The sequence below is a fragment of the Streptomyces daqingensis genome (genome assembly GCF_014645895.1).
Taxonomy (GTDB): domain Bacteria; phylum Actinomycetota; class Actinomycetes; order Streptomycetales; family Streptomycetaceae; genus Streptomyces; species Streptomyces daqingensis.
In genome coordinates this window covers 1-57,671 of the sequence record NZ_BMMP01000012.1, presented here as the reverse complement: position 1 = coordinate 57,671, position 57,671 = coordinate 1, and the positions used below count along the sequence as shown (strand labels likewise).

Genomic DNA, 57,671 nt, shown 5'->3' with positions numbered 1-57,671 from the left:
CTTGGCCGTCGCGCACGGACGCACCGCAGTGGACCCGGCGACGGGCCACGCGCTGCGCGCCCTGCTGCTGACGACCGGTCCCGACGACCACGTCCTCGTGGTGACGACGCACCGCGACGTCTACGACGGCGCTCAGCCGGGGGTCTTCTTCGGGGACCTGTTCGCCTTCTACGGGGCCCGCCGCGGAGGCACGGAGCCCAGCCCGGCGACGCTGCCCGTCTCCTACGACGACTACGCCCAGTGGCAGCGCCGCCTCCGGGAGGACGGCCTGCTGGACGGCCAACTCGCCTACTGGCAGGAGCGGCTGGCCGGACTCGGGGCGTTCGAGCCGCCCACCGACAGGCCGCGGCCCGTCTCGGCGCGGCCGGGCCCCGGCGCCGTCGCGACCCACGGCTTCCGCCTGCCCGCCTCCCTGGCGGGCGAGCTGGGCCGTACCGGGCCGCGGGAGACGCTGCTGGCGGGCATCGTCGCACTGCTGTCGCTGCGTTCGGGCTCGGACGAGGTGCTGGTCGGCCTGCTGGAGGCGGCCCCGGACCCCGACCAGGCCGCCGACGTGCAGTCCCGGCCGCGGCTCGGCGAGATCGTCGGGCCGTTCGCGAACCCGCTGTCGCTGCGGATCGGCACCGCCGACGAGCCCGGCCTCGACTGCCTGACCGGCCGGGTCCGCGAAGTGATCGCCGAGGCCGAGGCCAACGGCGACGTGCCGTTCCAGGACGTGCTGCGGAAGCTCCGCGTGCCCCGGGAGCCCGGCCGCGCACCGTTCTTCGACGTGACGTACGCGCACCACCGGCTGCCGCGCTCGCTGGGCGAGCGGGCGGGACTGGACGTGCGGGCGGTGCGGTGGCCCGGGGCGGGCGGAGCCCGGCTGGCCCTGCCCGCGGCGGCCGGGACGGAGGGGCAGCCGGGGCCGCACGGGCCCGCCGGCCTCGCCTGGACAGTCGTGGAAGGCCCGCAGGAAGGCGAGTTGAGCGTCTGCGTGGACTACCGCACCGACCTGTACGACGCCGCCACGGTGTCCGCCATGGCCGACGGCCTGGTCTCGCTGCTGGGTTCGGGTACGAGGGAGCCCCGTACCCCGCTGAACGACCTGTGGCTGCCGGACACTTCGCCGCACGCCGGCTGACCTCACGATGTATGAGACACGGAGACCGAAAGGGGCCCGCGACCGTGGGCGAACGCAAGGACATCGAGCCGGACGCGCCGGTGGGCGTCGTCGGCGCCGGCACCATGGGAGCCGGCGTGGCCCAGTGCTTCGCACAGGCCGGCCATCCCGTGGTCGTCGTCGACCCGGACGCAGCGGCACGGGAGGACGGGGCCGCCCGGCTGCGCGCCGGACTGCGGCTGAGCAGCCTGCTGCGCGGCAGACGGCCGGACGGTGGCGGAGCGGCGGCCGACCCCCTCGAACTCGTCCGCTTCACCGACGAGTTGACCGCTCTCGGGGACGCCGCGTTCGTCGTCGAGTGCGCACGCGAGCAGGTGCCGGTGAAGGAGAAGGTGCTCCGCGGCCTCGACGAGGCATGCGGTGCCGGGACCGTCTTCGCCTCCTGCACCTCGGCCATCCCCGTCGAGCGGCTCGGCTCCTTCACGGGGCGCCCCGACCGCGTCATCGGCACGCACTTCATGAACCCCGCGCCGCTCAAGGACGCGGTGGAGGTGGTGCGTTCGCCCCTCACCAGCGAGGACACCCTCGCGCTCACCCTCGGCTTCCTGGCGCGCATCGGCAAGAAGCCCATCGTCGTCGGGGACGGCCCCGGCTTCGTGACCAACCGCGTCCTGATGCTCACCGTCAACGAGGCGGCGGCCGTCCTGCAGCAGGGCACCGCCGACGCGGAGACCGTGGACCGCGTCTTCCAGGAGTGCTTCGGCCATCCGATGGGGCCGCTGCGCACGGGGGACCTCATCGGCCTCGACACCATCGTCGACACCCTCGACGTACTCCGTGAGCACACCGGAGACGAACGCTTCCGGCCGTGCGCCCTGCTGGCCGGGCTCGTCGCCGAGGGCAGCGTCGGCCGCAAGGCCGGCAGGGGCTTCCACACCTATCCGCAGAGCCCGCTCGCCACCCGGGGAGAGAACAGTCATGGCTGACCACCACACTGCGCGCATCCCGATGTCCGCCGCCGGCCGCGAGGTCTGGCGCCGGACACGGTCCGGCGCGCGGCCGGCCGGCGAGCCCGGTGCACCGCAGCCGCAGGTGACCGAAGTCGTCGAGATCCACGGCGCGTTGGACACCGCGCACTTCGAGGAAGCCGTCCGCCAGGTCACCGGCGAGAGCGAGGCGCTGCGCCTGCGGCTCGCCGACGGCACCGCCCGCCAGACGGCGGACGGCGTACCGCAGCTGGAGCCCTACGGCACCTTCACCCTCGCGAAGATCGACCTCAGCGGGGAGAGCGACCCGGAGGCCGCCGCGGAGGAGTGGGAGCGGACCGAGCTGGCCAGGCCGCTGACGGCGGAACTGTCCTCCCAGGCCCTGATCCGCCTCTCCGCGGGGCGTTTCCGCTGGTTCCACCGCCACCACCTCGCGGTCGTCGACGGTTTCGGCTGCGCCCTCGTCACCCGGCGCGTCGCCGAGGTCTACACGGCCCGTACGGAGGGCTGGGCGCCGGAGGAGGGCGGACTCGTTCCGCTGTCCCAGCTGGAGGCGGAGGAGACCGAGTACCGCTCGTCCCTGCAGCCCGCGGAGGACCGGGAGTTCTGGCTGCGGCGCACCGCCGGGCGGCCCGAGCCGCTGACGCTCGTCCCCGGCGCGCCCTCCGACGGCGGTGAGACGGCCGGTGCGCATGGCGTGCGTTCCCGGGCGGCCGTGCTGAGCTTCGAGGCGAGTACCCGGGTACGTGCCGCCACGCGCCGGACCGGAACCGACCCGGCCGCAGTCGTACTGGCCGCTGCCGCCGCCTACGTGCACCGCATGACGGGCGGCACCGACGTCGTGCTGGGCATGCCGGTCGACGGCCGCCTCAGCCGCGCCGCCCGGCGCGTGCCCGGCTCGGCGGGGGACGTCGCCGCGCTGCGCGTCGCCGTCCGTCCGGGCACCGGATTCGCCCGTCTCGCGCGGCAGGTCGCGCTGGAGAGCCGCAGGGTGCGGCGCCACCAGCGGTACCGGCACGCCGAGTTGTGCGCGGAGCTGGGCGTCACCGGCGAAGGCGCGCGGCTCTACGGGACCGTCGTGGACGTGCGGACGGCCGTGCACGCGGTCCGCTTCGGAGAGCTGGCCGCCACCGTCCGCCGCATCGGCGGCGACGAGACCGGCGACCTGCGCGTCGCCGTCGACGAGGACCCGGGCGACGGCACGCTGCGCATCGCCTTCTCCGGCCCCGCCGACCGCTGCACGGAAGCGGAACTCGACGCGCACGGCGAACGGTTCAGGCGGCTCCTCGACGCGGCCGTCACCGCTCCCGACAGCCCCGTCGGCTCCCTCGCCCTGCTCGGCGACGACGAGCGGGAGACCGTGCTGTCCTGGGCGCGCGGCTCCGGCGAGCCGCAGCTTCCCGCCCGCACCCTCCCGGAGCTGCTCGACGCCGCAGCCGGGCGGCACCGCGACGCGGTCGCCGTCACCGACGCCTCGCTGAGCCTGACCTACCGTGAACTGGACGACCGCGCCAACCGGTTGGCGCGTCTCCTGATCGAGCAGGGCGCCGGCCCCGAACGCGTCGTCGGCCTGATGCTCGGACGCTCGGCGGAGACGGTCGTGGCGATGCTCGCCGTGCTCAAGGCGGGCGCCGCGTACCTGCCGCTCGATCCGGCGTACCCGGCCGAGCGGCTGGCGTTCATGATCCGCGACGCGCGTCCGTGCTGCGTGGTGACGGATCAGGCGGGGGCGGAGAGCTACGCGGCGGCGGCCGAGCGCCGGTACGCCGCGGCGGCGTCCGCCGTCGTGCTCGACGACCCGGAGACGGCGGAGGAGGTGGGCCGCCGCTCAACCGCGCCCCTCACCGACGCGGACCGCGCCGCGCCGCTCTCCCCCTCCCATCCGGCGTACGTGATCTACACCTCGGGCTCCAGCGGGACCCCGAAGGGCGTGGTCGTACCGCACCGCAACGTCGTGGCCCTGATCGCCTGGGCGCACGGGGAGTTCGGGACGGAGACGCTCTCCCACACCCTCGCGGCGACTTCCTTCAGCTTCGACGTCTCCGTCGCCGAGATCTTCCCCGCGCTCGCGTGCGGCGGCCGCGTCGAGGTCGTACGCGACCTGCTGTCGCTGCTGGACGGCGACCCGCCGCGCTGGTCCGGCGGACTGGTGTGCGCGATCCCGTCGGTGCTCGCGAAGCTCACCGAGTACGGCGGCCTGGAACTGTCGGCCGCGACCCTGTCCATGGCGGGCGAGGCGCTGCCGGCGTCGCTCGCCGAGCGGGTGCGTACGACGATGCCCGGCACGAAGCTGATGAACGTCTACGGGCCCACCGAGGCCACGGTGTACGCGACCGCCTGGACGGACGCAGCTGACAGCTCCGGCGCCGCCTCCGGCTCCGGCTCCGGCTCCGGGGAGGCGGAGGGCGCGGCCGCGCCGCCCATCGGACGTCCGCTGGGGCACGTGCGCACCTACGTCCTCGACGGAGCGCTCCAGCCCGTCGAGCCCGGACGGCCGGGCGAGCTGTACCTCGCCGGTTCGGGGATCGCCCGCGGCTACCTGCGGCGCCCGGGTCTCAGCGCGGAACGCTTCGTGGCCGACCCGTTCGGCGCGCCGGGCGAGCGCATGTACCGCACCGGCGACCTCGTGCGCTGGACGGGGGACGGGCAGCTCGACTTCCTCGGCCGCATCGACGGCCAGGTCAAGTTCCGGGGTTTTCGCATCGAGTTGGGCGAGGTCGAGTCCGTGCTCGCCCGCCACGAGGGGGTCGCCGGGGCCGTCTGCACGGTGCGCGAGGACGCCCGGGGCGAGGCGAGGCTCACCGCCTACGCGGTCCCCGCACGGTCCGGAGGGGCGGCGGGCGCGGAGCCCGAGGCGCTGCGGGAGTGGCTGGCCGAGCGGCTGCCGGCGTATCTCGTCCCGGCCTCCGTGACGCTGCTGGAGGAGCTGCCGCGTACGCCGAGCGGCAAGCTGGACCGCGGAGCCCTGCCGGAACCCGGCCCCTCAGCCCGTACGGCGCCGGCACCCGAACCGGCACCGGACGACCAGGCCCCGCCGCCCGCCGAGCACCGGCCCGCGCCGCCCGCTGAGTCCGGGCCCGCACCGGCCTCCGCGACCGAAGCCGCCCCCGCGGCCGGTGAATCCGCGCCGCCGGAGCAGCCGACCGCGGAGGCACCGGACCCGGCCGGGGCGACCCCGTCCGGGGACGAGGACGAGGGCGCGAAGCCGGAGAAGTCCCGCGAGGAGATCGTCGCCGGGGTGTTCGCCTCGGTGCTCCGGCTGCCCGAAGTCGCCCCGGAGGACAGCTTCTTCGACCTGGGCGGCGACAGCATCGTCTCGATCCAGCTCGTGAGCCAGCTCCGCAAGGCCGGGCTCGTCCTCACGCCGCAGGACGTCTTCGAGCACAAGACCGTCCGGGCGCTGGCCTCCGTGGCGCGGGAGACGGCCCGCACCGCCAAGGGGGACACCGAGTCCGGGGTGGGCGAGGTGCCCCTCACCCCGATCGTCCACTGGCTGCGCGAACTCGGCGGCCCCGTCGACGGGTTCCACCAGGCCGTGCTGCTGCAGGTGCCCGGCGGGCTCCGCCAGGACGTGCTCACGAAGGCCGTGCAGACCCTCTTCGACCACCACGACGCGCTACGGCTGCGCCTCCAGACGTCCCAGCGGGACTGGAGGCTGACGGTGCGTCCGCCGCAGTCGGTGCCGGCGTCCCCGTCCGTCAGGCGCGTCGACGTCACCGAGCTGAACGGCGACTTCGCGGAGGTCATCGGCCATGAAGCCGCCCGGGCGAAGTCCGAACTGGACGTGCAGGCGGGCAGGATGGTCCGCGTCGTGTGGTTCGACGCGGGCCGGGACGAGCCCGGACGGCTGATGTTCATGGGCCACCACCTGTCCGTGGACGGCGTCTCGTGGCGCATCATCGTGCCCGACCTGGCCGCCGCATACGAGGCGCTGGAGGCCGGACGGGCCCCGCAACTCCAGCCGGTCGAAACTCCGTTGCGGCACTGGAGCCGGGCGCTGTCCGCTCAGGCGCGGGAGGAGAAGCGGCTGGCCGAACTGCCCCTGTGGTCGGAGATGCTCGACACCGCCGGACCGCAGCTCGCGAGCCGCCCCCTGGATCCGGCCCGCGACACGACCGGACGGGCGCGGTCGCATCTGCTCACCTACGGCGCGGAGCGCGCCCGCCACCTCTTCACCACCATCCCGGCGGCCTTCCACTGCGAGATCAACGACGTGCTGCTCACCGCGCTGGCTCTCGCCGTGCGCCGCTGCGTGGGGGCCGGGGACGGCGAGGGCGACGTGCTGATCGACGTCGAGGGGCACGGCCGCGAACCGGTCGTCCCCGGCGCCGACCTCTCCCGCACCGTCGGCTGGTTCACCAGCATGTACCCCGTACGGCTCGCACCGGGTGAGGAGGTTCCCCAAGGCGGCGGCGCGGGACCGGAGTTGGGCCGTGCGCTGCGTCGCGTGAAGGAGCAGCTGCGCACGATCCCCGACAAGGGCATCGGCTTCGGGCTGCTCCGCTACCTCAACCCTGAGACGTCGCTGTCCCTGGCGTCCGCGCCGCCGCGGCACATCGGCTTCAACTACTTCGGCCGGTTCCTGCTGCCCGCGGCCGCAGGTGAACGCGACTGGGCCCCGGCACCGGAGACGGCGATGACCGCCGGAGCGGACGCGGACATGCCGCTCACCCACCCGCTGTCCATCAACGCCCTCACCCAGGACGCCGAGGACGGCACCGAGCTGGCGGTCTCCTTCGTGTGGCCGGAGGGCGTCGTCGACGAGCAGACCGTCAAGGACGTGGCGGACGCCTGGTTCGAGATCCTCGACTCCCTCGCCGAGTACGCGACGCAGCCGGGAGCGGGCGGCCGCACACCGTCCGACTTCCCGCTCGTCCAGCTCGACCAGGGCGAGATCGAGTCGCTGGAGGAGGCCCACCCGCACCTGGAGGAGATCCTTCCCCTCTCCCCCCTCCAGCAGGGCATGCTCTACCACGTGCTGCTCGGCGCGCTCGCCGACGACGACGGGGAGGCGGGCGACGAGGCCCGCCACAACCTCTACACGGTGCAGCTCGCGCTCGACCTGGAGGGCTCGCTCGACCCCGAGCGGATGAGGCGGGCCGGGCAGGCGCTCCTCGACCGGCACGGCAACCTGCGAGCGGCGTTCGTGCACGACGGCATGCGCCAGCCCGTCCAGGTCGTGTGCGGCGACGCCCGGCTGCCGTGGCGTGAGGAGAACCTGAGGTGGCTGACCGAGGAGCAGCGCGAGCGGGAGACGGTCCGGCTCATGCGCAGCGAGCGGGGGAGGCCGTTCTCCCCGTCCCGGCCGCCGATGGTGCGGATGATGCTCATGACGACGGGGGAGAACCGCTACCGGCTCGTCATGACGACCCATCACATTCTGCTGGACGGCTGGTCGTTGCCCATCCTCGTACGCGAACTGTTCGCCCTGTACAGGGAGGGCGGCGGCGAGGGCGAGATCACCGGTGAGCAGGTCTCCGGGCTGCCCGCCGTCACCCCCTTCCGCGACTACCTCGCGTGGCTGGAGGGAGTGGACACCGGAGCCGCGGAGACCGCGTGGCGTGAGGCGCTGGCCGGTCTCGGCTCGGCCACGCGCCTCGCGCCCGACGAGGGCGACCGCGAACCGAAGCCGCCGGAGCACGTCGCGGTGGAGCTCAGCGAGGAGACCACCACCGCCCTCGTGGAGATGGCGCGCCGGCACGGCGTCACGCTGAACACGGTCCTGCAGGCCTGCTGGGGCGTGCTGCTGGGCCTCTCCACCGGCCAGGACGACGTGGTCTTCGGGTCGGTCGTCTCGGGCCGTCCCGCCGACCTGCCGGGTGTGGAGTCGATGGTCGGGCTCTTCATCAACACCGTCCCGACGAGGGTGCGCCTCGACCCGGAGGAGTCGCTGGGTTCGCTGCTCGTGCGGCTCCAGCAGGCGCAGACGTCGCTCATGCCGTACCACCACATCGGACTCGGCGAGATACGCCGGATCACGGACATGGGCGACATGTTCGACACCGTGATGGCCTTCGAGAACTATCCGATCGACGGCGTCATGGACGAGCCCGCACCCGGGCTCGCCCTGACGGGCGCCAGCGGCGACGACGCGCCCCACTACCCGCTCGGGCTGATCGTCTCGGCGCGAGGCGAACGCCTCTTCCTCAGGCTCGACTACCGCCCCCACCTGCTGGACCGCGAGTACGTGGAGAAGCTCTCCACCCGGTTCCAGGCGCTGCTGGCGACCACGGCCGAAGACCCGGCGAGGAGCGTCGGCGCGGTCGAGAGCGGCGAGGACAGCGGCAGAAGCTCCGCGGAGGCGGCCGGGTCCGGTACGGCGGGTCCGGCCGGCGACGAGCAGGACGCCGGAGGCATCGGCGTGCTGCTTCCGCTGCGCGAGACGGGCAGCCGGCCGCCGCTGTTCTGCGTCCATCCCGCGGCCGGAATCAGCTGGTCCTACGCCGGGCTGACGGCCCAACTCGGCCCCGAGCAGCCCGTGTACGGCCTCCAGGCGCGCGGCCTGGACGGCAGCGAGGTGCTGCCCGCGACGGTCAAGGAGATGGCGGCGGACTACCTGCGGCAGGTCCGCCAGGTCCAGCCCTCCGGCCCGTACCACCTGCTGGGGTGGTCCTTCGGCGGTCTCGTCGCTCACGAGATGGCCGTCCAGCTCCAGGCGGGCGGCGAGACGGTCGGCCTGCTGTCCGTGCTCGACGCCTTCCCCGCGGGGCCGGGGAACGGCGGCCTGGCGGAGCAGCAGACCGGCGGGCAGGAGGAGCCGGCCGAGATCCCGGCCGACGGCGGCGTCGGAGTCGTCCTCGGCCTGATCCTGGAGTTCTTCGGCTACGACCCGTCCCTCTGGGCGGGCGAGACCCTCACCTATCCGCGCTTCCTGGAGATCGCCAGGGACCGTACGGGGCTGCTGGCCACGTTCGACGAGGCGAGGGTCGCGGCGATCTGCCGGATCTTCCTCAACAACGGCACGCTCTCCCGTGCGCACGAGCCGGGCCGGTTCGCCGGCGACGTGCTGGTGTTCGCCGCCCGGGAGACGGACCCCCAGCTCGCGGCCGAGCTGTGGCTGCCGTACCTGGACGGCGGCAAGCCCGAGGTGCGGTCCGTGGAGCACTCGCACGGGCAGATGGGGCGCCCCGACGCTCTGGGCGGTATCGGCCGCGTGCTGCTGCCGCGCCTCCAGGAGGACCCCACGAGGCCGGAGCCCGGCGCATGAGAACGGGCGGATGAGCGGCGGCGGATGAGGCGCGCCGCCCGCTGCCGGACCCGGCGCCCGACATCGCCGGGGGCGGCGCCGGGCGGGCGGCGGATGAGCGGCGGGCGGCGACTCCCGTACGGGCGGGCGGAGATGTGGAACGGATCGGAGCGAGCATGAGGGAGCCCTCCCAGGAGGGCGGCGCGGCTGAGGGGCGGGACGGGCCGTTCGCCCTGTCCACGGCCCAGTCCGGCATGTGGCTGGGCCAGGCACTCGCGCCGCGTCCGTCCCGCTACCACGTGGGCATCAGCGTCGAGGTGTCGGGGCGGCTCGACCCGGAGACCTTCCGGGCTGCGTTCCGGCAGACCGCCGCCGAAGCGGAGGCGCTGCGCGCCGAGTTCACGGCCGGTGCGGACGGCGAGCCCGTCCAGTACGTCCGCCCGCTGCCCGGCGGCGCACCGGACGTCCCCTTCGTCGACCTCACCCGTGAGCGCCTGCCCCGGCGGGCAGCGACGGCGTGGATGCGCGCCGACCTCGCCCGCCCCTTCGACCTCGGCCGGGGCCCGCTGCTGCGCGGCGGCCTGCTCGAGCTCGCGGAGACGCGCACGTGCTGGTACCTGGGCGCCCACCACCTCGTCCTCGACGGGTACAGCTCCTCGCTGTTCGCACGGCGGCTGGGCGAGGTGTACGCCGCGCTCGAAGCACAACAGCCGGTACCGACCGGGGAGTTCGGGCCGCTGCGCGCGCTGCTCGACGAGGAGGACGCCTACCGCGCATCGCCGCGGTTCGCCGCCGACCGCGAGTTCTGGCTGGGCAGGACGGCCGGCCGGCCCGCAGCCCCGGACCTGTCGTGGAACGGCGGCGGAACGCCGGTTGCGTCAGGCGGGTCCGGGGCGTCGGGCGGCGCTGAGGCGTCCGGGACGGCGGTGCGCCGCAGCGCGGTGCTCCCCGCGGGGGTGAGCCGGGCCGTGCGGCAGGAGGCCGCCCGCCTCGAAGTGCGGTGGCCCGCGCTCGTGCTGGCGGCGGCCGCGCTGCACGCGCAAGCCCGCTCGGGCCCCGAGGCGGACGGGGAGGTGGTGCTGGGCCTGCCCGTCACGGCGCGCGTGGGACCGGCGCTGCGTTCCGTGCCGGGCATGGCCTCCAACGTCTTGCCGCTGAGGGTGCCCGTCGCGCTGGAGCGGCCCGCGTCGGAGCTGGTGCGCGCCGTCGGCGCCGAGTTGGGCGCCGTGCTCGGGCACCAGCGCTACCGGTACGAGGACCTGCGCCGTGATCTCGGTCTCACGGGCGGCGCGGACCGGTTGTACGGCCTGGCGGTGAACGTGCTGCCCTTCGACTACGGGCAGCTCTTCGCGGGACGGCCGGCGGTGATGCGCAACGTCGCGATCGGTCCTGTCGAGGACCTCTCCCTGACCGTCTACCAGGACGCGGAGCGCGGCGGGCTGCGCGTCGACGTGGACGCCGACCCCGCGAAGTTCGCGGGACGGGAGGCAGCCGCCGAGGCGCGCCGGTTCGCGGTGCTGCTGCGCCGGCTCACGGCGGAGCCGCATCGGCCGGCCGGAGAGCTGGACACGCTCACGGCAGGCGAGCGCAGGCTGCTGCTGCCCGGCTCCGGACCGCACCGGCCGGACGCCGCGCCCGAGCCTTCCCCGGCTGGCGCCCCGGCCTCCTCCTCCGCGAGGACTCTCCCCGAGCTGGCCGAACGCTGGGCGCGTCGCAACCCCGGTGCCACAGCCGTCAGTTCGGGAACCGGCGGCGAGCAGGGGCACGGGCGCGGAAGCCTCACGTACGGCGAACTCGACGCCCGCGCCAACCGGCTCGCCAGGGCGCTGGTGGAGCGCGGCGCCGGCCCTGAGCGCACCGTGGCGCTGCTGCTGCCGCGCGACGTGGACCTGGTCACCGCGATCCTCGCCGTGAGCAAGACCGGAGCGGCCTACCTGCCGCTCGACCCGCGCTGGCCGGCCGAGCGCATCGCCATGATCCAGGACGACGCGAGCCCGCTGCTCACGGTGACACCCGGCGAGCTGCGCGCACTTCGGGACGAGGCGGCGCAGGCGTCGTCCTCCGCCGTCACGGACTCCGACCGTCTCTCGCCGCTGCGGCCGGAGCACGCCGCCTACACCATCTACACCTCCGGCTCCACCGGCCGTCCCAAGGGCGTGGTGGTGCAGCACAGCAGCATCGTGGCGCTGCTGACCGAGGCGGCCGCGCCCTTCGGGTTCGGCCCGGACGACGTGTGGACGATGTTCCACTCCTGCGCCTTCGACTTCTCCGTGTGGGAGATGTGGGGCGCTCTCGCGCACGGCGGGCGGCTCGTGGTCGTCGGCCACGAAGTAAGCCGCTCACCAAGGGAGTTCCTCACCCTGCTCCGCCGCGAGGGCGTGACCGTACTGAACCAGACGCCCTCCGCGTTCCGCGCCCTGGACGAGGCCGACGCCGAGGCCCGGGCCGCCGCCGGCACCGGCCGGGAGCGGCCGACCGCCCTGCGCTACGTCGTCTTCGGAGGGGAGGCGCTGCGCCCGCACCGGTTGCGCGCGTGGCGGGACCGGCACGGCCCGGACTCCCCGGTGCTGGTCAACATGTACGGCATCACCGAGACCACGGTGCACGCGAGCCGGGTCGACCTGGCCGGGAGCCATCTCGCCGAGTACGGCAGCCCCATCGGCCGGGCGATACCGGGCACCCGCTTCCACGTGCTCGACAGCCGCCTGCGTCACGTACCGCCGGGCACGACAGGGGAGTTGTACGTCGCCGGCCCGGGCGTCGCGCGGGGCTACCTCGGCCGCGCGGCCCTCACCGCGTCCCGTTTCGTGGCGAACCCGTTCGGTCCGCCGGGCTCCCGCCTCTACCGCTCGGGGGATCTGGCCCGGCTGCGCGCGGACGGGGGACTGGAGTACGCGGGCAGGGCCGACGACCAGCTCAAGGTCCGCGGTTTCCGTATCGAACCCGGCGAGATCGAGGCCGTCCTGGCACAGGCCCCTGGGGTCGGGCAGGCCGTGGTGACCGCCGTCGCGGACGGCGGCGACCCGGGCCGGGCCGGCGAGGGCGACGAAGGTGCGGGCCACGGCGAAGGCGCGGACGAGGCCCGGCTGGTGGCGTACGTGGTCCCGGACGGTTCCGGGCAAGCCCCCCGGAACGGACCCGGGGAAGAGGCCGGGACGGACGCGCACGCCCCGCAGGGCGAAGTCGTCCCGTCCGGAGCGGAATTGCGCGAGCATCTGCTCGCGAAGCTGCCCGAGCACCTGGTGCCCTCGGTCTTCGTGCCCCTGGAGCGGCTGCCGCTGACCGCCAGCGGGAAGCTGGACCGCCGGGCCCTGCCGTCCCCCGCGTCCGCCGTCCGCGAGGCGTCACGGAGCACCGCCGGCGAGGACGACGACCAGCTCTTCCAAGCGCCCGAGGAGCGGCGACTGGCCGCCCTCTACCGGGAGTTGCTCGACGTGCCGCGTGCGGGCGGCGGCGGCTTCTTCGCCCTCGGCGGCGACAGTCTGCGTGCGACCAGGCTGGTCAGCCGCGTACGGAGAGAGCTGCACGCCCCCGTCGACGTGCGGGACGTATTCGAGTACCCGACCGTCGGGGGGCTCGCGTCACGCGTCCGCGCCCTCCGCGACTCCGGCGGCACCCCCGCCCGCCGTCCCCTCCCCGCGCTCACGCCGCGGGAGGTGAGGCCGGAGAGCATCCCGCTCTCCCACGCCCAGCGCCGTCTGTGGTTCCAGCAGTCGCTCACCGGCCCCGACGCCACGTACAACGTGCCGCTCGTGCTGCGGATGACCGGGGACCTCGACCGCGAGGCGCTCCGCGCCGCCCTCGGCGACGTCACCGCACGGCACGAGCCGCTGCGCACGGTCGTGGTCGAACGCGGCGGCCACGCCGAGCAGTCGGTGCTCACGCCGGAGGCGGCTGACCCCTGGCTCTCCGACGTGCGGACGGACCCTGGCGGGCTGGAGGACGCACTCGCCGCGGCTGCCCGCCACGCCTTCCGGCTGGATTCCGAACCTCCCCTGCGGGCCCGGCTGTTCGCCTGCGGACGGCGCGAACACGCCCTGCTGCTCCTGCTGCACCACATCGCGTGCGACGCCGCCTCCCTCGGCCCGCTGCTGCACGACCTGGCCGCCGCGTACACCGCCCGCTGCCGGGGCGCCGGGCCCGACTGGGAGCCGCTGCCCGTCCAGTACGCCGACTACGCCCTCTGGCAGCGCGGACTGCTCGACGATGGGGACGCGCAGGCACCCGGGACGGACGAGGGCCTCGGTCACTGGACCCGCGCTCTCGAAGACCTTCCGCGGCGTATCCCGCTCCCCGCCGACCGGGCACCGAGCCCGGAGGAACCGGAGGAGTCCAGCAGCGCCGGGGACAGCGTCGGCTTCCGCGTGCCCGCCCAAGTCCACGCCCGGCTGGCCGAGTTGGCGGCCTCCGAGCAGGCCAGTCCGTTCATGGCGGTGCACGCCGCGCTGGCCGCGCTGCTGACGCGTCTGGGAGCGGGCACGGATGTACCCGTGGGAACCGCCGTCGAAGGCCGGGCGGACGAACGCCTCGACGGCCTCGTGGGGTTCTTCGTGAACACGGTGGTGCTGCGTACGGACACCTCGGGATCGCCCACGTACCGCGAACTGCTGGCGAGGGTACGGGAGGCGGACCTCGCGGCCTTCGAGCACCAGGACGTGCCGTTCGACCTCGTCGTCGAAGCCCTCAACCCCGACCGGAGCGCCCCGGGCCAGCCGCTGTTCCAGGTGATGATGACCCTCACGCAGGCGCCGCCCCGGCAGCTCGACCTGCCGGGCCTGTCGACGACGGTCAGCGCCGTGCACACCAGCGCCGCCAAGTTCGACCTGTGCCTGAGCGTGTACGAGCACCGCGGGCCGGACGGCGCCTGCCTCGGCCTGGACGGCCGGATCGAATACCGCAGCGCCCTCTTCGAACGCGCGACGGCCGAGGCCTTCGGCGAACGCTTCGAACGGCTGCTGGCAGCCGCCTCGGCCCGCCCGGACGAGCCGCTGCACGCGCTGGACATCCTCGGACGGCCGGAACGGCGCCGCCTGCTCACCGGCTGGGGCACCGGGGCCGCCCTGCCGCCGTCCGCCGCCCGTACCGTTCCGCGGCGCTTCGCCGAGCAGGTACGCGCCACGCCCGGCGCCGTGGCCCTCCGAGCACCCGGAGTCGCCCTCAGCTACGCCGAGTTGGACGCCCGCTCGGCGGAGCTGGCCGGACGGCTCGCCGGCTGCGGCGTGACCGCGGAGACGCCTGTCGCCGTGCTGCTGGAGCGGTCGGCCGATCTCGTCGTGACGCTGCTGGCGGTTCTCAGGGCGGGCGGCGCCTACGTGCCGCTCGACCCGAGGGCCCCGCGTGCGCGGCAGGAACAGGTCGTGGCCGAGTCGCGCGCCCCGCTGATCGTCACGGACACCGGCGGCGAGGACGGGAGCAGCTGGCCGGGTTCGCCCCGCGTCGTCGGCGTCCGGCACCAGACGGGCGGCGCGGACGCCGAGGACCCGGTGGACGCCCCCGCAGGTCCGGCGGCCCCGGCCTCGCTCGCCTACGTCATGTACACCTCCGGGTCGACGGGCGTCCCCAAGGGAGTCGCCGTCACCCACGCCGACATCGTCGCCCTCGCCGTCGACGGCACCGGACGCCGGCAGGCGCCGCGGCGGAGCCTGCTGCACTCCCCGCACTCCTTCGACGCCTCCACGTTCGAGATCTGGGGCCCCCTGCTGACAGGCGGCGAAGTGGTCGTCGCACCGGCGGGCGAGCTGGACGTGGAGACGCTGGAGCGGCTCGTCGCGGAGGAGGACGTCACCAGCCTCTGGCTGACGGCGGGCCTCTTCCAGCTCGTCGCCGAGGAGAGGCCCGCCGCGCTGCGCCCCCTCGAAGAGGTCTGGACGGGCGGCGACGTCGTGTCGCCCCGCGCCGTCCGCGCAGTGCACCGGCACTGCCCGGGCACCCGCGTAGTCAACGGCTACGGGCCCACCGAGACCACGACGTTCGCCACCAGGCACGCCGTCACGGAAGGCGACGTGCGGGAGAGCGGCGGCCAGGCCGGAGAGGGCGGCGGCGTGCCCATCGGGCGCCCCCTGGACGGCATGCGCGCCTACGTGCTCGACGACGCGCTGCAGCCCGTACCGGCAGGCGTGACAGGCGAGTTGTACATCGCCGGGCCCGGCGTGGCACGCGGCTACCTCCACCGTCCCGCCCTCACAGCCGAGCGCTTCGTGGCCGACCCGTTCGGCCCGGCCGGTGCGCGCATGTACCGCACCGGCGACCTCGTCCGCTGGCTGCCCGCCGGGGTGCTGGGATTCGTGGGCCGCGCCGACGGCCAGGTCAAGCTCCGCGGCTTCCGCATCGAGACGGGGGAGGTCGCCGCCGCCCTGGCGGGCAGGGGCGGCGCCGGCCAGGTTGCCGTCGTCGCCCGGGAGGACCAGCCGGGCGAGCGGCGCCTCGTCGCCTACCTGGTGCCCGCGGAACCGGAAGGGAGCGTGGACTGGGAGGCCGCCCGCGGGCATGCCGCCGCCGTGCTGCCCGACTACATGGTGCCCACGGCCCATGTCGTCCTGGAGCAACTGCCGTTGACCCGCAACGGCAAGCTCGACCGTGCGGCGCTGCCGGCGCCCGTCCGGGCCGAGCCCGCCACCGCGGCAGCGGAGCCGCGGACGGAGTGCGAGAGGGTGCTCTGCGGCATCGTCGCCGACCTGCTGCGCCTGCCCGCCGCCGGAGTCACCGACGCCTTCTTCGACCTCGGCGGCGACAGCATCACCGCCATCCAGCTCGTCAGCCGCGCCCGTGCGGCCGGGTACCACCTCAACGTGCGGGACGTCTTCCGCCACCCCACGGTGGCCGAACTCGCCACCGTGACGCAGCGGTCGGCGGAGAAGGACGGCGGCGCCGCCGGGAAACCCGACGCGGACGAGGAGACCGGCCCGCTGCCGCTGACCCCCGTCATGCACTGGTGGCGTGAACACGGCGGTGAGACCGCGGCGTTCAGCCAGTCCATGACGCTGCGCGCCCCGCTCGGAGCGACCGCGGAGCGGCTGACGGAGGCCGTGCGGACGCTGCTCGACCACCACCCGGCCCTGCGCATGCGCTTCGGAACCTCCGCTCCGCAGCCCGGAGACGGTACGGCGGACCCCGCAAACGGCTTGGACGAATGGACGCTGGAGACGCTCGCCCCCGGCGCGGTGCGCGCGGAGGACTGCGTCCGCCTGCACCGCGTCCCCGCCCCGGACGGTCCGGCCGCCCCGGCCGGCTCCGGGACCGGCGGGCGGCCCGACGTTCTCCCCGAGGCGCTGGGCGAAGCGATGCGGGAGGCCCGCCGCAGGCTCGACCCGCGTGCCGGCCGCATGCTGCAGGCCGTACTCGTCGACCGCGGCCCGGACCACCACGGCCGGGTGGTGCTCGTCGTCCACCACTTCGCGGTCGACGGGGTCTCCTGGCGCATCCTGCTGCCCGACCTCGCCGCCGCCTACGCAGCCGTCGCGGCTGGGGAGCGACCCCAACTGCCGCCCGTCCGAACGTCGTTTTCCCAGTGGGCCCGGCTCCTCGCCGAGCAGGGCAGGGAGGGGACCCGCAAGGACGAGCACGCCCTGTGGGCCCGCACGCTCTCCGGCCCGGACCCCGCACTCGTCGCCCCGGAGAGGACCGGCGGCGATCCAGCCGAAGTGCCCCCGGGCATCGGGCATCTGCGGACGACGATGCCGCCGGAGCGCACCCGCGAACTGCTGACGGAGGTGGGAGCCGCCTTCCACTGCGGGGTCGAACCGGTGCTGCTCACCGGGCTCACCCTCGCCGTGGAGGAGTGGCGCCGCCGGCGCGGACTGGCCCCGGGCGACGTCCTCCTGGACCTCGAATCGCACGGCCGCCCCGACCTTCCCGACCGGCCGGAGGCCGAACTCACCCGCACGGTCGGCTGGTTGACCAGCGTCTACCCCGTGCGCATCGAGCCGACCGGCTGCGAGTGGAACGACGTGTGGACGGCGTCACCCGCCCTCGGGCAGGCGCTGAAACGCGTCAAGGAGCGCCTGCGCGCGGTCCCCGACCGAGGCGTCGGATACGGGGTCCTGCGCTACCTGGACCCCCGTACGGGCCCCGAACTCTCCCACGCCGCCACTCCCCGGATGGGCTTCAACTACCTCGGCCGGATGAGCGCCGCCGAAGAAGCCGACTGGGGGATCACCGCCGACACCGCCGCCCTCGCGGGCGACGGACACGCGGAGGCCGCCCTCCCGGGCGGCCACCTGATCGACGTCAACTCGCTCACCGTGGACGGTCCCCACGGTCCCGAGCTGAACGCCGAATGGTCCTGGGCGGCGGGCCTGTTCCGGCCCTCCGAGGTGCGTGAGCTGGCCGACCTGTGGTTCAGCGCGCTCTACGCGCTGGTGGCGCACGCGTCGTCCCCCGGTGCCGGCGGCCGCAGCCCGTCGGACCTGCCGTTGGCCGGACTCCGCCAGGACGACGTCGAACGCCTGGAGGAGAAGCACCCCGGCCTGACCGACGTACTGCCCCTCACCTCCCTCCAGGAGGGCCTGCTCTTCCACTCGCTGTTCGCACCGGACAGCCCGGACGTGTACCAGGCGCAGGTCGTGATGCGCCTGGGGGAGAAGCCGGACACCGGCGCGCTGCGGGCAGCCGCGCGGGCCCTGCTGGAACGCCACCCGAACCTCGCCGCCGCGTTCGAGCACGAGGACCTGGAGCGCCCTGTACAGGTGCTTCCCGGAGCGGTCGAACCGCCCTGGCGGCAGGTCGACCTCACGGGAGTCGCCGCCGCTCGCCGCGAGCAGGTCTTCCGCCGCCTCCTCCACGCCGACCTGCGGGGCCGTTTCACCCTCGACCGGCCGCCCCTGCTGCGCTACAGCCTGTTCGACTGCGGCCCCGGCGACCACAGGCTCGTCCTCACCAACCACCACCTGCTGCTCGACGGCTGGTCCATGCCCCTGCTGGTGCGGGAGTTCTTCGCCCTGTACGACGCGCGTGGCGGCACGGCGAAGCTGCCCGCCGTCACGCCGTACCGTGAACACCTCGCCGCACTCGCGGAGTTGGACGCCGAGGCGTCCCGCACGGCGTGGCGGGAGACCCTCGGCGGCATCAGCGGGCCGACGAGGCTGACGGACGGCGAGATCAGCGTCGGCTCGGTGCAGCCGCAGCCCATGCAGGTCGTCCTTCCCGGCGAGCTGGCCGACGCGCTGCGCCGCACCGCGACCCGGGACGGGCTGACGCTCAACAACGTGCTGCTGGGGGCCTGGTCGCTGCTCCTGGCGCGCTCCTGCGGAACGGACGACGTCGTCTTCGGTACGACGGTCTCCGGCCGCAGGCCCGAAGTGCCGGGCATGGAGACGATGATCGGGCTGTTCATCAACACCGTCCCCGTACGCGTGGCGATCGACGGCTCCGAGACCGTCCGGGAGATGCTGGCACGCTTCCAGGAGGAACAGGCCCGCATGCTGCCCCACCACCACGTCGGTCTGGGCGAGATTCAACGCCTCGCGGGACGGCGGGAGTTGTTCGACACCCACGTCGTCTTCGAGAACTACCCGCTGGACCAGGCGGGGCTCGAACAGCCCGTGCCCGGCCTGCGCATCGAGGGCATCGAGGGCCGCGACGCCGCTCACTACCCCCTGACGCTCGTGGCGTTCGCGGGAGAGGCGGGCGTCGCGCTGCGCTTCGACTACCGCCCCGACGTGCTCGACCGCCGCCGCGCGGAGCGCATCGCCTCCGAACTGCAGGCGATCTTGGCGAAGTTGACGGGTTCACCGGACGCGCGGGTGGCGGACGTCCTGCACACGGACACGGGATCCGCCCCGGAAGCCGGGGAAGGGGGCGCCGCGGAAGCCGCCGGCGCGGGCGGTCAGGCCTGAGCGGCCCCGCCCGCCTGCCCGTCCCGCTTCACGCGATCGACGAACGCCGCCCAGGAGGCCGACGGGAAGACGAGCAGGGGGCCGCCGGGGTCCTTGCTGTCCCGAACGGGCACGAAGTCCCTTACGTTCAGGGCAAGTTCGACGCAGTCACCGCCTGCCGCGTTGCTGTAACCGCTCTTGCGCCACTGCGCCCCGGCTACGACATCTCGTCTGACGCACATGAGTAGTGCTCCTCCATGACGCCGCGGATCAGGCCCGCGGACGCGGTAGGGGACAGGGCGCTGGCCTGCAGCCGATCGTAGAGGACCGAACGCCGCACCACAGCCTCGGAATCCTCGACGAGGCGGCCGAAGACGATGCCCTCCTCGTAGGCCACCTCGCCTCCGTCCGGCAGTGACAGCAGGGTGAAGGAGCCGCCCATGGCGGCCGGGTCGACGTCCTTGAACGGCAGCACCTGCATGTGAATGCGGGGCCTCCCTCCCAGTTCCAGGAGGTGCGCCAGCTGTTCACGCATCGTCGAAGGGCCCTCGACCACCCGGTACAGGACCGCCTCGTCGAGGATGATCCACACCCATGGAGGGTCGGGCCGTTCCAGAACGGACTGCCGGTCGAGCCTGGCCGAGACCTTCGCCTCCACATCCGCGTCGTCGTAGATCTGGCCGGACAGGAGTACGGCCCGGGCGTACGCCTCGGTCTGCGCGAGCCCGGGAATGATCTGCGAGAACTTGCGCATCTTCCTGGCCCTGGCCTCGTACGCGACGAACTTGCGCGCCCAGTCCGGGATGGGCGTCCGCCGGACGTGTTTCCACAGGTCGGTCAAGTCCCCGTCCGCGCCGAGGAGTTGGTCCAATTTCCCGGCGACGTCCTCGGGCGGGGTCTCGTTGCCCAGCTCGAACTGGGCGATGCGGCTGTGGGCGACGGGGACCCTGTCGCCCAGCTCCCGCTGCGTCCATCCCGCCCGGGTGCGCAGCTTCCGGATCTTCGCCCCGTACAGCGCGGCGAGGGACGCGGACGGGTCGAGTTCCTTGGGTGCGGGCACTGGGACCCCCGTTTTCGTTCCGGTGCTGCGTAAACCGTTACCCCTGGTGATCGTAGCGTCACGCGTCCATGCTCGTTGCCCGGGAAGAAGAATTCAGCAAGGGGAGCGTGAGCACATGGAACCACCCGGACCCCGCACCGCCTCTGACGTGGTCGAAGAGGCGGAGGCGGCGCGCGACGAACTGCACGCCGCACTCTCCGAAGCGGGCATCCTGCTGCCCTCGCTGGGGCTCGATCCGGTGACGTTCGGCTGTGACTATCTGCCACCGCTCGTCGATCTCGGCCGCTGCAGCCCCCGGGTCGCCCGCGAACTCGCCGCCGCGCTGCGGGGTGCGGGCCGTGGGAGATGAGCGAGGGGCCCCGTACGGCGAAGAAGGGGAGACGGGGGAGGAGGACGACCCCGAACGGCCCGGGACCGCCGCCGGTCCGGCGCACACCGGCGGCGGTACCGGCCCGGGCCGGGAGCGAACAGGTCCGGGACGGGACGGGCCGGGGGAGTGCGAGGAGGAAGCGCGGCGCAGGGCGCTCCTCGCGAAGGTCCGGGAGGCGAACGCTCAGAGCCTCAAGTGGCCCCGGTGACCTGCGGCGTGGCCGTCGTCCGTCCGCTCCTGGTTTGCGGGACGGGCCAGTTGTGAAGAAAACGGATATTGCCGGGTAACCGGACTGCCTGTCCGTGCGTCTTGTCCGTACGGGCTTCACGCCGCCGTCGAGGCCCCGGGCGTCACGGTGGCGTCTCCCCCCCACACAACTTCATAGGAGCCCCAGATGCTGAGGAGCAGCCTCATCTTCGGCACGGCGATGGCAGTGACCTGCGCACTCGCCGTCACGCCAGTACGCGCCGACACGCTCGTCACGCAAGGCCACGGATTCAAGCTCACCACGCAGTTCGGGGTGTCCGCGCTCAGCCCGGACCGTCCCTACACCGTCACCTTCGCCTCCGCCGACCTGAAGAAGCGCTACACCCCTCATCTGACGAAGGCCGTCGCCCAACTCAGGGCAGCGGGGCTGAACATGGCCGTCGGCGGCGTCGAGGAAGTCGCCGGTTCCGCCTGCCCGCCCCAGGGGCACGTCCACTACACGGAGGAGCACCGCCCGATGGGGCGGGGCGGTTACAGCCGCGGAGCCCCGTGCCCCCACCCCGCGGACGGTGTGGCGGCGGGCGGCGTCGTGTCGATGGACAGCGAGTACTTCGACGGCAGCTGGTACATCTCGCCCTACAAGCTGCGCAACACGTTCGTGCACGAGATGCTGCACGTACTCGGCCTCGACCACCCCAATCTCGACCTGAACCGCAACGGCATCGTGGAGACGTACGAGTGCGTCGCCACGCCCTCCGGTGTCAAGCCGGTGATGTGCTCACCCAACGGCGGCCGCAGATCGTCGGAGGCGGGGACCCTCACCGTCCACGACCTCGACGGAATCGAGGCGCTGCTCGCCAACGGGCGGGCGCTGGGCGTCCGCTAGGGCGTGTCTGACGAATGTCGTCGTCCGCCGCGGGCGAGCAAGGCGCAATCTGTCATACACGGCCTGACGGCCTTGGCGCCCGGCTTCCGGAACTCCGAGGCCCGCGGGCTGCTCCGTGGGGGTTCTCCGAGGGCTGTGTCACGGCGAGGCGCGCCCGGTTCGCGGTGCGGCGCGAGTCCACAATGAACTCGTCTCCCTGTTCGGGCCCGGGATGACGGAAAGTCACCGGGCCGCGACTGTAAGGGCGGTGGGCGAGTGGCGCAGCACAGGCGTTCACGTCAGGACCTGGTGCAGCAGCGTCTGCGTGACGGATTCGTCGGCCGCGCCGGTGAAGTCGCCGTCTTCCGCGACAACCTGGCCCGCGACCCGGAGGACCCGGACTTCCAGTTCCTCTTCCACGTGCACGGCCTCGGCGGGGTGGGAAAGACGACGCTGCTGCGGTACTGGGAGCATCTGGCCCGCGACAGCGGGGCGGTGACCGCGCGGGTGGGCGACGAGGTGCACAGCGCCGTCGAGGCGATGGAGGCGGTCGCCGGGCAGTTGGAGAAGCAGGGCCGTCCGCTGAAGAAGTTCACGAAGCAGGCCGGGGCCTACCGGAGGCGGCGCCACGAACTGGAGACCTCCCAGGACGGGTTCCCCTCCCCGTCCGGGCAGCGGGAGGACGGCGGTCCGGGCGGCTCTCCGGCAGCCTCCCTCTCCAGCGCGGTCGTGACCCAGATCGGGCTCGCGGGGCTGGGCCTCATCCCCGGAGTGGGCGGCGTCGCCAACGCGCTCGACCCGCAGCAGGCCGCTCTCGGGACGGAGAAGCTCCGCTCGGCGCTCGCCGGACGGTTCCGCAGCCACGAGGACCTGCGCCTCGTCCTCACACCGGTGGACGTGCTCACGCCCGTCTTTCTGGCCGAGTTGAGCGAGGCAGCCGAACGCAGCAGCCGCGTCGTGCTGTTCTTCGACACCTTCGAGCGCACCGCGCCCCTGCTGGAGCGGTGGCTGCGCGACATCACCCTGGACTCCCGTCACGGGACGCTCCCCGTCAACGTGCAGACGGTGCTGTGCGGCCAGGGAAGGCTGGACCGGGATTGCTGGGGCGGAGTCCTGGACCTCGTCCAGCAGGTGCCGTTGGAGGTCTTCACCGAGGACGAGGCCCGCCAGCTCCTCGCCGCCCACGACGTCACCGACCAGCAGGTCGTCGACGTCATCCTCGACCTGTCGGGACGGCTGCCCGCCTGGGTGGCTGCCCTGGGGCAGGCGCGGCCGCTGGGCCCCGGAGCGGTGGGCGACCCGGCCGACAGCGCGGTCGAGCGCTTTCTCAAGTGGGAGACCGATTCCGACCGCCGCCGGACCGCGCTGGCCTGCGCTCTGCCCCGTCAGCTCAACGAGGACCTCTACCGCCTCCTCGCCCCGGAGTCCCTGGCGGGGGAGTACGCCTGGATGCGCGGTCTGACGTTCGTCAGCGGCGACAACGGCCACTGCCGGTACCACGACGTGGTGCGTACCGCGATGCTCCGTCTGCAGCGGGCCCAGTCCCCCATGCGCTGGGAGGCGCAGCACACCCTTCTCGCGCGGGCGCACCGCGAGAAGCGGCGGGCGCTGGAACCGGCGCTGGAGGCCGCGGGGCTGTGGAAGGACCCCGCCTGGCGCCAGGCGCGCCTGGAGGAGATCTACCACGGGCTGTGCGCCGACCCGGCGGGGGCACTCCCGTACGCACTGGAGGCCGCCATCCAGGCGGGCACCGCCGGCAGCGTCGTACTGCACCGGTGCGCCAGGACCATCGCCCAGGCCGGGCACGACACGGGGGACGAGGGCGTCGCCGCGTGGGGCCGCCGGCTCAGCGCCACCGAGGACGACGCCGTCGCGCTGGCCCGCATCCTCACCGCCCTGACCACCGCGTCCGAACTCAGCGACGAGTACAGGGCCCTGACGCGGTCGGGCACCGGCGCGGGCACCGGTCCGGGCCGCGCGGGCACGAGCGCGGGGTAGCGGCCGCACGCGGACGTCCCGGGGCTCTCGTCACACGCGAAGCTGTGGTCACACGGTGGCGCTTCACGGTGACGGAGTGCGTGGTTGGGTCAGGGTGATGTACAACTCACCTGTCACGTACGCGAATTGACGCGCAGTCAGTGTTCGCTGCGGCGGGACGGGCGACCGGCCGGGGAGCCCGTCGCCGGTCATGCCACAAGATCACGGGGGAGGCGGGGAGAGTGCCGGAGTTTCCAGGATGGGACGGCCGCAAGGAGTTCGTGGCGGCCTTCCGGGCCGCTGTACGCACGCGCCACCGGCTGAGGAAGCGGGTGCCGAAGCTCCCGCCCGTCGTCCTGCGGACGGGGCCCGAGCTGTCGGAGCAGGCGCTGTCGGCGCTGGAGGAGGGCCTGCAGCGCTCCTCGACGCTCGGCCGGCTCGTGCCGTGCGCCCCGTACGCCCGCCTCGACGGGGAGGGCCGTACCAGGACGGAGCTGATCGAGCAGATCGTCGGGACGCTGCGCCGGGACAGCCCGCCGGAGACGGGCAAGTGGCGGTTCCCCACCTACGACATGGTGCACAGCATCACCGAGGAACCCCGTCCTGATCCGGCCTCGGCCCACCCGGCTCCAGCCTCCGGAACCGTCGGCCTCGGACCGTTCACGCTGAGCATCCCCTGGCCCGCCGTGCGCGAGGCCCTGCAGTCGGCCCGCTGGCGGCTGTGGTCGAAGCGCTGGCAGTTCCGGTTCGCCTTCGGCCGCCGCTACGGAGCCCTCTGGCCGGACGACTACCGGGGACCGCGCACCCTCGACGCGGCGCTCAAGCGGTTCGACGAGGTGCGCCGCCAGGGAACGGACGCCTGGGACGGGCTGCTGCTCACGGCCCTGATGACCGACCTGTACGGGCAGGCCCGGCAGGGCCTGCTGCTGCAGCCGGGGCGCCGCCGCCGCCGCGCACGCGTGGCCCTGCTGCTGAACGGCGGCGGTGCGGGAGCGGAGACCGTCAGCAGCTTCGTCTCGCTGTACGACGAGAGGCTGCGGGTGAGCCCCAACCCGGCGATGGTCGTCGTAGCCGCCCTGCCGCCGGAGGGCGCCGGCGAGTCCGGGCGGGCGACCCTCGTCGACGCCGCCAGGCGGCTCGTGGACACCAGGAGGGAGGCCCAGCCGTCCGTCCACGTCGCCCTGCCGGAGCCCGCCGGGGTCAGCGAGGCGGTGCCGCCGGTGTGGAAGGCGTGGCTGCGCGTCCGTCCCGGCAAGGAGCTCCTGACGGAGGCCGTCGCACTCGCTGTGGCGGCATGGCTGGCCGGCATGTTCGCGTTCCTCGGGTACGAAGGGCCCTTCCTGGAGGAGGACACCGAGTGCCTGGAGGCGGCCGAGTACGTCGACCAGGGCCGCCGCGGCCATGACTCGCCCAAGGCCGACTACCAGGAGGCCGTCGACGAGATCGACGAGCTGAGCGAGGAAGCCGAGAAGGAGGGCGACCCCGACCGGACCGTCACCCTCGCGCTCATCCACTCGACCGTGTCCGAGAACATGAACGAGCTGCGCTCCGGCGGGGCCATCCCCGAACTCCGCGGCGTCGCCATGGCCATGCGCTCCCTCAACGAGTCCGCGCCGAAGGGCGACGACAGGGTCTGGGTCACGGTCAAGCGCTACAACGCAGGCGTGCAGTACGAGAAGGCGGAGCAGAAGGCCAGGGAGATCATCGCCGACGCCGGGAAGGACTCCCGGTTCCTGGGCGTCACCGGCTTCACGGAGAGCCGCAAGAGGACCCTCGCCGCCCTCGAACTCCTCAACGACGCGCGGATTCCCGTCGTGAGCTCGACCGCCACCGCCAAGCGCATGGAGGTCGGGCGCTACTACCACGGCGTCGCACCCAACAACGTGCGCGAGGCGAACGTGGTGGCCTCGTTCCTGAAGCGGGCCAACACCGTGCGCACCAGCGCGGATTCGTGCGTACAGCCCGAGCACGTCGCCGTCGTCACCGACCCCGCGGACGTCTACAGCAACGAACTCGGCCTGAAGTTCGCCCAGCACCCGGAGGCTCCCCCCACCGGAGCCCGCATCGGCTACACGCCTGGAGACTCCAGCGCCCACGGCGCCTCCGGCCAGACCGACCTCGAGATGAAGTACAGCATGGGCGACGTGGCCGCCGCGGTGTGCACGAGAGTCGAGAAGGAACCCAGGACGCTCGTCTACTGGACGTCCAGGGTGCGGGAGTTCGAGGCGTTCCTGGAGGACTACCAGAACACCGCCTGCGCCAACGAGAAACTGACCATCGTCGGCGGGAACGAACTCACCAACGCCGCGCTGAGCGGCGGCTACGCGGACGAGTCATGGCTGCGGCTCTACCACACGGCGCACACCCTGCCCGTCGGCCACAGCAAGCGCAGCGCCAGGGCCAGGGCCTTCAACCGCTCCTACACCGACCAGTTCGGACCGGAGGACCTCTGGGCGAACGACGGGCACGCGTCACTCGCCAACGACGGGGTCAAGGTCTTCGCCCAGGCCGCCGAGAAGGCGCTCGAGGTGGACCTGAGTCTGGACATCAGCAACGTGCACCAGTACATCATCAACGGCAGCTTCAGCATGGAGGGCGCCAGCGGACACATCAGGTTCGCCAACGGCGCCCTGCGGCCGCTCAACAAGATGCTGGTCCTCCTCCACCACAAGAAGGGCCGCTCGGGAGCGGCCCTCGTGTGCGGGAAGACCGGGAACAACATCGACGCCGGCAAGGAGTGGAAGCAGGGCGAAGAGACCTACACCTGCCCCGAAGACTGACCTCTCTGATGGAAAGAACACATGGTTCATGAGCACGTGCGCGACATCTACACCCGGGCCGCGCGTACCGCGTTCCTCGACCGGGAGGCCGTCCGCGGCGCCGGGGACGCGGAGTTGGAACAGCTCGTCGGCGGCCAGCGGCTCGACTCCCTGCCCGCGGCGGCCGGTTCGGTGCTGCGGCTCGTCGGCGGAGCGAAGGGCCCCTGGTTCCTCGGCGAACGCCTCGTACTCGCCGACGCCGACCCCGGCGGGCTCAAGGAGGCGGCGCTCGGCTGCGGCACGCAGGAGACCGGCGCGCAGCTCCACGACACCGCCGGGATGCTGGTGCTGACCTGCCACGACGGCACGCGGTACGAGGTCGTCGACGGCTGCGACCTCTCCATGGCGGACCCGCCGGTGTGGATCCTGGACGGCACCGGGGACGTGCAGAAGTCGTGCGGAAGCCTCACCGAGTGGTTCTCCCGCGCCGCCGACCGCGTCGTGAACCTCTCCAAGGACGTGGCGAGACGTGCACGCCAGGGACGTCCGACACCGCCCTGGGCCCGCTACTTCACCATCTCCGCGAGCACGCGCCCGGGCCGGGCGGGCGACCGGACCGAGGGCGGCGCCGAGTCCCGGCCGTAGCGCAGCCGGCCGCGGGGCGGCGCGCGTCCCGGGCCCGCCGGCGCCGCGGGCCCGGCTCGCCGGAGCCCGCTGTCAGTGGCGGGTGGCAGAGTCGGAACCGTCCACATCAACCCATGCTGGCTGCTGAGGCGACGTGGACGGCCCCGCCCTAAGGGCGGGGCCGGCTTCATCCTGGCTCATCCTGGCGGGGACCGGGCGCCGGCCGAGGTCGCCCCGTGGCCGGGAGGGACGCGAGGGACGCGAGGGCTTCAGTCCGAGCCCGCCGACGGGTCGGATTCCTGTGCCTCGCGCTGGGCCTTGCGGCTCGGGGTGAGGCTGTCTCCCGCCTCGCTGTCCCGCCGCCGGGCCCTCTCCTCGGTTACGTCGGTTTCGGCCTTCTCGACCTGGTGCTCGAGTTCCTCTCCGGCCGAGGGCGCGTTCTCCTTCGACTTGCCCATGTCCAAGACCTCTCCTGAGGGCGTTCACGCTCCGCATTCGACGCCGCTCGAATGCCTCTCCTGCTCTCGTACGGGACGAGTCCCCTGCTGCCGCTCCCGTACACCACGCGGCGGCCCGTACGGATCAAGCGGCCCACGGCCCGGAGAGGCGGCGCCTCCCCGCCCGGCCGGTCAGCCCGGCCTCCCGGCTGCCGTGCGGCCCGGCTCGCTGTCACGAACCGCCGTCCGCGGTCGGCGTGATCTTCTCGACGCGGACGGGGGTCACCTTGTAAAGCGGCTGCTTCGAGACGGGGTCCCACTCGGTGTGGGTGAGGGCGTTGGCCGCCCGCATCCGGGTGTCCCCTTCCGGCTGGTCGAAGTCGCCGTAGTGGAACGGGACGAAGACCGTGCCCGGACGGGCCCCGCCGACCGTCGCGACGGCCTCGACGGTCCCGTGCGGGGAGCTTACGCGGACCATGTCGCCGTCCCGGACGCCCAGCTGCCCGGCGTCCTCCACCGACATCTGCACGTACGGACCGGGTGCGGCCGCGTTCAGCTGCGGGACCCTGGCCGTCTTGGTGCGCGTATGCCAGTGGTGGACCCTTCTCCCGGTGGCGAGGCGCAGCGGATAGCCGGTGGAGGTCTGCTCCCGCGGTTCCAGGTAGGGAGCGGACTTGATCACGGCGCGTCCGTCCGGATCGTGATCGCGGTACTCCCCGGGCTGGTTCTGTGCTCCCGTCACCACGTCGTGCCCGAAGTCCTCGCATTCACCGGCCGCCGTGGCGAAACGATGGTCCGTGTAGAGGCGTTCGGTGCCGTCCGGGGCGCTCGCGGTGCAGGGCCACTGGATGCCGTCGGAGGAGCGCAGCTTGCCGTATGTCGCGGCGCTCTGGTCGCACAGAGTGCCGCGGGTCAGTTCGCAGAACGACTCCCAGGCGTCCTGCGGACGGCTCCAGTTCAGCAAAGGAGCACCGCTGTTGTTCTTCAGCTGCATGCGCGTCGCGTAGTCCAGCAGGATCTCGAAGTCGGAACGGGCCTCGCCGGGCGGTTCCACGGCCTTCTCGGAGAGGTGGAGAGTGCGGTCGGCGTTGGTGTAGCAGCCTGTCTTCTCGCCCCAGAGCGCCGCGGGGAGTACGACGTCGGCGAGCGCCGTGGTCTCTGTGGGAAAGGCGTCGGAGACGACGAGGAACAGGTCGTCCCGGCTCAGCACGGAGCGCACACGGTGCAGTTCCGGCAGGGACACGGCCGGGTTGGTGCCGGTCACCCAGAGGAACCTGACGCTGCCTTCCGCGCACAGGCGAAGGATCTCCATGATGTGAGTCGGGGATCCCTCGTGCGGGATCTGCCCCACGTCGACGTTCCACGCCTCGGCGAGCTGGGCGACGTGCGTCTCGTTCTGCCAGTTGCGGAAGGCGGGCAGAGTGCCGTCGGCGCCCGTCTCACGCGTGTTCTGCGCTGTGGGCTGGCCGTTCATCTGGAAGACCGAGCAGCCGGGCCTTCCGATCATGCCGCGCAGGAGATGGAGGTTGTTGACCTGGACGGCGGCGGCAGTGGCCTGATGGGACTGGTAGACGCCCTGCAGCACCGTGGAGACAAGGCGTTCGGCCGTTCCCAGGATGCGGGCGGCCTCGCGGATGTCCGACGCGGGCACGCCGCAGATCCCGGCCGCGCGTTCGGGCGTGTACTCCGCGACGAGCGCCGCCAGCTCCTCGTAGCCGACGGTATGGGCGTCGATCCAGCGCCGGTCGGTCCAGCCGTGCGCGACGACCTCGTGGAGCAGGGCGTTGAGGAGCGCCACGTTCGTACCGGGGCGGACCGGCAGGTGAACGTCCGCCTCGCGGGCGGGCGCAGTCGACCGGGGATCGGCCACGACGAGGCGGGGCCTGTCCGGGCCGCGGAGCCGGTCGCGCATCCGGGCCCACAGCACGGTCTGCGTCTCGGCCACGTTGTGCCCCATGAGGAACAGGCCGTCGCACAGGTCGATGTCCGTGTACGAGCCGGGGTTGCCGTCGCTTCCGAAACTCTCGATGAGGGCCCATTCCGCGGTGGCGGTGCAGAGGCGGGTGTTGCCGTCGAGGTGGTTGGTGCCGATGCCCCCTCGGGCGATGACGGCCTGCGCGTAGTACTCCTCTGCGAAGAGCTGGCCGCTGGTGTAGAAGGCCATCGCGGACGGCCCCTGTTCCGCCATGACCTTCCTCGACCGGCCGGCCACCGCGTTCATGGCCGTGTCCCAGTCGCAGGGCGCCAGCTCGCCTCCAGCGCCGCGGATCAGGGGCCGGGTCAGCCGGTCGGGGGAGTGGTTGGCCTGCCAGCCGTAGAGGCCCTTGGGGCCGAGACGTCCGTGGTTGACCCTGTCGGCTGTCCGCCCGCGGACGCCGACCATGCGCCCGTCGTGCACGGCGATGTCCATCCCGCAGCCGTTCGAGCACAGCACGCAGGCGGAGCGGACCCACCGGTCGACGAGTTCCTCGTCCACTGTCAGATAGCTGTCAGCGCGTGCAGGCCACCGCTCGCCCGGCGCGAACGGCGCCGTCTCGCCCCACACTTCACATGTCCGGTCCGTCATCGGTCTCCCTCGCGTCCATCGACGTGGCGCCGGCCCGCAGAGCGGCACGGACTTGTGCCGGTCCCCCCGCGGCGGCGAGGGCAAACAGGAAGGGGGAGCGGCCGGGAAGCGCACCTGGGCGAGCGGGGCCCACGCCGGTAGTTTCAGTGGGCCGGGCAGTCCGCGAACAGAGCCGGCCCCGCAGGGGTCCTGCGGCGTCAGGTGCCGGGACATTCCGGGGCGGCAGAGTGAGCGAGGGACAGGGAAGAGGAGGCGGGCTGGATGGCCACGGTCGTTCTCATCGGCACGATGGACACCAAGGGTGAGGAGTACGCATGGGTGTCGGACCGCGTGCTCGCGCACGGGGCGGACACGGTGACCGTCGACGTCGGCTCGTTCTCGGAAGCGCGCGCGTCCGGGGCGGACGTGGCAGCCGAGGAGGTGGCGCGCGCCGGTGGCGGCGACCTCGCGGCTCTGCGCGACGCCGGTGACCGCGGCGCGGCCATGGAGGTGATGGCCGCCGGGGCGGCCGCGGTCGTCCTGAGGCTGTACGCGGAGGGCCGGCTGGACGGGGTGCTGGGCCTCGGCGGCTCCGGCGGCTCGTCCGTGGTCTCCCGGGCCATGCGGGCACTTCCGGTCGGCGTCCCGAAGCTGCTGGTCTCGACGATGGCCTCGGGCGACGTCTCCCCGTACGTCGGCGAGGCGGACGTGACGATGATGCACGCCGTCGTCGACGTGGCCGGAGTCAACTCGGTCTCCGGGCAGATCTTCGGCAACGCCGCCGCGGCGATCGCCGCCATGGCCGCGGAGCACGAGGCCCGGGGCTCCGCACCGGGGAGCGAGGGCGAGCGGCGGCCGGCCGTCGGCCTGTCGATGTTCGGTCTGACCACCCCCGCCGTCGACGAGGCGCGGGAGGAGCTGGTGCGCCTCGGCTACGAGCCGCTGGTCTTCCACGCCACCGGCGCCGGCGGGCGCGCGATGGAGAAGCTCGTGCGCGATGGGCGGCTCGCCGGGGTCCTCGACCTGACGACGACAGAACTCGCCGACGACCTGGTCGGCGGCGTCCTGAGCGCGGGCCCCCGCCGGCTGGAGGCCGCGGCTGCGACGGGCGTCCCGCAGGTCGTCTCGCTCGGCGCGCTCGACATGGTCAACTTCGGCCCCCGCGAGGCGGTGCCCGCCGAGTTCGGGGACCGCAGGTTCCTGGTCCACAATCCGACGGTGACCCTGATGCGGACCACGCCGGAGGAGAGCGCCGAACTGGGCCGGCGCATCGGCGCGAAGCTCGCCGGCGGGCACGGACCGGTCTCCGTTCTCTTGCCGCTGCGCGGGCTGAGCGGCATCGACGAGGACGGCGGTCCGTTCCGGGACGCCGTCGCCGACGAGGCTCTCTTCTCCGCGCTGCGTGGCGCGCTCGCCGGGTCGCGGGCCGAGATCGTCGAGGTGGACGCGCACATCAACGCGCCGGGATTCGGGCGCGACGCCGCCCGGCGCCTCGACGAACTGATCACCGGAGCCGTGTGAGGGGAAGACCCACACGTGTACGAGGACGCGGAGCACGGGGACCGCTGGAACCCGTACGGAGCCCGCGTCGGACCCGCATGGAACCTGCGTTGTGGACCGGCCTGGAACCGGCTGCAGAGAGGAAGAGCGACGTGGACCGCGAGACGGCACTGCGGCGGCTGAAGGCCACTGCGGCGCAAGGGCGTCCGATCATCGGCGCCGGCGCCGGCACCGGCCTGTCCGCCAAGTCGGCGGAGGCAGGCGGGATCGACCTGCTCATCATCTACAACTCCGGCCGCTACCGCATGGCCGGACGCGGCTCGCTCGCGGGCCTGCTCGCGTACGGCGACGCGAACGCCATCGTCATGGAGATGGCGGACGAGGTGCTCCCGGTGGTCGAGGACACTCCCGTCCTCGCGGGCGTCAACGGGACCGACCCGTTCCGGGTCATGGGCCGCTACCTCGACCAGATCAAGGCAGCCGGCTTCGCCGGTGTGCAGAACTTCCCCACGGTGGGACTGATCGACGGCGTCTTCCGGCAGAACCTCGAAGAGACCGGGATGAGCTTCGCCATGGAGGTCGACATGATCGCCGCCGCTCACGAGCGCGGGCTGCTGACCGCCCCGTACGTATTCGACGACGCGCAGGCGGCCGCCATGGCCCGGGCCGGGGCCGACGTCCTCGTCCCCCACATGGGCCTCACGACGAAGGGCACCATCGGCGCGAGCACCGCGCTCACACTCGACGAATGCGTCGAACGGATCCAGGCGATGCGGGACGCCGCGGTCGCCGTCAACCCCGACATCCTGGTCCTCTGCCACGGCGGCCCCATCGCGGAGCCGGAGGACGCGCAGTACGTCCTCGCCCGCACTACGGGGGTCGTCGGTTTCTTCGGGGCCAGCTCGATCGAGCGGCTGCCCACCGAGGAAGGCATCCGCCGGCAGACCGAGTCCTTCAAGTCGATGACGTACCGGCGCTGAACGCGCCCCGCCCGAGTAAGCCGCCGCGCCGGGAACAGCCGGTCGGGTCGGCGCGGTTGCATCGACGGGGCCCGCGCCGCCAGGGCGGGACGCACGGAGACCGCACGGTCGTCCGCCCGCAAGGACCCGGGCCCCAGGATCGCGGTACGTCCCCGTCCACTCGGGCAGGGACGAATTCGGCAGGAGGACTGTGACATGGCTGACCGGCCCTTGACGCTCATGGCAGTACACGCCCACCCCGACGACGAGGCCACCGGAACCGGGGGCGTCCTCGCGCGGTACGCGGCGGAGGGCATCCGCACGGTCCTCGTGACATGCACCGACGGCGGTTGCGGTGACGGACCGGGAGGAGTCAAGCCGGGCGACCCCCGGCACGACCCCGCGGCAGTCGTCCTGATGCGGCGCCAGGAACTCGAGGCGAGCTGCGAGGTCCTGAAGATCAGCGACCTGGAGACGCTGGACTACGCCGACTCGGGGATGGCGGGCTGGCCGAGCAACGACGCCCCCGGTTCCTTCTGGAACACCCCCGTCGAGGAGGGCGCCGCACGGCTGGCGCGGCTCATGGAGCACTACCGTCCCGACGTGGTCGTCACTTACGACGAGAACGGCTTCTACGGCCACCCCGACCACATCCAGGCCCACCGCATCACTATGGCGGCGCTGGAGACGACCTCGCTGACACCGAAGACGTACTGGACGACGATGCCCCACTCGATGATGCGGAGGTTCGGGGAGGTCATGCGCGAGTACGGCGGGGACGTGCCGGAGCCGGACTCCGCCGAGGCCGCCGCGATCGCCGAGATCGGCCTCCCCGACGACGAGATCACCACGTGGGTGGACACCACCCCGTTCAGCGGCCAGAAGTTCGACGCGCTGGCCGCGCACGCCAGTCAGGGCGAGAACATCTTCTTCCTCAGGATGGGCAAGGAGAAGTTCGGCGAGCTGATGGGCATGGAGACCTTCGTACGCGTCAAGGACGCCACCGGAGCGGCCGTGCCCGAGAACGATCTCTTCGCCGGACTCCGCTGAGGCACCCGAACCCTGGATCCAGCCCGTAGATCCAGTTGTGGTAACTCACGGGCAGACGTCAGCGCCGAGCCATACACTGCCACAGGTCACGGGGGACAGGGGTTCCGCTCTATGCGCTCATCGGTTTCGGCCCCGCCTGCAGAGGCGGCGGTGTGCAAGGACTTCGACTTCCGGGTTCTCGGGCCACTCGAGGTGGGCCACGGGAAGCGGCTGGTGCAGTTACCCACCGGGCGCTTACGGGTGCTCCTGTCGTGCCTGGTGATGTCCCCCAACGAGGTCGTCTCCAGCGACACCCTGATCGACCGATTATGGGCGGACACCCCGGTGGAGCGGGCGCGGGGTGCGCTGCACACCTGCGTGAGACGGCTGCGCCGCCTCCTCTGCCCCGAGCTGGTGCAGACGAGACCCGGCGGGTATGCCCTGGCGGTATCGGTCGACGGCGTGGACCTGCTGCGGTTCCGGGATCTCGTCCGCCGCGCGGAAGCCGCCGGAGACGACTCCGGCCAGAAGCTCGTTCTGCTGCGCGAAGCGCTGGCGCTCCGCAGGGGCGACCCGTTCGCCGACGTGGCCTCCCCGTGGCTGGACCGCGAGGTCGTGCCCCGGCTGAACGAGGAATGGCTGAGCGCCCAGATGTGCCGCATCGACCTCGAGTTGGCGGCGGGCCGGCACCATGAACTGATTCCCGAGCTGCGCGAACTGACGGCCGCCCACCCGCTGCACGAGGCGAGCTGGCAGCGTCTGATCCTGGCCCTGCACCGGTGCGGCCGCCGCGCCGAGGCCCTGGAGGCGTACCAGCAGGTCCTCTCGGTCCTCCGGGACGAGCTTGCGCTCGACCCCAGCGACGAGCTGCGGGAACTGCTCCGGTCCATACTCGACGGCGGTGCGGCTCCCTCCCCGTCCGGTGGCGCTCCCGCCCCCGCCGGCGGTGCGGGTGAGCAGGAGCCGGTCGCCGCCACGATCGTCCGTCCCACCGTCGATCCACATGTGCAGTCGCCTCCGATACGCCCACAGCAGCTTCCGCCGGGCATCCCCTCTTTCACCGGCCGCACCGAAGAGCTGGCCACCCTGGACGGCCTGCTGCCCGCCCAAGGGGGCCAGTCCGCGCGGAAGTCGGCGATCGCCGTGGTCGACGGGGCGGCGGGAGCCGGCAAGACCACCCTGGCGGTGCACTGGGCGCACCGCGTGCGCGACCGTTTTCCCGACGGGCAGCTCTACGCCGATCTCCGCGGCTACGGCATGGGCGCTCCCGTGGAGCCCACCGCGGTCCTGGAGATGTTCCTGCAAGCGCTGGGCGTCCCCGCGCAGCAGATCCCGCCGGAACTGGACGGCCGCTCCGCGCTGTTGCGCAGCACCCTGGCCGACCGGCGGGTGCTCGTCCTGCTGGACAACGCGCGCGACTCCGCGCAGGTGCGTCCGCTGCTGCCCGGTTCGCACTGCCTGGTCCTGGTCACCAGCCGCAGGCAGTTACGCGGCTTGTCCGTGCGGCAGGGCGCCTACCGCATCAGCCTCGACTGCCTGTCCGTCGAGGAGTCCGTCACCCTGCTCGCCGGTGTCCTGGGGGAGGACCGGATCGCCGCCGAGCCGGACACCGCCGCGCAACTCGCCGGTCTGTGCGCTCACATGCCCCTTGCCCTGGCGCTGGCCGCCGAACGCATCCAGCTCCTGTCCGGCCCGGGCGGCCGGACGGGTCCGGGGACCGGGCGCTCCGTTCCGCTGCACGACCTCGTCGCTGAGCTCGCCGTGGAGCGGAACCGGCTGGACGTGCTCAGTGTCGGCGACGACGAGACCGCAGCGGTTCGCGGTGTCTTCTCCTGGTCCTACGACGCACTCGACGCGGCCACCGCCGGCGCGTTCCGCGTCCTCGGCCTGCACCCCGGGCCCGACATCGGCACCGAGGCGGCGGCCGTGCTCATCGGCGCCGGCGCGGACCGGACGCGGCGGCTGCTGGAGGGTCTGGCGGACCGTGGCCTGCTGGAGCGGACAAGCCGGTACCGGTACCGGTTCCACGACCTGATGCGGCTGTACGCGGCCGAACTCGCCGAGGCGGAGGAGAGCGAGCGGACCCGGCTGGCCGCGCTGCACCGGGTCCTGTCCTGGTACATGCACACCTCCTACGCGGCCGTGCGGATCCTCAACCCCGGCCACCAGCACCGTCCGCCCGACCCGCCCGAGGAGGGGTGCGAACCCGTCGCCTTCTCCTCGTACGAGGAGGCGCTGCGGTGGTGCGAGACGGAGCGCGCCAACCTGATGGCTGCCGTCCGGCTCGCGTTCGAGGTCGGCGAGTACACCATCGCGTGGCGGCTCCCGACCGTCCTGTGGGGCTTCTTCAACCTGCGTAAACACTGGGGCGACTGGATCGGAAGCCACAGGGTGGGCCTCGTCTCCCCCCGGGCGCAGGGCGGCCGGTACGGCGGAGCCTCGGTGCTGACCGGCATCGCGCCCGCCCGGTAAGGCGGACGGCGCCCCGACGAAGTGCCGGGGCGGCGCGCGGAGGCACGCTCGTGTGCCCGGGCGCGGGAGGCGGGCCGCTGCGGGCAGGCCGGTCCCGGCCGCGCCCGCGGGAACCTGGTGCCCCGGGGCGTGCTCCGGGCGCCACGTGAGACCCGTCGCCCCTTGTGGCGATCGGGACCGTTGGGGGCAGGCCTTGCTCTGGCCGTTCCCGGCCGCGCCCGCCAGGACGTAGACGGGTCCGGGTGTGCCCGTGAACACCCGCCGAGCGCTGCGGTATTCCGCGGAGAGTCGGGAACCGCCGGGGGAGAGCACAGTGTCGCGGGCTCCTGCCTGGCATACGCCGCGCCTGACCGGCGCGAGGAGACCGTTACCCGGTGACGACGCGCCCCTGTCCGCCCTCACGGGAGAGGCGCCCCGCACGCCAGGGTCCGCGTCCCCGCCTGTCGCACCCCTGCCTCATGCCGGACGGGCCGGTCGGAGCAGCCACGGCAGGTGTGTGAGCGGGCCGCAGCCGCCGTCGGGGAGCCGGCTCCCGGATGCTGCCTGAGCAGGAGTTTCTCCCGGTGCGGCAGCGTCCGGCGCGGGCTGGTGACGCAGTCATCTCACTGTCACGGGCCTGTCACCGTCTGCGAGGTTTCTGACAGCGGCCCTGTGCTCAACTGAGGCGTCCGCAAAGGGGAAACGAGCCGCATACCTCCGAGGCGCGGCGAGAACCTTCGTCCGCGGACGCCCGGTCACAAACCCGGGGCCGAGGGACACGGGAACGGGGGCACATCCAGCCGCAGGCACACGGGGTTCTCCGACGCCCGGGGCCGCAACTCCGCGAGACCGTCCGGAAGACGCGGCGGTAGGAGCGGCGGCCGCGAGCGTGGGGACGGCAGCCGGGACGACCGGCCTGCGCGGATCCCGGCCCGTCGAACGGGTGACGCCGGATCCGAATCCCGCGGACGAGGGCCGCAGCCACAGCGGGGGTCAGGGACTGACGCCTGCCGCGGCTGCCGGAGCCTCCACAACGTCGATCGGAAGGACGCATGGCAGACCTGATCAGCCTCGAAGAGGCCGAGAAGCTGGACGTCGAGCACGTACACGACCTGTACCGCACGTACATCAACAAGAGCCAGGTCCGGCTGATGACGTCCTTCGGCTTCGGCCGGGAGCTCGTCGACCACGCCGAGGGCGCCTACGTCCACACACGTGACGGCCGCAGCATCCTGGACTTCACCGGCGGCGTCGGTGTCCTCAACCACGGGCACAACCACCCGCGCATCATCGCCGCCCGCCGGCGCTTCCAGGAGCAGCGGCGCATGGAGGTGCACAAGACCTACTTCTCGCCGTACCTGGCCGCGCTGGGGCACAACCTCGCGGCGCTCCTCCCCGGCGACCTGAAACGTTCCTTCCTGCCCAACTCCGGGGCGGAGGCCGTCGAGGGCGCCGTCAAGCTCGCGTACAAGTACCACGACGGGAAGCGGCAGACGATCCTGCGCGCGGACTGCAGCTTCCACGGCAAGCTGCTCGGTTCCGGCGGGCTCACGGGCAGCGCGCAGAACAACTTCGCGTTCCCCACGATCCCCGGCATCCGCACCTTCGAGTACGGCGACATCGCGTCCGTCCGCAGGGTGATCGAGGAGTCCCGCGGCGAGCGCGGACGCAGCGACGTGTACGCGCTGCTGATCGAACCGTTCAGCGCGTCCACGATCCGCTGGTGCTCGGAGCGATTCCTGCGTGAGCTGCGCGAGTTGTGCACCGCCGAGGACATCGTCCTGATCTTCGACGAGATCTACACCGGCTGGGGCAAGACCGGCAGCATGTTCTACTTCACTCGGTACGAGGGCCTGGTGCCGGACGTGGTGACGACCTCGAAGTCGTTCGGCGGCGGCAAGTCCTCCGTCTCCGCGTACGTGGCGCGCGAACCGGTGTTCCGCAAGGCCTACGACAACATGGCCGACGCCATGATGCAGAGCACGAGTACCACGTACTACGGCTTCGGCGAGGAGACCGCGACCGCCATCGAGGCGGTCGCCGTGGCGGTCGAGGACGACTATCCGGCACGCGCCCGCGCGCTGGAGGCCGTGCTCCGCCCCGGACTGGAGACGCTCCGCGGTAAGTACCCGCAACTGATCTCCGAAGTACGCGGTGCGGGCGCGCTGTTCGGGGTCTTCCTCTCCGGCGGCCCGAAGGTGCTGGACCTCATCGGCAAGCTGCCGGCGGGCGATCTGGCCAAGGACCCGCTGATCCGTACGAAGATCGTCACCGCCGCGGTGATCCACACCCTGTACCGCAAGCACGACGTGTACACCTACAACACCCTCAACGGCCGGAGCCCGCTGGTCGTGAGCCCGCCGCTGGTGGCGGAGCCCGAGGACGCCGAGCGGTTCCTGGAGGCCCTGGACGCGACGCTCGGCGACGGAATGAACCGGCTGCTCGCCCGCTTCGTACGCGAGCGGGTGAGCTCGTGGTGAAGGACGCCGAGGTCCCCGACGACCGCCCGTCGCCGGAGAGTTCGGGCTTACCCGGCCTCCCCGACCGCCCCGGCCTGCCCGTACACGTCGCCGTGACCGGCGCGGCCGGTGTGCTCGGCGGCCGTCTCGTGGACCGGCTGCTGGAGGCGGGCGCCCAGCTCCGCGCGTTCGACCTGCGGGAAGTGGCCACGAAGCCCGGGCTGAAGGCGTTCACGGGCGACATCCGTGATCCGCGGGCGCTCGCCGAGGCGTTCGAGGGCGCGGACGCCGTCGTGCACTGCGCCTCCGCGCTGCCCAGCTATCCCGAGGCCGACATCCGGTCGATCGTCGTCGACGGCACCACCACGGTGCTGGAGGCCGCCCGCGCCGCGGCGGTGCCGCGGGTGGTGCACGTCTCGTCCACCGCCGTGTACGGGCTGCCGAAGCTGGTGCCGACGCCCGAGGAGCACCCGCGCGAGCCCGTCGACCCGTACAGCCGCGCGAAGGCGGCGGCGGAGGAGGTGGCCGAGCGCTTCCGGGCGGACGGGATGTGCCTGCCGGTGATCCGGCCCAAGACGTTCGTGGGGCCGGGCCGGATGGGCCTGTTCGACATGCTCTTCCAATGGGCCGAGGAGGGACGGCACTTCCCGGTGCTCGGCAAGGGCGACGTCCGTATCCAGATGCTCGGACTCGACGACCTCGTGGACGCGCTGCTGGAGGTGCTGCGCGCCCCGGACGACGTGGCCTGCGACACGTACAACATCGCCGCCGCCGAATTCGGCACGCTGCGCGAGGACTTCCAGTGCGTGCTGGACGCGGCCGGGCACGGCCGCCGTGTGGTGCCGATGCCCGCGGGCCCCGCGGTCGCCGTGCTGCGCACGCTGGAGCGGACGAAGCTGTCGCCCGTGTACGGCCGGCTGGTCTCCAAGCTGCTCGCCGACTCGTACGTCAGCGTCGACAAGGTCCGCGACAAGCTGGGGTTCCGTCCGCAGATGTCCAATCAGGACGCCGTGCTCCGTACGTTCGAGTGGTGGCGCACGCAGCGTGAGGCGGCCGCGGACGCCCCGGCGGGCAAGAGCGCCGGACGGACCAGTACGGACCCGTGGAAGCAGGGGGTTCTCGGACTCGCGAAGGTGTTCTTCTGATGGCCGCCTCCGGCCCACCGGCCGGCGGCTCGTCCGCACGCACGGCGGCCGACGGGGCCACGGATCGGGACGCCGCCCCGGAGCCCGCACAGGAGCCGGCACCGGAGCCCGCACAAGAGGCAGAGCGGGAGCCGGAGCGGGCGGACCCTGGTCCGGCGGAGGAGCCGGAGGCGGCTGGCCGCCGCTGGTGCTGGGGGACGCGGCTGCTGGTGGCGGGCACGGCGTTCTGGACGGCCCTGTTCGTCCTGCACGTCACGCTCATCGGCCGCTGGCAGCCGTGGCTCGTCGTCGAGATCGTCCCGCCGCTGACCGCTGTGGTCGTGCCCCTGCTGATGCTCGCAGCCGTACCGTTCGCGAGGCCGGTGCGCAGATGGCTCTCCGTGGTCCTGGTACTCCTGCTGCTGGCCGGGGCGCACCTGGCCGGCTTCGGATGGACGGGCACCGCCTCGGACAGCGCCCGGGGCACGGAGGTCAAGGTCTTCGCCTGGTCCGCGGACTACTGGCAGATGGCGGCCCACGACAAGGACGCCTTCTACGACTACCTGCGCCGCCAGGACGCCGACGTGTACCTCCTGCACGAATACCTCAACTGGAACTACACGAACCGCGACGAGCAGCAGGTGTGCACCAGCCCGGTCCTCATCGACGACAAGGCCCGCCTGCGCGCGGAGTTCCCCGGCTACCGGCTGCTCGTGCAGGGCGAGTTGCTCACCCTGACCCGGCTGCCCGTCGTCGCGGCGCCGAACCAGCGCGTCCCGTCCGAGGGCGAGGACTGGTACTGGAAGGGGTCGAAGTCCCAGCGCACCGACATCCGCGCGGGCGGGCGCACGGTCTCCTTCTACAACGTGCATCTGCCGATCCGCTTCCGGCCCTGCGACCTCCGGTACGGGTGGGACCGGTTCCGCCAGGCCTCCGAGTTCCAGGAGGACTGGTGGACCAGGGAGCTGCGCAGGCTGCGCGCGGATCTGCGCGGCAACTCCCACCCGGCGCTGGTGGCCGGCGACTTCAACGCGGCATGGATGGACCACTACCCGCTCGGCGCGGGCATGCGGCCGCACGACCCGGGCGGCTCCCTGCTTCCCGCCCGCACCTGGCCCGCCTGCGAGGGCTCCTGCTCACTGCCCCGGGAGTGGCGCGTACTGCCTCAACTGTGGCGTTTCGACTGGCTGTTCACTAACGGCGACCTGGCGGTCTCCGACTACCGGCTGCGTGGCGGCGAATCCCTCTCGGACCACACGGCTCAGAGGATCCGCCTGGTCGTCCCGCGCAAGGAGCCCTCCGCGCACGCCCGTTGACGTCAGCCCCGCACACCGCACCGCACCGCACCACTCCCGGCCACATCCACGACGAAGGAAGGGAACACCGTGCTGCAACCCGACAGGTTCGACGTGACGGTGATGCTCGACTACTACACGCCGTACGTCAGCGGGCTGACGGAGGCCGCACGGCTCACCGCCGAAGGGCTCGCCGCGCGCGGCTGGAAGGTCGCGGTCGCCTGCTACCAGCACGATCCCGCGCTCGCCCGGTACGAGGTCGTCAACGGCGTCCACGTCTTCCGGGCGCCGGTACTCGCGAAGATCAGCCGGGGCTTCGTCAGTCCCCAACTCCCGCTGCTGGCAGGGCGGCTCGCGGCGCGCTCCGACATCCTGCACATGCATCTGCCCAATCCCGAGGCAGGGTTCGTCGCCGCGCTCAGGCGCCGGGCCCGGCTGGTCGTGACGTACCACATCGACGTCTTCCTGCCCGACAACCCGGTGAACCGCTTCGGGATGTGGGCCGTCGACCAGACCTGCAAGTCGGCGGTACGCAAGGCGGACCTCGTCATCACCAACAGCGAGGACCAGGCGCACGGTTCGCGCATCTGGCCGACGATCCGGCGCCGCCGCCTGGCACCCATCTCCTCCCCGTGTGTGGACCGCAACGGCGGTACGCCCAGGATGCGGGACGGCGACGGGCTGCACGTCGGCTTCATGGGCCGGATCACCGTGGACAAGGGCATCGAGTACCTCATCCGCGCCTTCCGCTCCCACGACGACCCCGACGCGCGGCTGCTGATCGCGGGTGACTACGCCACCGTCGCGGGCGGCAGCAACATCGACCAGTTGCGGGCCGAGGCCGGCGACGACTCGCGCATCCGCTTCACGGGGCTGCTGCGCGGCGAGGCCGTACGGGACTTCTACGCGTCGATCGACGTGTTCGCGCTGCCGTCGATCTCGGAGTCGTTCGGCATCGTCCAGGTCGAGGCGATGATGGCGGGCATCCCGCCCGTGAGCACCGAACTCCCCGGCTCCCGCTACCCGGTGGCGGCCACGGGCTTCGGCCGGCTCGTACCGCCGCGCGACCCGGACGCCCTGCGCGAGGCGATCGTGGAGCTGGCCCGGATGCCGGCCGAGGACCGGGACGCCGGACGGGAGGCGGCGACGAAGCTCTTCGGCGGCGACGCCTTCCTCGACGCGCACGAAGAGGCGTTCCGGCAGCTCCTGAGCGGCAGCCGGTCGTGAAGCGGCCCGGCGGCGGGGACACCGTGGGGGAACGGCGCGGCCCGGCCGCGCCCGCCGTGCCCGGTCAGCGGCAGGCCGTGCCGCCCGTGCCGCTGGTCCCGGAATCCGTCCGCTCCGGGAACGGCGCGCACGCTCCGACGGAGGACGGCCCGTCCCCCGTCGCGGCACCCCGGACGCGCATACCCGCGGCGCTGGTGCTGCTGCGCCCCCGCCAGTGGGTGAAGAACGTCTTCGTGCTCATCGCGCCGCTCGCGGTGGACCCGGCGGCGGTCCTGCGGCATCTGGCCTGGGCGCTGGCGACGGTCGTCACGTTCACGGCGGCGTCCGCGGCGGTCTACGTCCTCAACGACTGGCTCGACCGGGAGCAGGACCGGCTGCACCCCGTCAAGCGGCACCGTCCGCTGGCCTCCGGGAAGGTCGGACCGCTGGGCGCGCTGCTGCTGGGCGCGGGCTGCCTGGCGACGCTGGCGGCCGGCGGAGCGCTCCTGCCCCTGCCCGCGCAGGCGGCCGTCGGCGGGTACGCGGTGCTCAACCTGGCGTACTGCCTGGTGCTGAAGCACTATCCGCTGGTCGACGTCAGCGTCGTCGCCACGGGGTTCGTGCTGCGGGCCGTCGCGGGCTGCCTCGTGGTGGCGGCGCCGTTCAACCCCGCCCTGATCATCTGCGTGTACTGCACCTGTCTGCTGATGTCGCTCGGCAAGCGGCGGCACGAACTGGAGACGGCGACCCTCCGGGGGCAGGCGGCGGCGCAGCGGCCCGCCCTCTCCGGCTACTCGGTCCCGCTTCTCGACCAGCTCATGGCCGTGCTGCTGGCGGCCACGCTGATCAGCTACGAACTGTTCGTCCTCTCCGCGCCGCATCCGCACAGCTCCGTACTGGCCGTCGTCACCGTGCCGTTCGCCGTCTTCGCCCTGTGCCGGTACGCGCAGTTGCTGGCGGTGGACCGCAGCGGCGGCGAACCCGGGCAGGACGTGCTCACGGACGTGCCGCTCCTGATCAACGCCGTGCTCTGGCTGGCCTGCCTGACCGCCGGCCGGGTTCTGTGAGCACACCGGCACCACGCCGACACGTTCCCGGGCCCGCACGCATGTCCCTGTCCTTCGGCGCGGCCCGCGAACCGTCCGGCGGAGGCATCAGCGGGGCGCCGGCCGTGCGCCGACCGCGGCTCGAGAGGCACAACCCCGCCCGTGAGGGCTGCGAAGAGAGGATGGTCCACTTGAGTCGCCCCGTCCCGTCGAGTCACCCAGGCCCGGGCCTCGGCACCGCCACACCGCCCTCCCCGCTGCGGCGGGTGGTGGTGGTCTGTCACCAGTACCCGCCGTGGACCCTGGGCGGCCTGGCGGAGTACGCGCAGCGGTTCGTCCAGTGCCTCCAACAGGAGCGCGGCGACGTGCCGTTGACGCTTTACACCCTGAACTGCCCGGAGAACCTCGCCCGCCGGGAACGGAACGGCTCCGTGACGATCCGGCGGCCCTGGCTGCCGCGCTGGCTCAAACGGCGCATCGCGGCGCCGAAGAACCATCTGGCGCCCAGCGGCCGGGCCCTGTTCGCGCTCTCCCTGCTCGCCTTCAACCTGGCGACGCTGCCCGCGCTCGTGCGGGCCCGCCGGCCGGGGACGGTGGTGGCCGTGCACGACTGGCAGAGCGCCGTCGCCGGGATCCTCGCGGCCGGCCTGCTGCGGCTGCCCGTGGTCTACCACGTCCACAACACCGAGATGACCATGGCCGACCAGCCCGACGTCACCGACCCCTTCCGGCTGATCGAGACCGCTCAGCGGCTGCTCGCCCGATTCGCGTCCCGGATCGTCGTGCCCACCCCGGAGCTGGGCCGGCTGGCCGTGGCACACGGCTGGCGTGGGGACCGCATCGACGTCGTCCCGCACGGCTGCGAGACCGGCGCCGACCCGGCCGATCCGGACGCCGGCGACGCGGAACCCGTCCACGAGCGGGAGCGGGCGCGGACGGGGCTCCGCGAGGAGTTCGGGCTTCCCCCCGACGCTCCGCTGCTGGTCTTCGCCGGCCGCCTCAGCTCGGTCAAGGGCGTGCCCACGCTGCTGCGCGCCCTGCCCGCGATAGCCCGCCGCCACCCCGGCGTCCAGCTGGTGATGCTCGGAGTGGGCCTCGCCGGCACGGACCAGGACGCCGCGGTGGACCGGCTGGTCACCGAACTCGGCATCGGGGACCGGACGCACGTCTACCACCGCTACCTGCCCCAGGAGGAGGTGCGGCGCCACTACCTCGCCGCCGACGTCTGCGTCTTCCCCTCCCGTTACGAGCCGTTCGGGCTCGTCTCGGTCGAGGCGATGGCCCTCGCCGCCCCGGTGGTGCTCGGCTCCGGCTTCTCCGCGCTGATCTCCGACGACGAGCGCGGGGGCGGTCAGGCGGCGCTGCGGATGAGCGGCGACACCCCCGACGAACTGGCCGCCCTCGTCTGCCAGTTGCTGGACGACCCCGTCGCAGCCGCACGGCTGGCCGCCCGCGGCCGGGCCCACGCCCGTCAGAACTTCCGCTGGCCCGACACCGTCACCCGCACTCTCGGACTGTACGAGAGCCTGACGCGCCGGGAGCCCAGCCGTGGATGACACCAGCCGCCGCGGGTGGCGGCCACGCTGGCGGATGCTCGCCGGCTGGGCACTGGCCTGCGTCATCGTCGCCGGCCTCGTCCTGGCCCTCCGCGGACAGGACTGGTCGGCCACGCGCCCCATGGTGACCCTCGAGGCACTGCCCTTCCTGCTGGCCTCCTGCGTGGTCAACGTGGCAGCGCTGCTGTGCGCCATGATGTCCTGGCGCAGCGTCCTCGCCGATCTCGGGCATCCCCTGCCCCGCCGCACCGCCGCCGGGGTCTACTTCGTCGGGATGAGCGCCAAGTACGCGCCCGGGGCGCTCTGGGTGGTGCTCACCCACGCGCGGCTTGCCAGGAGTGTCGGTGTCGGAGGGCTCGTCACCGTCGCTGTCTGGCTTCTCAACATCCCGATCGTGCTGCTGACCGGGATGGTCGTCGGGAGCCTGGCCGCGCCCCCGATGCTCGGCGACTGGAGCTGGCTCCTGCTGCTCCCCGCCGCGACGCTGGCCGTCGTGATGGTGCGGCCGTCGCTGGTGGGCCGGGCCGCGCAGGCCGGCGCCCGCCTGCTGCGCCGCGAACTGACCACATCCGGCTCGGGACAGCAGATCCGCGCGGCCGTCAGCTGGCAGCTCGCCTGCCGTCTGGTCTCCGGACTCCACCTGTGGCTGCTCACGCTCGCCATGGGCGCACCCGTGGGGGAGTCCCTGGTGGTGAGCATCGGAGCGTTCGCGCTGGCCACGGGGCTCAGCTCGGTCGTCGTGGTACTGCCCGACGGCGCCCTGATCCGGGAGATGGTCCTGATCGGGACGCTGTCCCTGGTGCTGCCCGTCACCGCGGCCACGGCCGTGGCCGTGGCCAGCCGCGCCGTCTGCCTGGTGACGGATCTGCTGGCGAGCGGCGTGTGCGCAGTGACGATGGTCTCCCGACGCCGGCGCCCCGGAGCCGTCACGGAAAGCGCCGCCGAGCTTCCCCACTCGGGGTGACGCCGGACGGCAGGTCTCGAACCGCCGGTCACCCTGGGCGCGGGAGGTGTGCCCCGCCTGTGTGCTGCTCGGGCCTTACCCGGCGACCCCGGCCGGCGACCCCAGCAGCGACCCGAGGCGGCGGGGCCGAACCGGTCCGTTGCTGCACGGAGTCGATGGTCGGGGACCCGGGCGCGGCGCGCACCGCCCGGACATGGGGGCGACACGGCCGGGTGAACTGGCTGTACGCCTTCGCCCCCCTACCAGCGGCAGGGGGGCGAAGGCGTACAGCCGGAGTTCGTGGAGGCGGGCTCAGGGCTTGAGCGCCTTGAGCTCCTTCTGGAGGCTCTCAAGTGCCGCCGCGGAGCTCTTCTTTCCGGTCAGCGCGGCGTGCACCTCCCGCTGGATTGCCTTGCTGGCCTCTCCGTAACGCACCACGCGCGGCCTCTGCTCGGCGCCGAGGATGGACTTCTTCAGCACCGGCAGCCACGGGAAGTCCTCCGCCAGCTTCGGGTCGTCGTACACCTTCTCGAAGACGGGCGCCTGCGTCGCCTTGGCGAGCCGCAGCCGCGCGCCCTTCTCGTCGGTCATGTAACGCATGAAGTCCAGCGCGGTGGCCTTGTTGCGGGCGGAGGAGGACAGGGCGAGATTGTGGCCGCCGAGGGAGGAGGCTCCTGTGCCCTTCTCGCCGGGTATCGGAGCGACGCCGAACTTGCCGACGACCTTGTTGCCCTTGGCCTTCGTGTTCGAGACGCCGTACTGGTAGGGCCAGTTGCGGTAGAAGAGCAACCGCTCCTTCTCGAAGTCCTGCCGGCCGTTCTCCTCCATGTACGTGATGCCCTTCTCGGGCATCGTGCCGTCCCTGAAGCCCTTGACCAGGTTGTCCAGACCGCGCTTGGCCTCGGGCGTGTCCAGGTGCGGGTTCCCCTTGGCGTCGGTGACCTGGCCGCCCGCGGAGTTCACCGCCTCGGAGAAGTTGACGGTCAGTCCCTCGTACTTGTCGAACTGGCCGCCGTAGCAGGACATTTCCTCCTGCTTCGGCAGGATCTTGCCGCAGGCCTCGCGCATCTCGTCCCAGGTACTGGGCGGTTCGATGTCCGCCTTCTTCAGCAGGTCCTTGCGGTAGTAGAGCAGCGCGCCGTCCGAGGCGTACGGCATCCCGAACAGCTTGCCGCGGTACTTGACCGTGCCGTTGACGGCACCGAGCGTCCGGTCGAACGGGAAGGAACTCTCGGGAATCTCGTCGATCCAGCGGTTCGCGGCGAACTCGGCGGTCCACACGACATCGAGCGTGAGCACCGTGTAGGTGTCCGCCTTCAGCTTCGCGTTCCGGGCCATCTTCGCCCGCTGCTCGTCGCCGTCCTCGGGCAGTCCGATGAAGGTGACCTTCTCGTCGGGGTGCTCCTTGTTCCAGCGGGCGATCAGCTTCTCGACCGTTCCCGAGGTGTTCTTGCCCGAGACGAACGTGATGGGCCCGCGCTCCTTCGCGTCAGCTGCGCCCTCGTCGCTCTTCGCGCTCGCACCGCACCCGCCGACGAGCGCGAGTGCGGCAGTGACGGCTGTGCACGGCAGCAGCCGTCGTTCGATGGCACGCACATGATCTCCTCTTGCCTCGCCTTGCCGTGCCCTGGAGGTGTGCGGCTCGGCTCCCCTTCGCGGACGCCACAGTCGAGCACGGGGCCGCTGTCAGAAACCTCGCAGCGAGTGACAGGCATGTGTCAGCCCATGCGCCGACCGCACCTCGTACGCCGATACGAGAGGGGACGGACTGACCGGAGCGCGAACGGTGGCGCGGCGACGCACTGTCGGCTCAAATTGATCTTGACATGCCTGACATGTGCGGGAGATCCTCGCCGGTCACGATTTCCAGGGGGGTCCACTTCATGTCGTCGTTACGGGTCACACAGGCGGATGTCGCACGCCATGCGGGCGTATCCCGGACAGCAGCCTCATTCGTGCTCTCCGGCCGGGAGGGCGTACGCATTCCGGTCGGAACGCGGCAGCGAATCCTGGACGCCGCACGGGAGTTGGGCTACCGCCCCAACCGAACCGCGCAAAGCCTGCGGACCCGCAAGACGCAGACGATCGCCCTGATCTTCGACACCGTCGGCGACGGTCACTACGCGGGCGAGATGATCCGAGGCGCGCTGGAGACCGCGCTGGAGCGGGACCACCTGCTCTACATCGCCGAGACCGCCAACGACCCCGCGCTGGAGGAGAAACTCCTCCAGGAGATGGTCGACCGGCAGGTGGACGGAGTGATCCTCGCCGCTATGTCGACCCGCACGGCGCGTCTCTCCGAACACATGCGGCGTATCCCGACCGTGCTGCTCAACTGCCTCGACGCATCAGGCGAGTCCGTCTGCGTCGTCCCGGACGAGGAGGCCGCGGGCAGGCAGGCGGCGCGGCTCCTGCTGGACGCCGGTCACCGTGACGGCGTCCACGTCGTCGGGGGCCACCCCGCCACCGGCGGCGCCCACGAAGGCCTGTCCGTCGGGGAGTTGCGCATGAGCGGCATCGAGGCAGCGATGGCGGCGGCGGGGACCCGGCTCGCCGGAACCGTCGAATGCGACTGGTCGGCACCGGAACACGGCTACCGGGCGACGCGGTCGTTGCTCGAGTCCGCTCGCCTGCCCACGGCCGTCGTCTGCTGCAACGACAGACTCGCCATCGGCGCCTACCAGGCCCTGCGGGAGAGCCGGTTACGCATCCCCGACGACATCTCGCTCGTCTCCTTCGGCGACTCCGGACTGCCCTCCTGGCTGCGGCCACCCGTGACCTCTGTCGACACGCCTCACCACGAACTCGGCGCCAAGGCGGTGTCCCTACTGCTGGCGGACGAGCCGGCGCCGGCGATCCACCGGCTCCCCATGGCAGTCAACCCGCGGGGATCGATCACGGCCTGCGCTCCGGACCCGCGCGAGGCCGTGCCGGCCTCCACCGAACCTGGCGCGATCCGCTCAGCTCAACCCCGGCCTCTCCGCAGAGCAGGCGCGCACGGAGGAGGCCATGGGTGAGGCCTGCAAGGAGAGGACGACCACGGCCCGGCCTATCGAACGGGCTCGCCGGCAGCGCTGAAGATGCCTCTGGGCCGAGTAGGCCGCGCGGCAACGGAAGTCTCCGCGCGGCCGCACGCGCGCCGGCATCGCAACCGCAACGCACGGAGCACACGCGTCCCCGGCCGTCCTCGGCTACGGGCTGGGATCCTCATGCCACCTTGATGACGACTTTGCCCGAGGTGTGACCGTTCTCGACGGTGGCGAGGGCGGCCGGGGCGTCGGAGAGCGGATGGACTGCGGTGATGACGGGTTCGAGGAGTCCGTCGAGAGCCAGCCGGGCCGACCGCTCCAGGTTCTCGCGGTCGACGCGACGCTCGACGAAACGCCCACCGAGCTCGGGCACAGACATGTCGCCCACGGCGACGACGTTGCGTGGGTCCTGGGCAAGCGGAGCGACCGTCCGCAGCGAGGCGCCTCCCACCAGGTCGACGATTCCGTCGAAGCCCTCCGGAACCAGCTCGCGTGCCGCGGCGGCGACGTCCTCGGCCGTGTAATCGACGAACCGCGCCCCGACGGCTTCGGCGTGCTCGCGTTTGGCGGTACTCCCGGTACCGATCACACGCAGCTCGCGCCCGGCAGCCAGGCGGGCGACGGCGAGGCCGACCCCGCCCCCGACCCCGTTGACCAGGACCGAGGCACCGGCCGGGAGGCCGAGCTGGTCGAGCACGTCCACCGCGGTCGTCCCGGCCACCGGCAGCGTCGCTGCCACGGCGGTGGACAGACCCTCCGGGATGCGCGCGGTGTTCGACGCGGACAGCACCGTTGTCTCGGCGTACGTGCCGCCACCGGTGAGTGCGAAGCCGAAGACCGCGTCACCCACCTCGAGCCCGCTGACGTCCTCGCCCCGGGCGAGAACCGTTCCGGCCGCCTCCATGCCCAGCACGCGGGGGAACGGGCGCCCGCCGTCGAGCCCGTCGACCAGGCCCGAGCGCAGAAGGTGGTCGAGGGGGTTCACGCCGGTGACCTCGACCCGGATCAGCACCTCGCTTCGGCCGGGGACGGGATCGGGACGATCGAAGAACTCCTGCACCTCAGGCCCGCCATACCTGCCGAAACCCCACGCCTGCCCCATTGTCCGCCGCCTCTCGTGCAACCGGCCCGGTAACTCCGGGCGTTGTCGCCACCCTCATCTCTGACATCGATGTAAGGGGCAACCGGGTGAGACGCAGATCACAGCATCACGTCGACCGCGCTACCGGTTCCGTGGTCAGCTCCGCCCGGTGCCGGCTGTTGGCCGCGATCAGCACGTCGAGTGCGTCCCGGGTCTCGATCAGGTGCGCGATGTCGGCGTCGATCCGGTCGCGCTCGCGCATCATCGCCGCGAACGTCTCCTCGGCGACGCCCAGGTCGCCCGGGATGTCCACACACGGCAGCACGGTCGCGATCACCCGGCTGGACATACCAGCGTCGAACAGTCGTCGGATGAGTGACACGCGCTGCACCGCGTCATCGGAATAGTGACGCTGCCCCGCGCCGGAGCGTGAGCTGGTCAGCAGGCCCTGCTCCTCGTAGTACCGCAGTGAGCGCGGACTTGCGCCCGTGCGCTTGGACAACTCGCCTATCCGCATCCCTGAGAGCCTACGCCCGCGTACTCCGGGGTTCAGGCCGCCGGCGAGTCTTGGACGCGCTCGCGGACACCTCCACGGCCGCGAGGCCGTCGCCCCCCCCGGGCTCACTGTGAGGGCGGACGGGAACGCGATCCGACGAGGGCCTGACCGTGACCGATCGGATCGGTCGCCCCGTCTCGCGTGCGGACTTCGATGACGGTTGGCGTGAGGCGGTGAGGCGGACGAGTCGGCCTGTACGCCGGGTTCTGTCTCCCCGTCGCCTCGCGGCGCCGGGGGAGGCGGCCATCCATCTGGGACCGGCGTTGCCGCCGGCCTCGTGCGGTCCACCCGCGGACTCGGGCGGGCAACCCTCGAACGTCCGCGCAGGGCCGTCGCCGGCCCCTCTTGACCTTGCTCCGGATGGGGTTTACCGAGCCGCCCAGGTCGCCCTGGGCGCTGGTGGTCTCTTACACCACCGTTTCACCCTTACCGGTAGCCGCGTGCGGCTCCGGCGGTCTGCTTTCTGTGGCACTGTCCCGCGGGTCACCCCGGGTGGGCGTTACCCACCATCCTGCCCTTCGGAGCCCGGACGTTCCTCGGCGGGACCGAAATCCCGACGCGGCCGCCCGGCCGGCTCGTCCGCCGTACGGCCCATGGTACCCGCGGGGCGGAGCCGCCCTGCTCGCAGGCCGCCCGGCCGCCCGCGGACGCGCCGGAACCCGGGCGCGACGCGGCCCGCGCACGCCCACCAGACGGAGAGGCGCCCACACCGATCCGCGACGGAGCCGCGCCCCGCCCGCGCCCTCCCCGGCGCCGTCAGCGGACCAGGCAGGGGCGCTTGCCGTCGAACGTCCAACCCGGCACGAGGTACCGCATCGCTACGGAGTCGTCCCGCCCCGACAGGGCCTTCTCCTCGTACAGCTCGTGGGCCGCGAGCAGCCTGTCCATGTCGATGCTGACGCCCAGGCCGGGACGGTCGGGGAGGGTGACCTGCCCGCCGGTGATCTCCGGGGGCCGGACGGTGAGCCGTTCGAGCCCCTCCTGCCAGATCCAGTGCGTGTCCAGGGCGTTGTACTCGCCGGGTGCGGCGGCGCCGCAGTGAGCCATCATCGCCAGCGAGACGTCGAAGTGGTTGTTGGAGTGGCAACCCCACGTCAGGCCCATCGAGTTGCACAGCTGGGCGACGCGCACGGAGCCCTGCATCGTCCAGAAGTGCGGGTCGGCGAGAGGGATGGAGACGGACTGCAGCGCCAGCGCGTGGGCGAGCTGCCGCCAGTCGGTGGCGATCATGTTGGTCGCCGTCGGGAGGCCCGTCGCGCGGCGGAACTCGGCCAGGATCTCCCGGCCCGAGTATCCGCCTTCGGGTCCGCACGGGTCCTCCGCGTAGGCGAGGGTGCCGGTCAGCGGCCGGCACAGTTCGACGGCCTCCTCCAGGGACCAGGCGCCGTTCGGGTCGAGGGTGATGCGGGCGTCGGGGAAGCGCGCCTTGAGCGCCCGGACCGCCTCCACCTCCTCGCTGCCCGGCAGGACACCGCCCTTGAGCTTGAAGTCCTCGAAGCCGTAGAGGCTCCGGGTGGCCTCGGCCTGACGGACGATCGCCTCCGGCGTCAGGGCCTCCTCGTGCCGGATCCGGTACCACTCGGTGTCCGAGTCCGGTTCGCGGACGTATCCGAGGTCGGTGCGGCCGGGGTCCCCGACGTAGAAGAGGTAGCCGAGCATGCGGACGGAGTCGCGCTGCTGCCCGTCGCCCAGGAGCGCCGCGACGGGGACGTCGAGGTGCTGGCCCAGCAGGTCCAGCAGCGCCGACTCGACGGCCGTGACGGCGTGGACGGTGGTGCGCAGGTCGAAGGTCTGCCGGCCCCTGCCGCCCGTGTCCCGGTCGGCGAAGCGGTTCCCGACCGCGTTGAGGACGCGCTTGTAGTCGCCCAACTTGCTGCCCGTCACGAGGGGTTCTGCCTCGCGGAGGGTGCGCGTGATCTTCTCGCCGCCCGGCACTTCTCCCACTCCCGTCCGCCCTTCGGAGTCCTCCAGGACGAGCACGTTGCGGGTGAAGTAGGGGCCGTGTGCGCCGGAGAGGTTCAGCGCCATGCAGTCTCGGCCGGCGACCGGGTAGACGGAGTACCTGGTGACAACGGGCTGGTTCATGTGCTGGTTCCCGGGTCGGTTCATCGGGCTTTCTTCCGTGGGGCCCGCCGTGGGTCGGGCGGGGTGGTGATGGGGGCGCGGGCCGGTCCCGGGCCGGGTAACGGCGCGCGCGTCACAGGGCGAGGGCGTCGAGGCTCCATTCCAGTGCCAGCACGCCGCCGAGGCCGAGGACCGCCAGCACGGTGGTGTACGTGGTGCGCGCCTTGAGCGCCTCGACCACCGACAGGTTGAAGTACTCCTTGAACATCCAGAAGCCCGGATCGTTCACGTGGGAGAACGCGATCGAACCGCAGGAGACGGCCAGCACCATCACCTCGGGGTGCACGCCGCTGCCCGCGAGCAGCGGCAGGACCACGCCCGACGCGGTGACGACCGCGACGGTCGCCGACCCCAGGGCGATGCGGAGGATCACCGCGATGAGCCACGCGAGGATGATCGGGGATATGGACCACCCGTGCGTGACCTCCTCGATGTAGTCGGATATCCCGCCGTCCACGAGGACCTGCTTGAAGGCGCCGCCGGCGCCGATCACCAGCAGGATCATCGCCATCGCCTGGGCCGCGGAGGTGCATGAGGCGCTGACTTCGGACAGGCTCCGCCCGATGCGGGGGCCGAACGCCCAGATCGCCAGCAGCAGCGTCAGGAGCAGTGCGACGGGTGCCGATCCGACGAAGGCGACGGTGTGGAGCAGCGTGTTCGAGCCGGACGTGGTCATCTCGGTCACGGCCGCGCCGGCGATCAGCACCACCGGGAAGAGCGCCACCGAGAGGGACCAGCCCATGCCGGGCATCTCCTCGTCCGTGAACACCCGCTCGCTGACGAGGCCCTTGGGGATGGACGGGTTCATCCGCCGTACGAACGGCAGCCGGGGCCAAGCCAGCGCGATGAGCGCGCCGAGCGGCACGGCTATGAACAGGCCGTAGAAGAGGGTGAGTCCGGCAGAGGCGTGGAACGTCGCCGCCACGGCGGTGGGCCCCGGGTGCGGCGGCAGGAAGCTGTGCATGGTGGACAGGGCGATCGACATCGGCAGGCCCACCCACAGCAGGCTCTTGCCGGTCACGCGGACGATGGTGAACGCCACCGGCACGATGATCACGAACGCGACCTCGTAGAACATGGTGACGCCGATGAGCATGGCCGTGACGACCATCGCCACCTGGACGCGCTTCTGACCGAAGGCGTCGACGAGCCGGGTCGCCACGCGCTGCGCGGCGCCCGAATCGCCCATGACGCGGCCCACCATGGCGCCGAGCCCGATGGTGAGCATCGTGTCGCCTATCTGATCGCCGATGCCTCCCGCGAGGACTTCCGGGATCTTCTCCACCGGGATGCCCTGGACCAGGCCGACGCCGATCGCCACCAGCAGCAGCGCCGCGAAGCCGTTGAGTTTGAGCCTGGTCATGAGGAAGAGCAGGAGCAGGACCCCGGCTCCGACCGCGACGAGAGGCATGGGTCAACTCCCCTTCTCAGTAAGGCTGTCGGGCCGCATGCGGGCCTGGCCGGCACGGAGATCCGGCAGGAGGGGCGCGGGATCTCCTCCGGCGGAGACGGGGCCGCGCTCGTACGCGCCGCCCTCCGGTCGCTCAGTCGGCCCCACGTCGTCCTCCTCCACTCGCGCGTACAAATACAGAGACGCTGTCCATGTATGAGAATGGAGGCTAAGGTTGTGAGTCGCCGGGGTCAATGAGTGTGCGGCCACGGGTTCGACGGAGCCGGTGTGGTCGCCTTCCGGGCTGGAACGCCAATCTCCCAGTCAGGAACAGGTGTTGGGTCCGGCGGCTCCCGCCCACGGCTGGACCGGCGCCCGCGTCTCGCATGCAGGACGGCGTCCACATGAAGGAACTGCCGTCGGCAGGCGCGCACTTCACGGCCGCCGGGCACCACGCGGCCGTCGCCCGGCCGCGACAGCATCAGCCCGACGACCCAGGACACCACCGTGAACTCGACTCGTCCGACACCCCGCACACCCCGCTCCGCGTCCCGCACCGGTGGCACCGACGGGCCCGCCGCCGACAGGATCCGCTGGATCAGGCTCTCCTCGGTGGGCCTGCCCCTCCGGACGCCCGTCAGCGACGCCAAGGTGCTCACCGGCCGGCAGCGGCCCATGACCGAAGTCGCCCTGCTCTTCGCCGAGATCGCCACCGAGGACGGCCATGAGGGCGTCGGTTTCAGCTACTCCAAGCGCGCAGGCGGGCCGGGCCAGTTCGCGCACGCGAGGGAACTCGCCCCCGACCTGATCGGCGAAGACCCCAGCGACATCGGCCGGTTGTGGACGAAGCTGGTGTGGTCCGGCGCCTCCGTGGGACGGAGCGGCCTGGCGACGCAGGCCGTCGCCGCCTTCGACACGGCCCTGTGGGACCTGAAGGCCCGGCGTGCGGGCCTGCCGCTCGCCAAACTGCTGGGCGCGCACCGGGATTCCGTGCGCTGCTACAACACCTCGGGAGGCTTCCTGCACACGCCGGTCGGGGAGCTGCTGGAGAACGCCTCCGCCTCGCTGGAGGACGGCGTCGGCGGCATCAAGATCAAGGTCGGCCACCCCGACCGCAAGGAGGACCTTCGCCGTCTGACCGCCGTACGCGAGCACTTGGGCGACGAAGTGCCGGTGATGGCCGACGCCAACCAGCAGTGGGACCGTCCCACGGCACTGCGCATGGGCCGCGCCATGGAGGAGTTCGGCCTGGTCTGGCTGGAGGAGCCGCTGGACGCCTACGACGCGTCGGGGCACGCGGCACTCGCCGCTACGCTCGACACCCCCGTGGCGACGGGTGAGATGCTCGTATCCGTCGCGGAGCACCGGGAGTTGATACGCGCTTCAGCCGCCGACGTACTCCAGCCCGACGCCCCGCGCATCGGCGGGATCACCCAGTTCCTCAAGCTCGCCGGGCTCGCGGAGCTCGAACACCTGCAGCTCGCACCGCACTTCGCGATGGAGATCCATCTGCACCTGGCCGCGGCCTACCCGCACGAGCCCTGGGTGGAGCACTTCGACTGGCTCCAGCCCTTGTTCGAGGAACGCCCGTCGATCAGCGGCGGCCGCATGCACGTCCCGGACCGGCCGGGTCTCGGCATCACCCTCTCCGAACAGGCCCGCGCCTGGACGCGGGAGGAGTACGAGACGGGAGGCCGCCCCTGACGGCGCCCCCGCGCGCCGCTCTGTCCTCTCCCGTGACCGCGAGCCGCTCTGCCCCCTCTCGCGACCACGGGCCAGTCCGTCCCCTCCCGACCCGGTGCGGCGGTATGCGGAGGCCGGCCGCGTGCCGCCTGGCTACGCTGGCGGCATGCGACCGGTGACCGTGAGCGTGAACGTCCCGCAGGACCGCGAGACGGTGTACGACTTCCTCGACGTGATGTCCCGTCACGAGTCGTTCACCGACCACATGCTCCGCGACTGGACGTACGCGGGCCCCGCGTCCGGTGTGGGCGCGAAGGCGACGGTGAGCGTCCGCGCGGGCGGCCGGACCGAGACGATCGAGATCGAGGTCGTGGAGGCCGTCCGCCCGGCCAGGATCGTGGAGCGCAACACAGGCGCCGGCGGCAGGCGCGTGGCCTACGGCACGTACGAACTGACGGAGCTGCCGGACGGCGGCACCCGCATCGCCTTCAGCTACGCGTGGAGCCGGGTGCCGCCGTCCGAGCGGCTGGCCGCGCCGCTCGTGCGGTCGCTGCTCAGACGGGGCAACGCGCGAGCACTGCGACGGCTGGCAGCGCTCCTGCCCGCGGACGGCGGACGTCCGGCGCCCTGACGGCCCTGCTGGCCCTGACGCTCGTCCGGCCCGCCGCGAGACCGAAAGGCAGCGGCCCTCGCAGCACTGGCGCCCTTCCTGGCACCCCGCACTGCTGTCCTGCGCTGCCGCCTGTCCGGACGTCCTCGCGCGCCCGCGCAGCCCGTCAGACGCCGATCCGTCAGTCCGTCAACCCGCCGGCCCCCGGCTTCCAGCCCGTCAGACCCCGCTCTGCAGGGAGTCCGCGGACAGCTCGCCGGGCGTCCGGTGCCCGGAGAGGCCCAGCGTGAGGTCCAGATCGGCGAGGAGACTGCGCAGCACGTGCCGCACGCCGTCCTCGCCGCCGTGCGCGAGCCCGTAGGCGTACGGGCGTCCGACGAGCACGGCGCGTGCTCCGAGCGCGAGCGCCTTCAGCACGTCGGATCCGGTGCGGATGCCGGAGTCGAAGAGGATCTCCAGCCGGTCGCCCACCGCTTCGACGATGCCGGGCAGGGCGTCGAGGGCGGCGATCGCGCCGTCGACCTGGCGGCCTCCGTGGTTGGAGACGACGATGCCGTCCATGCCCGCGTCGGCTGCCTTGCGGGCGTCGTCCGGGTGCAGGACGCCCTTGAGGACGATCGGACCGTCCCAGTGCTCGCGCAGGAACGGCAGCTGGTCCCAGGAGCGGTCCGTGCCGGTGAACATCGGCACCCAGCGCAGCACCGCCGAGATGACGTCCTCCTCCGGCGTCTTCTCGAGACCCGCGCGGAAAGCGGGGTCGGAGAAGGGGATGGCCGTGCCGACGCCGCGGATGAAGGGAAGGTAGGACTGGTCGAGGTCCTGCGGACGCCAGGCCAGCGTCCAGGTGTCCAGCGTGACGACGAGCGTGGTGAACCCGGCGTCCCGGGCGCGCTCGAGGATGCTGACGCACACGTCGTCGTCGTTGGGCCAGTACAGCTGGAACCAGCGGGTTCCGTCGGGCCCGTTCGCCTCGGCCACCTCCTCGACGGTGTGGGACGAGGCCGTGGAGAGCACCATCGGGACGCCGACGGAGGCGGCGGCCCGCGCAGTGGCCAGCTCCCCGTCGGGATGGATGATCGACTGGACGCCGACGGGGGCGAGCAGCACGGGCGCGGGCATGCGGGTGCCCAGCACCGTCGTGCTGAGATCGCGGGGGGCCGGGCCTCGCAGCATGCGCGGGACGAGCCGGTGCCGGTCGAAGGCCGCGCGGTTCGCCCGGTGCGTGGCCCCGGAACCGGCGGCCCCGGCCAGGTAGCCGAACGCACCCGGGTCGAGGTGCTCGCGTGCGGAGGCGCCCAGCAGCGTGAGGTCGGTGGTGAAGCGCGGCAACTGGCCGTCGAGGCCGTTGAGGTAGATGTCGTTCTGGTAGTTGCCGAAGCCCGGTGCCGGCGGCCCGGCGGACGCGCCGCCGTCGGCCTGCCCGGCAGGCGCTCCCCCCGCCTGTGACGGCTCGGATGCCTCAGCGGCTGCGGAGGACTCTGAGGTCCCGCTCGCCCCGGACGTCTCACTCATCGCACTCGTGCCCTTCTCTGTCGACGGAGCCCCGCTCGTCACTCCCCGGCAAGGGGAGGCCATGGGTGCGGGGGAGATGAGTCTGTGCCGAAGCAACCCCGTCCGGCTAGTTGTATTGCCCCGTGAGGTTGGGGACGCGGCTGGCGGGTGGTTGGCCGCCGAGCGCGGTGTGTGCGCGGTGGTGATTG

Annotated in this window: 34 protein-coding genes and 1 other RNA gene (1 of these 35 running past the window's edge); 24 read left to right on the top strand and 11 right to left on the bottom strand. The window is 72.6% G+C overall.

All coding sequences use genetic code 11. From position 1 onward, the window contains the following. The 4 genes from IEY56_RS18440 to IEY56_RS18425 form a co-directional block, all read left to right on the top strand. Positions 1 to 1,123 carry the end of a condensation domain-containing protein gene (locus IEY56_RS18440; protein WP_189038339.1) on the top strand. The gene continues 4,700 nt to the left of window position 1, outside the view, so the window shows 1,123 of its 5,823 coding nt (coding positions 4,701–5,823); the start codon falls outside the window, past its left edge; the stop codon is at positions 1,121 to 1,123. A 44-nt stretch (positions 1,124 to 1,167) separates the two neighbouring features. Continuing rightward, a complete protein-coding gene (locus tag IEY56_RS18435; protein WP_229712005.1) occupies positions 1,168 to 2,088 on the top strand; it encodes a 3-hydroxyacyl-CoA dehydrogenase family protein in 921 nt (306 codons plus the stop codon). Continuing rightward, positions 2,081 to 9,295: a non-ribosomal peptide synthetase gene (locus tag IEY56_RS18430; protein WP_189038337.1), complete on the top strand. Its 7,215-nt coding sequence runs from the start codon at positions 2,081 to 2,083 to the stop codon at positions 9,293 to 9,295. Before IEY56_RS18435 ends, IEY56_RS18430 begins: the two co-directional genes overlap by 8 nt. Before the next feature lie 155 nt (positions 9,296 to 9,450). Further along, complete coding sequence (locus IEY56_RS18425; protein WP_189038336.1) at positions 9,451 to 19,107, top strand: non-ribosomal peptide synthetase; 9,657 nt, start codon at positions 9,451 to 9,453, stop codon at positions 19,105 to 19,107. Here the strand turns inward: IEY56_RS18425 and IEY56_RS18420 are convergent. Both IEY56_RS18420 and IEY56_RS18415 read right to left on the bottom strand, forming a co-directional pair. Beyond that, complete coding sequence (locus IEY56_RS18420) at positions 19,098 to 19,328, bottom strand: DUF397 domain-containing protein (RefSeq protein WP_189038335.1); 231 nt, start codon at positions 19,326 to 19,328, stop codon at positions 19,098 to 19,100. The genes IEY56_RS18425 and IEY56_RS18420 overlap by 10 nt on opposite strands. Next, positions 19,304 to 20,146, bottom strand: coding sequence for a helix-turn-helix domain-containing protein (locus IEY56_RS18415; protein WP_229712004.1), 843 nt, complete (start codon positions 20,144 to 20,146; stop codon positions 19,304 to 19,306). The genes IEY56_RS18420 and IEY56_RS18415 overlap by 25 nt, the downstream gene beginning before the upstream one ends. Positions 20,147 to 20,261: 115 nt before the next feature. Here IEY56_RS18415 and IEY56_RS18410 point away from each other — a divergent pair, with 115 nt between their 5' ends. The 6 genes from IEY56_RS18410 to IEY56_RS18385 all read left to right on the top strand — a co-directional run bounded on the left by IEY56_RS18410 (position 20,262) and on the right by IEY56_RS18385 (position 26,969). Then, positions 20,262 to 20,495 carry a hypothetical protein gene (locus tag IEY56_RS18410; protein ID WP_189038334.1) on the top strand — a complete coding sequence of 78 codons (234 nt, stop codon included), beginning with the start codon at positions 20,262 to 20,264 and terminating at the stop codon, positions 20,493 to 20,495. Continuing rightward, positions 20,485 to 20,724 (top strand): hypothetical protein, encoded by a 240-nt coding sequence (locus tag IEY56_RS18405; RefSeq protein WP_189038333.1) that lies wholly within the window; start codon positions 20,485 to 20,487, stop codon positions 20,722 to 20,724. The genes IEY56_RS18410 and IEY56_RS18405 overlap by 11 nt, the downstream gene beginning before the upstream one ends. A 186-nt stretch (positions 20,725 to 20,910) precedes the next feature. Next, on the top strand, positions 20,911 to 21,609 hold the full coding sequence (locus tag IEY56_RS18400; protein ID WP_189038332.1) for a zinc metalloprotease: 699 nt from the start codon (positions 20,911 to 20,913) through the stop codon (positions 21,607 to 21,609). 255 nt (positions 21,610 to 21,864) lie between these two features. Next, positions 21,865 to 23,586, top strand: a complete 1,722-nt coding sequence (locus IEY56_RS18395; RefSeq protein WP_189038331.1) for a hypothetical protein — start codon at positions 21,865 to 21,867, stop codon at positions 23,584 to 23,586. A gap of 221 nt (positions 23,587 to 23,807) precedes the next feature. Next, entirely contained in the window at positions 23,808 to 26,345 is a 2,538-nt protein-coding gene (locus IEY56_RS18390; protein ID WP_189038330.1) for a type 1 periplasmic-binding domain-containing protein, read from the top strand. 21 nt (positions 26,346 to 26,366) lie between these two features. Next, positions 26,367 to 26,969 carry a hypothetical protein gene (locus IEY56_RS18385; protein WP_189038329.1) on the top strand — a complete coding sequence of 201 codons (603 nt, stop codon included), beginning with the start codon at positions 26,367 to 26,369 and terminating at the stop codon, positions 26,967 to 26,969. A 248-nt stretch (positions 26,970 to 27,217) separates the two neighbouring features. Here IEY56_RS18385 and IEY56_RS18380 read toward each other — a convergent pair whose 3' ends face one another. After that, a complete protein-coding gene (locus IEY56_RS18380) occupies positions 27,218 to 27,406 on the bottom strand; it encodes a hypothetical protein (RefSeq protein WP_189038328.1) in 189 nt (62 codons plus the stop codon). A gap of 211 nt (positions 27,407 to 27,617) precedes the next feature. Continuing rightward, positions 27,618 to 29,951 carry a molybdopterin oxidoreductase family protein gene (locus tag IEY56_RS18375; protein WP_189038327.1) on the bottom strand — a complete coding sequence of 778 codons (2,334 nt, stop codon included), beginning with the start codon at positions 29,949 to 29,951 and terminating at the stop codon, positions 27,618 to 27,620. A 261-nt stretch (positions 29,952 to 30,212) separates the two neighbouring features. On the opposite strand from IEY56_RS18375, the gene IEY56_RS18370 reads away from it, so the two are divergent. The 11 genes from IEY56_RS18370 to IEY56_RS18320 all read left to right on the top strand — a co-directional run bounded on the left by IEY56_RS18370 (position 30,213) and on the right by IEY56_RS18320 (position 45,519). Next, positions 30,213 to 31,451: a Tm-1-like ATP-binding domain-containing protein gene (locus IEY56_RS18370; protein ID WP_189038326.1), complete on the top strand. Its 1,239-nt coding sequence runs from the start codon at positions 30,213 to 30,215 to the stop codon at positions 31,449 to 31,451. 131 nt (positions 31,452 to 31,582) lie between these two features. Further along, complete coding sequence (locus IEY56_RS18365; RefSeq protein ID WP_229712003.1) at positions 31,583 to 32,410, top strand: phosphoenolpyruvate hydrolase family protein; 828 nt, start codon at positions 31,583 to 31,585, stop codon at positions 32,408 to 32,410. 195 nt (positions 32,411 to 32,605) lie between these two features. After that, the gene (locus tag IEY56_RS18360; protein ID WP_189038324.1) at positions 32,606 to 33,439 is read left to right on the top strand and encodes a PIG-L family deacetylase; all 834 of its coding nucleotides are present in this window, start codon (positions 32,606 to 32,608) and stop codon (positions 33,437 to 33,439) included. Between the two features lie 213 nt (positions 33,440 to 33,652). Continuing rightward, positions 33,653 to 35,890: an AfsR/SARP family transcriptional regulator gene (locus tag IEY56_RS18355; RefSeq protein WP_189038323.1), complete on the top strand. Its 2,238-nt coding sequence runs from the start codon at positions 33,653 to 33,655 to the stop codon at positions 35,888 to 35,890. Between the two features lie 1,031 nt (positions 35,891 to 36,921). Beyond that, complete coding sequence (locus tag IEY56_RS18350; protein ID WP_189038322.1) at positions 36,922 to 38,349, top strand: aspartate aminotransferase family protein; 1,428 nt, start codon at positions 36,922 to 36,924, stop codon at positions 38,347 to 38,349. After that, a complete protein-coding gene (locus IEY56_RS18345; RefSeq protein ID WP_373292120.1) occupies positions 38,343 to 39,473 on the top strand; it encodes an NAD-dependent epimerase/dehydratase family protein in 1,131 nt (376 codons plus the stop codon). The genes IEY56_RS18350 and IEY56_RS18345 overlap by 7 nt, the downstream gene beginning before the upstream one ends. Then, positions 39,473 to 40,768: a hypothetical protein gene (locus IEY56_RS18340; protein ID WP_189038321.1), complete on the top strand. Its 1,296-nt coding sequence runs from the start codon at positions 39,473 to 39,475 to the stop codon at positions 40,766 to 40,768. Before IEY56_RS18345 ends, IEY56_RS18340 begins: the two co-directional genes overlap by 1 nt. Positions 40,769 to 40,837: 69 nt before the next feature. After that, entirely contained in the window at positions 40,838 to 41,974 is a 1,137-nt protein-coding gene (locus IEY56_RS18335; RefSeq protein WP_229712002.1) for a glycosyltransferase, read from the top strand. Then, positions 41,971 to 43,020, top strand: coding sequence for a UbiA prenyltransferase family protein (locus tag IEY56_RS18330; RefSeq protein WP_189038320.1), 1,050 nt, complete (start codon positions 41,971 to 41,973; stop codon positions 43,018 to 43,020). Before IEY56_RS18335 ends, IEY56_RS18330 begins: the two co-directional genes overlap by 4 nt. 170 nt (positions 43,021 to 43,190) lie before the next feature. Further along, the gene (locus tag IEY56_RS18325; RefSeq protein WP_189038319.1) at positions 43,191 to 44,555 is read left to right on the top strand and encodes a glycosyltransferase family 4 protein; all 1,365 of its coding nucleotides are present in this window, start codon (positions 43,191 to 43,193) and stop codon (positions 44,553 to 44,555) included. Continuing rightward, the gene (locus tag IEY56_RS18320) at positions 44,548 to 45,519 is read left to right on the top strand and encodes a lysylphosphatidylglycerol synthase domain-containing protein (protein ID WP_189038318.1); all 972 of its coding nucleotides are present in this window, start codon (positions 44,548 to 44,550) and stop codon (positions 45,517 to 45,519) included. The genes IEY56_RS18325 and IEY56_RS18320 overlap by 8 nt, the downstream gene beginning before the upstream one ends. A 291-nt stretch (positions 45,520 to 45,810) precedes the next feature. On the opposite strand, the gene IEY56_RS18315 is transcribed toward IEY56_RS18320, so the two are convergent. Next, the gene (locus IEY56_RS18315; RefSeq protein WP_189038317.1) at positions 45,811 to 47,094 is read right to left on the bottom strand and encodes an ABC transporter substrate-binding protein; all 1,284 of its coding nucleotides are present in this window, start codon (positions 47,092 to 47,094) and stop codon (positions 45,811 to 45,813) included. Positions 47,095 to 47,381: 287 nt separating this feature from the next. Here IEY56_RS18315 and IEY56_RS18310 point away from each other — a divergent pair, with 287 nt between their 5' ends. Next, on the top strand, positions 47,382 to 48,515 hold the full coding sequence (locus IEY56_RS18310) for a LacI family DNA-binding transcriptional regulator (RefSeq protein WP_189038316.1): 1,134 nt from the start codon (positions 47,382 to 47,384) through the stop codon (positions 48,513 to 48,515). 190 nt (positions 48,516 to 48,705) lie between these two features. On the opposite strand, the gene IEY56_RS18305 is transcribed toward IEY56_RS18310, so the two are convergent. The 5 genes from IEY56_RS18305 to IEY56_RS18285 form a co-directional block, all read right to left on the bottom strand. Beyond that, the gene (locus tag IEY56_RS18305; RefSeq protein ID WP_229712000.1) at positions 48,706 to 49,587 is read right to left on the bottom strand and encodes an NADP-dependent oxidoreductase; all 882 of its coding nucleotides are present in this window, start codon (positions 49,585 to 49,587) and stop codon (positions 48,706 to 48,708) included. Between the two features lie 148 nt (positions 49,588 to 49,735). Beyond that, positions 49,736 to 50,125, bottom strand: coding sequence for a MerR family transcriptional regulator (locus tag IEY56_RS18300; RefSeq protein WP_189038314.1), 390 nt, complete (start codon positions 50,123 to 50,125; stop codon positions 49,736 to 49,738). 218 nt (positions 50,126 to 50,343) lie between these two features. Further along, positions 50,344 to 50,742: RNase P RNA component class A (rnpB, locus tag IEY56_RS18295), an RNA gene on the bottom strand. A gap of 178 nt (positions 50,743 to 50,920) precedes the next feature. Beyond that, positions 50,921 to 52,249: an enolase C-terminal domain-like protein gene (locus IEY56_RS18290; RefSeq protein ID WP_189038313.1), complete on the bottom strand. Its 1,329-nt coding sequence runs from the start codon at positions 52,247 to 52,249 to the stop codon at positions 50,921 to 50,923. 112 nt (positions 52,250 to 52,361) lie between these two features. After that, positions 52,362 to 53,699 (bottom strand): gluconate:H+ symporter, encoded by a 1,338-nt coding sequence (locus IEY56_RS18285; protein WP_189038312.1) that lies wholly within the window; start codon positions 53,697 to 53,699, stop codon positions 52,362 to 52,364. A 486-nt stretch (positions 53,700 to 54,185) separates the two neighbouring features. Between IEY56_RS18285 and IEY56_RS18280 the strand changes: the two genes are divergently transcribed. Together IEY56_RS18280 and IEY56_RS18275 are read left to right on the top strand one after the other, a co-directional pair. Beyond that, positions 54,186 to 55,382 carry an L-talarate/galactarate dehydratase gene (locus IEY56_RS18280; protein WP_189038311.1) on the top strand — a complete coding sequence of 399 codons (1,197 nt, stop codon included), beginning with the start codon at positions 54,186 to 54,188 and terminating at the stop codon, positions 55,380 to 55,382. Between the two features lie 145 nt (positions 55,383 to 55,527). After that, a complete protein-coding gene (locus IEY56_RS18275; RefSeq protein WP_189038310.1) occupies positions 55,528 to 55,992 on the top strand; it encodes an SRPBCC family protein in 465 nt (154 codons plus the stop codon). 198 nt (positions 55,993 to 56,190) lie between these two features. Here IEY56_RS18275 and IEY56_RS18270 read toward each other — a convergent pair whose 3' ends face one another. Further along, positions 56,191 to 57,483: a lactate 2-monooxygenase gene (locus tag IEY56_RS18270; protein WP_189038309.1), complete on the bottom strand. Its 1,293-nt coding sequence runs from the start codon at positions 57,481 to 57,483 to the stop codon at positions 56,191 to 56,193. Positions 57,484 to 57,671 lie beyond the last annotated feature (188 nt).

Excerpts from the sequence above, each read along its gene's own strand:
- IEY56_RS18285 (WP_189038312.1), bottom strand. The coding sequence starts at position 53,699 with ATGCCTCTCGTCGCGGTCGGAGCCGGGGTCCTGCTCCTGCTCTTCCTC.
- IEY56_RS18410 (WP_189038334.1), top strand. The coding sequence starts at position 20,262 with ATGGAACCACCCGGACCCCGCACCGCCTCTGACGTGGTCGAAGAGGCG.
- IEY56_RS18425 (WP_189038336.1), top strand. The coding sequence starts at position 9,451 with ATGAGGGAGCCCTCCCAGGAGGGCGGCGCGGCTGAGGGGCGGGACGGG.
- IEY56_RS18270 (WP_189038309.1), bottom strand. The coding sequence starts at position 57,483 with ATGAGTGAGACGTCCGGGGCGAGCGGGACCTCAGAGTCCTCCGCAGCC.
- IEY56_RS18380 (WP_189038328.1), bottom strand. The coding sequence starts at position 27,406 with ATGGGCAAGTCGAAGGAGAACGCGCCCTCGGCCGGAGAGGAACTCGAG.
- IEY56_RS18300 (WP_189038314.1), bottom strand. The coding sequence starts at position 50,125 with ATGCGGATAGGCGAGTTGTCCAAGCGCACGGGCGCAAGTCCGCGCTCA.
- IEY56_RS18360 (WP_189038324.1), top strand. The coding sequence starts at position 32,606 with ATGGCTGACCGGCCCTTGACGCTCATGGCAGTACACGCCCACCCCGAC.
- IEY56_RS18310 (WP_189038316.1), top strand. The coding sequence starts at position 47,382 with ATGTCGTCGTTACGGGTCACACAGGCGGATGTCGCACGCCATGCGGGC.
- IEY56_RS18430 (WP_189038337.1), top strand. The coding sequence starts at position 2,081 with ATGGCTGACCACCACACTGCGCGCATCCCGATGTCCGCCGCCGGCCGC.
- IEY56_RS18290 (WP_189038313.1), bottom strand. The coding sequence starts at position 52,249 with ATGAACCAGCCCGTTGTCACCAGGTACTCCGTCTACCCGGTCGCCGGC.
- IEY56_RS18350 (WP_189038322.1), top strand. The coding sequence starts at position 36,922 with ATGGCAGACCTGATCAGCCTCGAAGAGGCCGAGAAGCTGGACGTCGAG.
- IEY56_RS18275 (WP_189038310.1), top strand. The coding sequence starts at position 55,528 with ATGCGACCGGTGACCGTGAGCGTGAACGTCCCGCAGGACCGCGAGACG.
- IEY56_RS18370 (WP_189038326.1), top strand. The coding sequence starts at position 30,213 with ATGGCCACGGTCGTTCTCATCGGCACGATGGACACCAAGGGTGAGGAG.
- IEY56_RS18385 (WP_189038329.1), top strand. The coding sequence starts at position 26,367 with ATGGTTCATGAGCACGTGCGCGACATCTACACCCGGGCCGCGCGTACC.
- IEY56_RS18375 (WP_189038327.1), bottom strand. The coding sequence starts at position 29,951 with ATGACGGACCGGACATGTGAAGTGTGGGGCGAGACGGCGCCGTTCGCG.
- IEY56_RS18400 (WP_189038332.1), top strand. The coding sequence starts at position 20,911 with ATGCTGAGGAGCAGCCTCATCTTCGGCACGGCGATGGCAGTGACCTGC.
- IEY56_RS18420 (WP_189038335.1), bottom strand. The coding sequence starts at position 19,328 with ATGTGCGTCAGACGAGATGTCGTAGCCGGGGCGCAGTGGCGCAAGAGC.
- IEY56_RS18340 (WP_189038321.1), top strand. The coding sequence starts at position 39,473 with ATGGCCGCCTCCGGCCCACCGGCCGGCGGCTCGTCCGCACGCACGGCG.